59 protein-coding genes (1 of these 59 cut by a window edge) are annotated in these 55,632 nt (G+C 71.5%); 21 read left to right on the top strand and 38 right to left on the bottom strand.

Annotated elements, in window-relative coordinates; genetic code table 11:
• Positions 1-709: 709 nt before the first annotated feature.
• The 5 genes from rlmB to ACFXKZ_RS40215 form a co-directional block, all read right to left on the bottom strand.
• Positions 710-1,690, bottom strand: coding sequence for a 23S rRNA (guanosine(2251)-2'-O)-methyltransferase RlmB (rlmB, locus tag ACFXKZ_RS40235; protein ID WP_380008886.1), 981 nt, complete (start codon positions 1,688-1,690; stop codon positions 710-712).
• Between the two features lie 188 nt (positions 1,691-1,878).
• Positions 1,879-3,288, bottom strand: a complete 1,410-nt coding sequence (gene cysS / locus ACFXKZ_RS40230; RefSeq protein WP_380008883.1) for a cysteine--tRNA ligase — start codon at positions 3,286-3,288, stop codon at positions 1,879-1,881.
• Positions 3,289-3,329: 41 nt separating this feature from the next.
• Positions 3,330-3,845 carry a 2-C-methyl-D-erythritol 2,4-cyclodiphosphate synthase gene (gene ispF / locus ACFXKZ_RS40225; RefSeq protein ID WP_380008880.1) on the bottom strand — a complete coding sequence of 172 codons (516 nt, stop codon included), beginning with the start codon at positions 3,843-3,845 and terminating at the stop codon, positions 3,330-3,332.
• On the bottom strand, positions 3,835-4,647 hold the full coding sequence (gene ispD / locus ACFXKZ_RS40220) for a 2-C-methyl-D-erythritol 4-phosphate cytidylyltransferase (RefSeq protein WP_380008878.1): 813 nt from the start codon (positions 4,645-4,647) through the stop codon (positions 3,835-3,837). Before ispD ends, ispF begins: the two co-directional genes overlap by 11 nt.
• Before the next feature lie 57 nt (positions 4,648-4,704).
• Positions 4,705-5,187, bottom strand: a complete 483-nt coding sequence (locus tag ACFXKZ_RS40215) for a CarD family transcriptional regulator (RefSeq protein ID WP_020552233.1) — start codon at positions 5,185-5,187, stop codon at positions 4,705-4,707.
• A 385-nt stretch (positions 5,188-5,572) separates the two neighbouring features.
• On the opposite strand from ACFXKZ_RS40215, the gene ACFXKZ_RS40210 reads away from it, so the two are divergent.
• Positions 5,573-6,259, top strand: a complete 687-nt coding sequence (locus ACFXKZ_RS40210) for a hypothetical protein (protein WP_380008875.1) — start codon at positions 5,573-5,575, stop codon at positions 6,257-6,259.
• A 120-nt stretch (positions 6,260-6,379) separates the two neighbouring features.
• On the opposite strand, the gene ACFXKZ_RS40205 is transcribed toward ACFXKZ_RS40210, so the two are convergent.
• The 5 genes from ACFXKZ_RS40205 to mshA all read right to left on the bottom strand — a co-directional run bounded on the left by ACFXKZ_RS40205 (position 6,380) and on the right by mshA (position 11,263).
• Positions 6,380-7,060 carry a response regulator transcription factor gene (locus tag ACFXKZ_RS40205; protein ID WP_078975976.1) on the bottom strand — a complete coding sequence of 227 codons (681 nt, stop codon included), beginning with the start codon at positions 7,058-7,060 and terminating at the stop codon, positions 6,380-6,382.
• Entirely contained in the window at positions 7,057-8,247 is a 1,191-nt protein-coding gene (locus tag ACFXKZ_RS40200; RefSeq protein WP_235618594.1) for a cell wall metabolism sensor histidine kinase WalK, read from the bottom strand. The genes ACFXKZ_RS40205 and ACFXKZ_RS40200 overlap by 4 nt, the downstream gene beginning before the upstream one ends.
• Positions 8,248-8,600: 353 nt before the next feature.
• Complete coding sequence (locus ACFXKZ_RS40195) at positions 8,601-9,359, bottom strand: phosphoglyceromutase (protein WP_380008871.1); 759 nt, start codon at positions 9,357-9,359, stop codon at positions 8,601-8,603.
• Between the two features lie 31 nt (positions 9,360-9,390).
• Positions 9,391-9,912: a YbjN domain-containing protein gene (locus ACFXKZ_RS40190; protein ID WP_380008868.1), complete on the bottom strand. Its 522-nt coding sequence runs from the start codon at positions 9,910-9,912 to the stop codon at positions 9,391-9,393.
• Positions 9,913-9,943: 31 nt separating this feature from the next.
• Positions 9,944-11,263: a D-inositol-3-phosphate glycosyltransferase gene (mshA, locus tag ACFXKZ_RS40185; RefSeq protein WP_380008865.1), complete on the bottom strand. Its 1,320-nt coding sequence runs from the start codon at positions 11,261-11,263 to the stop codon at positions 9,944-9,946.
• A 207-nt stretch (positions 11,264-11,470) separates the two neighbouring features.
• On the opposite strand from mshA, the gene ACFXKZ_RS40180 reads away from it, so the two are divergent.
• On the top strand, positions 11,471-12,367 hold the full coding sequence (locus ACFXKZ_RS40180) for a class I SAM-dependent methyltransferase (protein WP_380008862.1): 897 nt from the start codon (positions 11,471-11,473) through the stop codon (positions 12,365-12,367).
• Between the two features lie 295 nt (positions 12,368-12,662).
• Positions 12,663-14,018: an NlpC/P60 family protein gene (locus ACFXKZ_RS40175; protein WP_380008859.1), complete on the top strand. Its 1,356-nt coding sequence runs from the start codon at positions 12,663-12,665 to the stop codon at positions 14,016-14,018.
• A 195-nt stretch (positions 14,019-14,213) separates the two neighbouring features.
• Here ACFXKZ_RS40175 and ACFXKZ_RS40170 read toward each other — a convergent pair whose 3' ends face one another.
• Positions 14,214-14,729, bottom strand: coding sequence for an O-acetyl-ADP-ribose deacetylase (locus tag ACFXKZ_RS40170; RefSeq protein WP_380008856.1), 516 nt, complete (start codon positions 14,727-14,729; stop codon positions 14,214-14,216).
• Between the two features lie 211 nt (positions 14,730-14,940).
• On the opposite strand from ACFXKZ_RS40170, the gene ACFXKZ_RS40165 reads away from it, so the two are divergent.
• Positions 14,941-16,269 carry a PP2C family protein-serine/threonine phosphatase gene (locus ACFXKZ_RS40165; RefSeq protein ID WP_380008853.1) on the top strand — a complete coding sequence of 443 codons (1,329 nt, stop codon included), beginning with the start codon at positions 14,941-14,943 and terminating at the stop codon, positions 16,267-16,269.
• A complete protein-coding gene (locus ACFXKZ_RS40160; protein WP_380008850.1) occupies positions 16,266-17,825 on the top strand; it encodes an ATP-binding protein in 1,560 nt (519 codons plus the stop codon). The genes ACFXKZ_RS40165 and ACFXKZ_RS40160 overlap by 4 nt, the downstream gene beginning before the upstream one ends.
• Here ACFXKZ_RS40160 and ACFXKZ_RS40155 read toward each other — a convergent pair.
• The 4 genes from ACFXKZ_RS40155 to ACFXKZ_RS40140 form a co-directional block, all read right to left on the bottom strand.
• The gene (locus ACFXKZ_RS40155; protein ID WP_380009214.1) at positions 17,810-18,136 is read right to left on the bottom strand and encodes a DUF2516 family protein; all 327 of its coding nucleotides are present in this window, start codon (positions 18,134-18,136) and stop codon (positions 17,810-17,812) included. The genes ACFXKZ_RS40160 and ACFXKZ_RS40155 overlap by 16 nt on opposite strands.
• A gap of 144 nt (positions 18,137-18,280) precedes the next feature.
• Complete coding sequence (locus ACFXKZ_RS40150; protein ID WP_380008847.1) at positions 18,281-18,718, bottom strand: hypothetical protein; 438 nt, start codon at positions 18,716-18,718, stop codon at positions 18,281-18,283.
• An 8-nt stretch (positions 18,719-18,726) separates the two neighbouring features.
• Complete coding sequence (locus tag ACFXKZ_RS40145; RefSeq protein ID WP_380008844.1) at positions 18,727-19,173, bottom strand: helix-turn-helix domain-containing protein; 447 nt, start codon at positions 19,171-19,173, stop codon at positions 18,727-18,729.
• Positions 19,174-19,279: 106 nt separating this feature from the next.
• Entirely contained in the window at positions 19,280-19,801 is a 522-nt protein-coding gene (locus ACFXKZ_RS40140; RefSeq protein ID WP_380008841.1) for an ABC transporter substrate-binding protein, read from the bottom strand.
• A gap of 82 nt (positions 19,802-19,883) precedes the next feature.
• Here ACFXKZ_RS40140 and dtd point away from each other — a divergent pair, with 82 nt between their 5' ends.
• Positions 19,884-20,309, top strand: coding sequence for a D-aminoacyl-tRNA deacylase (gene dtd / locus ACFXKZ_RS40135; protein ID WP_380008839.1), 426 nt, complete (start codon positions 19,884-19,886; stop codon positions 20,307-20,309).
• Positions 20,310-20,442: 133 nt separating this feature from the next.
• Positions 20,443-20,631, top strand: a complete 189-nt coding sequence (locus ACFXKZ_RS40130; protein ID WP_078979320.1) for a hypothetical protein — start codon at positions 20,443-20,445, stop codon at positions 20,629-20,631.
• A gap of 55 nt (positions 20,632-20,686) precedes the next feature.
• Here the strand turns inward: ACFXKZ_RS40130 and ACFXKZ_RS40125 are convergent, their stop codons facing one another.
• From ACFXKZ_RS40125 to ACFXKZ_RS40115, 3 genes are read right to left on the bottom strand one after another with little or no spacing between them, the layout of a single operon-like run.
• A complete protein-coding gene (locus ACFXKZ_RS40125; RefSeq protein WP_380008835.1) occupies positions 20,687-21,631 on the bottom strand; it encodes a YgfZ/GcvT domain-containing protein in 945 nt (314 codons plus the stop codon).
• A gap of 32 nt (positions 21,632-21,663) precedes the next feature.
• On the bottom strand, positions 21,664-22,089 hold the full coding sequence (locus tag ACFXKZ_RS40120; RefSeq protein ID WP_078975989.1) for a Fur family transcriptional regulator: 426 nt from the start codon (positions 22,087-22,089) through the stop codon (positions 21,664-21,666).
• 51 nt (positions 22,090-22,140) lie between these two features.
• Entirely contained in the window at positions 22,141-22,656 is a 516-nt protein-coding gene (locus ACFXKZ_RS40115; protein WP_078975990.1) for an FABP family protein, read from the bottom strand.
• A gap of 243 nt (positions 22,657-22,899) precedes the next feature.
• On the opposite strand from ACFXKZ_RS40115, the gene ACFXKZ_RS40110 reads away from it, so the two are divergent.
• Positions 22,900-23,262 carry a DsrE family protein gene (locus ACFXKZ_RS40110; RefSeq protein WP_078975991.1) on the top strand — a complete coding sequence of 121 codons (363 nt, stop codon included), beginning with the start codon at positions 22,900-22,902 and terminating at the stop codon, positions 23,260-23,262.
• A 25-nt stretch (positions 23,263-23,287) separates the two neighbouring features.
• Here ACFXKZ_RS40110 and ACFXKZ_RS40105 read toward each other — a convergent pair whose 3' ends face one another.
• The 8 genes from ACFXKZ_RS40105 to ACFXKZ_RS40070 all read right to left on the bottom strand — a co-directional run bounded on the left by ACFXKZ_RS40105 (position 23,288) and on the right by ACFXKZ_RS40070 (position 29,980).
• Entirely contained in the window at positions 23,288-23,611 is a 324-nt protein-coding gene (locus ACFXKZ_RS40105; RefSeq protein ID WP_380008830.1) for a DMT family transporter, read from the bottom strand.
• 228 nt (positions 23,612-23,839) lie between these two features.
• A complete protein-coding gene (locus ACFXKZ_RS40100) occupies positions 23,840-24,133 on the bottom strand; it encodes a DUF1416 domain-containing protein (RefSeq protein ID WP_020552259.1) in 294 nt (97 codons plus the stop codon).
• Positions 24,134-24,172: 39 nt separating this feature from the next.
• A complete protein-coding gene (locus ACFXKZ_RS40095; RefSeq protein ID WP_078975994.1) occupies positions 24,173-25,012 on the bottom strand; it encodes a sulfurtransferase in 840 nt (279 codons plus the stop codon).
• Between the two features lie 433 nt (positions 25,013-25,445).
• The gene (locus ACFXKZ_RS40090) at positions 25,446-26,297 is read right to left on the bottom strand and encodes an anti-sigma factor family protein (RefSeq protein WP_380008826.1); all 852 of its coding nucleotides are present in this window, start codon (positions 26,295-26,297) and stop codon (positions 25,446-25,448) included.
• Positions 26,294-27,031 carry a sigma-70 family RNA polymerase sigma factor gene (locus ACFXKZ_RS40085; RefSeq protein ID WP_380008823.1) on the bottom strand — a complete coding sequence of 246 codons (738 nt, stop codon included), beginning with the start codon at positions 27,029-27,031 and terminating at the stop codon, positions 26,294-26,296. Before ACFXKZ_RS40085 ends, ACFXKZ_RS40090 begins: the two co-directional genes overlap by 4 nt.
• A 116-nt stretch (positions 27,032-27,147) precedes the next feature.
• The gene (locus ACFXKZ_RS40080) at positions 27,148-28,692 is read right to left on the bottom strand and encodes a hypothetical protein (RefSeq protein ID WP_380008820.1); all 1,545 of its coding nucleotides are present in this window, start codon (positions 28,690-28,692) and stop codon (positions 27,148-27,150) included.
• Positions 28,689-28,949, bottom strand: a complete 261-nt coding sequence (locus ACFXKZ_RS40075) for a MoaD/ThiS family protein (protein ID WP_078975997.1) — start codon at positions 28,947-28,949, stop codon at positions 28,689-28,691. The genes ACFXKZ_RS40080 and ACFXKZ_RS40075 overlap by 4 nt, the downstream gene beginning before the upstream one ends.
• Before the next feature lie 164 nt (positions 28,950-29,113).
• Positions 29,114-29,980 (bottom strand): alpha/beta hydrolase, encoded by an 867-nt coding sequence (locus ACFXKZ_RS40070; RefSeq protein WP_380008817.1) that lies wholly within the window; start codon positions 29,978-29,980, stop codon positions 29,114-29,116.
• A 172-nt stretch (positions 29,981-30,152) separates the two neighbouring features.
• Here ACFXKZ_RS40070 and ACFXKZ_RS40065 point away from each other — a divergent pair, with 172 nt between their 5' ends.
• The 10 genes from ACFXKZ_RS40065 to pstB all read left to right on the top strand — a co-directional run bounded on the left by ACFXKZ_RS40065 (position 30,153) and on the right by pstB (position 41,588).
• The gene (locus ACFXKZ_RS40065) at positions 30,153-30,866 is read left to right on the top strand and encodes a response regulator transcription factor (protein WP_078975999.1); all 714 of its coding nucleotides are present in this window, start codon (positions 30,153-30,155) and stop codon (positions 30,864-30,866) included.
• 232 nt (positions 30,867-31,098) lie between these two features.
• On the top strand, positions 31,099-32,118 hold the full coding sequence (locus ACFXKZ_RS40060; protein ID WP_078976000.1) for a LacI family DNA-binding transcriptional regulator: 1,020 nt from the start codon (positions 31,099-31,101) through the stop codon (positions 32,116-32,118).
• Positions 32,119-32,187: 69 nt separating this feature from the next.
• Positions 32,188-33,129 carry a mycothiol synthase gene (gene mshD / locus ACFXKZ_RS40055; protein WP_380008812.1) on the top strand — a complete coding sequence of 314 codons (942 nt, stop codon included), beginning with the start codon at positions 32,188-32,190 and terminating at the stop codon, positions 33,127-33,129.
• An 84-nt stretch (positions 33,130-33,213) separates the two neighbouring features.
• Complete coding sequence (locus ACFXKZ_RS40050) at positions 33,214-35,388, top strand: RNA degradosome polyphosphate kinase (protein WP_380008809.1); 2,175 nt, start codon at positions 33,214-33,216, stop codon at positions 35,386-35,388.
• Entirely contained in the window at positions 35,375-36,367 is a 993-nt protein-coding gene (locus ACFXKZ_RS40045; RefSeq protein ID WP_380008806.1) for a CHAD domain-containing protein, read from the top strand. The genes ACFXKZ_RS40050 and ACFXKZ_RS40045 overlap by 14 nt, the downstream gene beginning before the upstream one ends.
• Complete coding sequence (locus ACFXKZ_RS40040; RefSeq protein WP_380008803.1) at positions 36,360-37,172, top strand: NUDIX hydrolase; 813 nt, start codon at positions 36,360-36,362, stop codon at positions 37,170-37,172. Before ACFXKZ_RS40045 ends, ACFXKZ_RS40040 begins: the two co-directional genes overlap by 8 nt.
• A gap of 289 nt (positions 37,173-37,461) precedes the next feature.
• A complete protein-coding gene (gene pstS / locus ACFXKZ_RS40035; protein ID WP_380008800.1) occupies positions 37,462-38,607 on the top strand; it encodes a phosphate ABC transporter substrate-binding protein PstS in 1,146 nt (381 codons plus the stop codon).
• Positions 38,608-38,644: 37 nt separating this feature from the next.
• Positions 38,645-39,640: a phosphate ABC transporter permease subunit PstC gene (gene pstC / locus ACFXKZ_RS40030; RefSeq protein ID WP_380008797.1), complete on the top strand. Its 996-nt coding sequence runs from the start codon at positions 38,645-38,647 to the stop codon at positions 39,638-39,640.
• On the top strand, positions 39,637-40,746 hold the full coding sequence (gene pstA, locus ACFXKZ_RS40025) for a phosphate ABC transporter permease PstA (protein ID WP_380008794.1): 1,110 nt from the start codon (positions 39,637-39,639) through the stop codon (positions 40,744-40,746). Before pstC ends, pstA begins: the two co-directional genes overlap by 4 nt.
• Before the next feature lie 65 nt (positions 40,747-40,811).
• Positions 40,812-41,588, top strand: a complete 777-nt coding sequence (pstB, locus tag ACFXKZ_RS40020) for a phosphate ABC transporter ATP-binding protein PstB (RefSeq protein WP_078976006.1) — start codon at positions 40,812-40,814, stop codon at positions 41,586-41,588.
• A 193-nt stretch (positions 41,589-41,781) separates the two neighbouring features.
• Here the strand turns inward: pstB and ACFXKZ_RS40015 are convergent, their stop codons facing one another.
• Together ACFXKZ_RS40015 and ACFXKZ_RS40010 are read right to left on the bottom strand one after the other, a co-directional pair.
• Positions 41,782-42,777, bottom strand: a complete 996-nt coding sequence (locus tag ACFXKZ_RS40015) for an anion permease (RefSeq protein ID WP_380008791.1) — start codon at positions 42,775-42,777, stop codon at positions 41,782-41,784.
• A 4-nt stretch (positions 42,778-42,781) separates the two neighbouring features.
• The gene (locus ACFXKZ_RS40010; RefSeq protein ID WP_020552276.1) at positions 42,782-43,402 is read right to left on the bottom strand and encodes a DUF47 domain-containing protein; all 621 of its coding nucleotides are present in this window, start codon (positions 43,400-43,402) and stop codon (positions 42,782-42,784) included.
• Between the two features lie 386 nt (positions 43,403-43,788).
• Between ACFXKZ_RS40010 and ACFXKZ_RS40005 the strand changes: the two genes are divergently transcribed.
• Together ACFXKZ_RS40005 and ACFXKZ_RS40000 are read left to right on the top strand one after the other, a co-directional pair.
• On the top strand, positions 43,789-44,193 hold the full coding sequence (locus ACFXKZ_RS40005) for a metal-sensitive transcriptional regulator (protein WP_380008788.1): 405 nt from the start codon (positions 43,789-43,791) through the stop codon (positions 44,191-44,193).
• Between the two features lie 28 nt (positions 44,194-44,221).
• A complete protein-coding gene (locus tag ACFXKZ_RS40000) occupies positions 44,222-44,383 on the top strand; it encodes a hypothetical protein (RefSeq protein ID WP_380008785.1) in 162 nt (53 codons plus the stop codon).
• A 177-nt stretch (positions 44,384-44,560) separates the two neighbouring features.
• Here the strand turns inward: ACFXKZ_RS40000 and ACFXKZ_RS39995 are convergent, their stop codons facing one another.
• From ACFXKZ_RS39995 to ACFXKZ_RS39950, 10 genes are all read right to left on the bottom strand, one after another.
• Entirely contained in the window at positions 44,561-45,448 is an 888-nt protein-coding gene (locus ACFXKZ_RS39995) for a hypothetical protein (RefSeq protein ID WP_380008782.1), read from the bottom strand.
• Positions 45,449-45,537: 89 nt separating this feature from the next.
• Positions 45,538-46,245, bottom strand: a complete 708-nt coding sequence (locus tag ACFXKZ_RS39990) for a GntR family transcriptional regulator (protein ID WP_380008779.1) — start codon at positions 46,243-46,245, stop codon at positions 45,538-45,540.
• 28 nt (positions 46,246-46,273) lie between these two features.
• The gene (locus ACFXKZ_RS39985; protein WP_380008776.1) at positions 46,274-46,909 is read right to left on the bottom strand and encodes a phosphatase PAP2 family protein; all 636 of its coding nucleotides are present in this window, start codon (positions 46,907-46,909) and stop codon (positions 46,274-46,276) included.
• Between the two features lie 108 nt (positions 46,910-47,017).
• Positions 47,018-47,857: an ABC transporter ATP-binding protein gene (locus ACFXKZ_RS39980; protein WP_380009211.1), complete on the bottom strand. Its 840-nt coding sequence runs from the start codon at positions 47,855-47,857 to the stop codon at positions 47,018-47,020.
• A 13-nt stretch (positions 47,858-47,870) separates the two neighbouring features.
• Positions 47,871-48,791, bottom strand: a complete 921-nt coding sequence (locus ACFXKZ_RS39975) for an ABC transporter permease (protein ID WP_380008773.1) — start codon at positions 48,789-48,791, stop codon at positions 47,871-47,873.
• A gap of 58 nt (positions 48,792-48,849) precedes the next feature.
• Complete coding sequence (locus ACFXKZ_RS39970) at positions 48,850-49,713, bottom strand: glycosyltransferase family 2 protein (protein ID WP_380009208.1); 864 nt, start codon at positions 49,711-49,713, stop codon at positions 48,850-48,852.
• 53 nt (positions 49,714-49,766) lie between these two features.
• Positions 49,767-50,549 carry a CDP-alcohol phosphatidyltransferase family protein gene (locus tag ACFXKZ_RS39965; protein WP_380008771.1) on the bottom strand — a complete coding sequence of 261 codons (783 nt, stop codon included), beginning with the start codon at positions 50,547-50,549 and terminating at the stop codon, positions 49,767-49,769.
• Positions 50,527-51,597 (bottom strand): iron-containing alcohol dehydrogenase family protein, encoded by a 1,071-nt coding sequence (locus ACFXKZ_RS39960; RefSeq protein WP_380008768.1) that lies wholly within the window; start codon positions 51,595-51,597, stop codon positions 50,527-50,529. Before ACFXKZ_RS39960 ends, ACFXKZ_RS39965 begins: the two co-directional genes overlap by 23 nt.
• On the bottom strand, positions 51,585-52,352 hold the full coding sequence (locus ACFXKZ_RS39955; RefSeq protein ID WP_380008765.1) for an NTP transferase domain-containing protein: 768 nt from the start codon (positions 52,350-52,352) through the stop codon (positions 51,585-51,587). Before ACFXKZ_RS39955 ends, ACFXKZ_RS39960 begins: the two co-directional genes overlap by 13 nt.
• Positions 52,349-54,154: a DUF5941 domain-containing protein gene (locus tag ACFXKZ_RS39950; RefSeq protein ID WP_380008762.1), complete on the bottom strand. Its 1,806-nt coding sequence runs from the start codon at positions 54,152-54,154 to the stop codon at positions 52,349-52,351. Before ACFXKZ_RS39950 ends, ACFXKZ_RS39955 begins: the two co-directional genes overlap by 4 nt.
• Before the next feature lie 472 nt (positions 54,155-54,626).
• Here ACFXKZ_RS39950 and ACFXKZ_RS39945 point away from each other — a divergent pair, with 472 nt between their 5' ends.
• Positions 54,627-55,632: the start of a CDP-glycerol glycerophosphotransferase family protein gene (locus tag ACFXKZ_RS39945; protein WP_380008759.1), read on the top strand. The gene runs 1,844 nt beyond the window's last position; only the first 1,006 of its 2,850 coding nucleotides appear in the window; its start codon is at positions 54,627-54,629; its stop codon lies beyond the right edge, outside the window.

Raw genomic sequence — 55,632 nt, 5'->3', positions numbered from 1 at the left:
CGCACGCCCGGCGAACCCGACCCGAGCACCCACCCCGCCCGCCGCTGCTGGCCGCTTTTAGGCCGAGCAACACACCCGCCTCGTCGAGACCCCGCAGCCTCGGAACCCCGCACGCCGGCGGCGGCCAACCCGGCGACTCGGACCAGCCCCACACCAGCCACCCGCAACCCAAGGCGCAACGCTCGCCCAAAACACCCGACCCACCCGGGAACGCAAGCCCGGCGAACCCAACCCGAGCACCCACCCCGCCCGCCGCCGCTGGTCGCTTTCAAGCCGACCAACACACCCGCCTCGTCGAGACCCCGCAGTCTCGGAACCCCGCACACCGGCGGCGGCCAACCACCGACTCCGACCAGCCCCGCACCAGCAACCCGCAACCCGCAAGCGCAACGCCCGCCGGAAGAACCCGGCCCACTCGGAAACGCAAGCCCGGCAAACCCAACCCAAGCACCCACCCCGCCCGCCGCTGCCGGCCGCTTTCAAGCCGACCAACACACCCGCCTCGTCGGGACCCCCCAGCCTCGGAGCCCCGCACGCCGGCGGCGGCCAACCCGGCGACTCGGACCAGCCCCGCACCGGCCACCCGCGACCACAAGCGCAACGCACGCCGGAAACACCCAGCCCACCCGGCCCCTGGCGAACCCGCCCCGACAACCCCCGAGCGCCCGACCCGGTCCGGCCCCGCCCGTGTCGCCCGTCTACCCCCCGCCTACTTCGCTCCCCGTCGCCTGGCCACCTCGTACAGCACGATGCTTGCCGCGACCCCCGCGTTCAGGGACTCGTTGCCGCCGGCCATCGGGATTCGGACCGTGATGTCGCACGTTTCCTGCACCAAGCGGCCCAGGCCCTTGCCCTCGGAGCCGACGACCACCACCAGGGGCTCCGTGGCCGCGGCCAGTTCGTCGAGGGTGATGTCGCCGTCGGCGGCCAGGCCGACCACCGTCAGGCCGGCCTTCTTGTAGGCCTCGAGGGCTCGGGTGAGGTTGGCTGCTCGGGCCACCGGCATGCGGGAGGCCGCGCCTGCCGAGGACTTCCAGGCGCCGGCGGTCATTCCGGCGGCGCGGCGCTCGGGGACGACCACGCCGTGGCCGCCGAAGGCCGCCGCGGAGCGGATCACCGCGCCGAGGTTGCGCGGGTCGGTGACGCTGTCGAGCGCGACGACGAGGGGCGTTTCGGCGCGGTCGTGCGCCTCCACCACGAGGTCGTCCGGGTGGGCGTACTCGTACGGCGGCATCTGGAGCACCAGGCCCTGGTGGATCGCGCCGTCGGTCATCCGGTCCAGCTCGGGGCGCGGGATCTCCATCAGCGGGATGCCCCGCGTGTTGGCGATCTTCATCGCCTCGCGCACCCGGTCGTCGCTGTCGATGTACTGCGCGATGAACAGCGACGTGGCCGGCGCGTCGGCGCGCAGCACCTCGAGCACCGAGTTGCGGCCCGCGACCAGCTCGGACGCGCTCTTCCCGCCCCGACCGGGACGCCCGCCCGCGGGACGCCGGGCCGCAGGCGCGGCGGCTTTGCGCTTGGCCGCGGCGTTGGCGGCGCGCTGCTTCGCGTGCCCCTTGCGCATCTCCGCGGGCGGCGTCGGCCCCTTGCCCTTCAGCGCCCGGCGGCTGTGCCCACCAGTACCGACCGAGGGCCCCTTCTTGCTTCCCTCGTTGCGCTTGTTACGGCGCTCCGTGTTGCCGGCCATGACGGGTACATCCCTTCGATTGCTTCATCAGCAGCTGTGTTGCGATCCGTACGATCCTGCGGTCGCCCACAGAACATCCGCGGGACAACCACAGGACAACCGTTACAACCGTACGGCCGGTCCGCCACCTCGTGGCGTTCCGGCCGTACGGCGCGTTCTCGTCGAGCCCTCCCGGGCCCGAGGGCGACTCAGTCCCGGTGCAGCGTCCACCGGGGGCCGTGCGGCGTGTCCTCCACCACGATCCCGGCCGCCGTGAGGCTGTCCCGGACCGCGTCGGCGGCGGCGTAGTCCTTGCGTGCCCGGGCCGCCTCGCGCTGCCCGAGGGCGAGCTTGACGAGGTGGTCGACCACCCCGCGCAACTCGTCGGAGCGACCGGCGGAGGCGCCCGCCGTCCACTGCTCCGACAGCGGGTCCATGCCGAGCACGCCCAGCATCGCCCGCACATCGGCCGCGTGCCGTACGACCGCGTCCTTGTCGCCCGCCGCCAGCGCGGTGTTGCCGTCGCGCACGGTGTTGTGCACGACCGCCATCGCCTGCGGCACACCCAGGTCGTCGTCCATCGCGTCGGCGAACACCGCCGGCACGTCGGCCGTCGGTTCGATCGCCCCGGTCTGTTCGCCGGCCCGCTCCAGGAAGCCCTCGATCCGCCCGAAGGAGACCTCGGCCTCGCGCAGTGCCTCCTCGCTGTACTCGATCATCGACCGGTAGTGCGGGGTGGCCAGGTAGTAGCGCAGGACCAGCGGCGACCAGCGCTTGAGCATCTCGGAGACGAGCACCGAGTTGCCGAGCGACTTGCTCATCTTCTCACCGCTGAGGGTGACCCAGGCGTTGTGCATCCAGTAGGCGGCGAACGCGTCGCCCGCCGCCTTGGACTGGGCGATCTCGTTCTCGTGGTGCGGGAACACCAGATCCAGCCCGCCGCCGTGGATGTCGAACGCCGCGCCCAGGTACTTGTGCGCCATCGCGGAGCACTCCAGGTGCCACCCCGGACGACCGTGTCCCCAGGGCGTCTCCCACGACGGCTCGCCGGGCTTGGCCGCCTTCCACAGCGCGAAGTCGCGCCGGTCCCGCTTGCCCGCCGCGCCCGTGCCCGCGTCCTCCGCCTCGCGCATCGCGTCGGGCTTTTGACCGGACAGCGCACCGTAGGCCGGGAACGAGGAGACGTCGAAGTACACGTCGCCGCCGGATGGATAGGCGTGCCCCGTGGCGATCAGCCGGTCCATCATCGCGACCATCTCGGGGATATGCCCGGTCGCCCGGGGCTCCACGGTCGACGGCAGGCAGCCGAGCGCGGTGTACGCGTCGGCGAAGGCCCGCTCGTTGGTCTGCGCGACCTGCCAGTAGGGCACACCCTCTGTGCAGGACTTGGCGATGATCTTGTCGTCGATGTCGGTGACGTTGCGGCAGAACACGACGTCGTTGCCGCGGTGGGCGAACCACCGGCGCAGCACGTCGAAGTTCAGCCCCGATCGGATGTGCCCGATGTGCGGAGGTGCCTGCACGGTGGCACCACACAAGTAGATCGAGACCTGTCCCTCGACAAGCGGCACGAAGTCCCGGACCGTGCGGGTGCTGGTGTCGTACAGGCGCATGCTCACACGCGCAAGCTTAGAGCGTCGGGACGGCGCGGCGTGCGCCGTTATCCCTCGGTTCCCGGCCTGACCGGCACCACGAGCGCGGTGGCGATCGCGGCCACTCCCTCGGCCCGCCCGGTCAGCCCCAGACCGTCGGTGGTGGTCCCGGACACCGACACCGGCGCGCCGGCCGCGGCCGACAACACGGCCTCCGCCTCGGCCCGCCGCCGCCCGACCTTCGGCCGCACCCCGATCACCTGCACCGCGATGTTGCCGATCTCGAATCCGGCCGCGCGCACCAGTCGCGCCGCCTCGGTCAGCAGGGTCGCTCCAGACGCCCCGGACCACTGCGGCCGCGAGGTGCCGAAGTGCGCGCCCAGATCGCCGATGCCCGCCGCCGAGAACAACGCGTCGCACGCGGCGTGCGCGACCACGTCGGCGTCGGAGTGCCCGGCCAACCCGGTCTCCCCGGGCCAGAACAGCCCGGCCACCCACAACTCGCGCCCCGCCTCGAAGGCGTGGACGTCCACCCCGATCCCGGTACGGGGCAGCACCACCCGAGCCGCGTGCTCACCGGACAACGTCGATCTCCGTACTCTCCGCGGCACCGTCCGCCTCGTCGGCGCGCGCCTGCGCCGCCCGCTCCGCTCGGCGCTCCAAAAGCGCGCGGGCGAGCAGCAGGTCGAACGGTCGGGTCACCTTGAACGCCTCTTCGGAACCGGGCACCACCACGACCGTGCCGCCGGTGCGCTCGACCATCCCGGCGTCGTCGGTCGCACCCTCCGCGCCGAACCCGTCGGCCTCGGCGTGGGCGCGCGCCAATACCGCCCGCCGAAAACCCTGGGGGGTCTGTACGGCGCGCAACAACGATCGATCGACCGTGCGCACCACGGTCTCCGCGCCGTTCGCCGCGGCGACCTCCTTGACCGTGTCGACCACGGGCAACGCGGGCACCACCGCGTCGGCCCCGTCGGCGACGGCGGCGATCACCGCCTCGACCACGTGGGCCGGCACGAACGGACGCGCGGCATCGTGTACGAGCACGATGTCGTGATCGGCCGGCACCGCCGCAAGGGCGAACCGCACCGATTCCTGGCGTGTCGCACCGCCCGCGACCACCCATACGGGTGATTCCGCGGGCAGTTGCGCACGCAAAAGATCCCGGACACCGGCGACACCGTCCGGCGGTGCGGCGACCACGACCGCGGTTACCCCGCGGGCGGCCAACAGCGACCGGACGGCGTGCACCAGCATCGGGATGTCCCCAAGCTCACGCAACGCCTTGGGCGCACCGGGACCGAGCCGTTCACCACGCCCTGCAGCGGGCACAAGGACCGCAGTGTTCAACGAAGTCCCCTCAAACCACCCGGGCGCCGACGCCACATGGCGCCGACACCGCACCGGCGGATCCGTCCGTCATCGACGGGCGGATCCTACGGCTCAGGAAGCCAGGACCTCGTCGAGGATGGCCTCGGCCTTGTCCTCGTTCGTGTTCTCGGCGAGCGCCAACTCGCTCACCAAGATCTGCCGAGCCTTCGCCAGCATGCGCTTTTCGCCTGCCGACAGGCCGCGGTCACGCTCGCGGCGCCATAGATCGCGCACGACCTCCGCGACCTTGATAACGTCACCGGAGGCGAGCTTTTCCAGGTTCGCCTTGTAACGTCGTGACCAGTTCGTCGGTTCCTCGGTGTGCGGAGCACGCAGTACCTCGAAGACGCGGTCGAGCCCTTCCTGGCCCACCACGTCTCGAACACCGACGAATTCCGCGTTGTCCGCGGGCACGCGGACGGTCAAATCACCCTGGGCGACCTTCAACACCAAATAGGTCTTGTCCACACCCTTGATCGTGCGCTGCTCGATCGCCTCGATCAGCGCGGCCCCGTGATGGGGGTAGACCACGGTGTCGCCAACCTTGAACGTCATGTGACAGGTACCCCTTCCGTGGCTTTCTAGGGTAACACGGGACACGCCCCTACTGAATGACGTTTCCGCAGGTCAGGGCCTTAGTCGGGGCTTGACAAGCAGCCTGTGGGCGTGCTGGGACAGGGAACCCCACACCCGTAGGTCTCAAACAAATAGGACAAACAGCTCGTCTTGAGGGTGCGTCGGCCGCTCTCGCGCGACCCAAATGTCCCACCCGCATCACCGGAGTCGGACCGAACCCGGCGGCCTTGCGCCGACTCCGTCCCGGCGAAGGCGCCGCTCGGCGCGGTGAGCCGCGTACAAGTGGTCCTCCCGGCCTGAGTACGCTGTCCCCGGTCATCGTGACCGGTCCAGGATCCGAGATCTTCAAGGAGATGCCGCCGCCGTGAGCCGCAGCCTTCGACGCGGCGCCCTCGCCGCCACCGTCGCCGTCGTCCTTCCCCTGGCCGCGGGCTGCGCCAGTGGCAAGGAAGCCGAGACCAACAAGATCAAACCCGACACGGCCAGTACGGCGTTCGGTTCGCTCAAGATCCAGAACGTCCAGCTGGTGACGAGTGACCCGGGCAAGAACCTGGTCGCGCTCGGTGGCGCGCTGTTCAACGAGGGCACCGCGCCCGAGACGATCACCAAGGTGACGGTGGACGGCGCGGGACAGGCCCTCGGCGGCCCGCTGACCATCCCGGCGGGCGGCGCCGCGTACCTGGTCGACCGTCCCCAGGGAATGGCCGCCGACGACCCGCAGGGGCGCGTCTACCTCGGTCCGCTGGTCTTCCCGAACGCAGCCAAGGTCGAGGCCGGTTCGTTCCGCCGGGTGACCTTCGCGTTCGGCACCGCCGGCGAGACCTCGCTGGACGTCTCGGTGCACTCCCCGTCGAGCTACTACGCGCAGCTGAAGCCGACCCCGGCCTTCACCCCGCCGCCGCCCGCGCCGCCGACCGCCTCGGCGCCGGCCACCGCGCCGCCGAACACCGCGCCGGCCACCGCCAACACGGGCGGCGCCACGGCCCCGGCGAGCGGCAACGGCGCCTCCGGTACCCCGCGCAACAGCGCGTCGGCCCCGGCCGGCGGCTGACGCCGTACCCGCGCCGCGGGGTACGGAGACTCATACGACGGCGCCCGCGCCGCCGCCCGGACACCGGGGGGCGGCGCGGGCGCCGTCGTCACATTGGGGGCCGGGGCGACCCCGGCCCGATCAGGGCTCGAACTTGTACCCGAGACCGCGCACGGTGACCAGGTAGCGCGGGGCGCCCGGGTCCGGCTCGATCTTGGCCCGCAGTCGCTTCACGTGCACGTCCAGCGTCTTGGTGTCGCCCACGTAGCCGACGCCCCAGACCCGGTCGATCAATTGCATCCGGGTGAGCACCCGGCCCGCGTTGCGCAGCAACACCTCGAGCAGGTCGAACTCCTTGAGCGGGAGATCGATCCGCCGACCCTCCACGGTGACCCGGTGGGCCTCGACGTCGAGCCGGACCGGACCCGCCTCGATCGCGCGCGGCTCGTCCGTCTCCACCCCGCCCTGGCGGCGCAGCACGGCGCGGATCCGGGCGATCAGCTCTCGGGTCGAGTACGGCTTGGTGACGTAGTCGTCGGCGCCGATCTCCAGGCCGACCACCTTGTCGACCTCGCTGTCCTTGGCGGTCACCATGATGACCGGCACGTTGGACTTGGCCCGCAGCCCGCGGAAGACCTCGGTGCCCGGCAGGCCGGGCAGCATCAGGTCGAGCAGGACCAGATCGGCGCCGCCCTGGTCGAACAGCTCCAACGCCTCGGGGCCGGTGGCGGCCACGGCCACCTCGAAGCCTTCCTTGCGAAGCATGTACGACAGCGCGTCGCTGAAGGACTCTTCATCTTCGACGACGAGCACACGGGTCATCGTGATGCCTCCATGGATGGGGTCGACGATGTCATCGACATCGATTGAGAGGTACTGGACTTGAAGGGCAGCACCAGGGTGAAGGTGGATCCCACACCCTCCAGGCTGCGCACGGTTACCTCTCCCCCGTGGCCCGCCGCGATGTGCTTGACGATGGACAGGCCCAAGCCGGTACCGCCGGTGGCCCGCGAGCGGGCCGGATCGACACGGTAGAACCGCTCGAAGATGCGATCCAGGTCACGCTGGGGAATGCCCAGGCCCTGGTCGGAAACGGTGATGACGGCCATCCGCGCCTCTGCTCTGACCTCGATGTCGACCCTCGTCCGCGCAGGACTGTAGTTGACCGCGTTCTCGACCAGATTGCCCAGGGCCATCACCAGTTGATTGTGGTCCCCCGGCACGATCAGCTCACGATCGCCCCCGATCGCGAGGGTGATCTGCTTCGACTCCGCCGCCTGCCGGCAGCGGTCGGCGGCCTCGGCCACCAGGTCGTCGAGCGGTACCGGGCCCACGTGGTGCAGCGGATGGTCGTTCTGCACCCGGGACAGGTCGATCAGTTCCTGGACCAGGTTGGTCAGCCGGGCCGACTCGATCTGCATCCGGCCCGCGAAGCGGATGATCGCCTCGGGGTCGTCACTGGCGTCCATGACCGCCTCGGCCAGCAGCGAGAGCGCGCCGACCGGGGTCTTGAGCTCGTGGCTCACGTTGGCCACGAAGTCGCGGCGCACCGCGTCCACCCGGCGCGCCTCGGTGCGGTCCTCGACCAGGAGCAGCACCAGCCGAGAGCCCAGCGGCGCCACGCGCGCGGACACCTCGAACTCGTGCGCCTCGCCGTCGGCCCGGGCGAGCAGCAGGTCGCGCTGCCTTATCTCGCCGTCGCGCCGGGTCTCCTTGGCCATCGCCAGCAGATCCTCGGGCACCAGTTGATCGCCGCGGACCAAGCCGAACTTGTAGGCCGCGGAGGACGCCTTGACGACCGTGTCGAACTCGTCGAGGACCACGGCGGAGGAACGCAGCACGGACAACACCGTGGCCACTCCGGGCGGCAGAGAAGGGGCCGCGGCGGGCGCCGCGGCCGTACCTCTGCCCTGGGCCCGCTCACTCCAGCGGAAGGCCAGGGTGCCGGCCACACCGACGGCCAATCCGGATACAGCGGCCAAAGCGGCGGCGGCAACGTTCACGTCCACATGTTCCAGGGTAGAGCTGACCCGAACGGGTGAAACCGTCCAGAGGGTCCGTCGTGCAGATCTTCATGTGTCGTTCATCCGTGCGCCACGCCTGTCACCGGTGATCGTTCGGAGGTCGTCATGTCCGACCCGCAGACCCCGCCCCAACCGAGGGCTCCCGTGCCGGGCTGCAACTGCCCGTCCAGTTGTGGCTGTGGCTGTAAGTCCGGTTCCGCGTGCAATTGTGGCGGCAGTTGCGGCCGATGAACCGGCGCTCGGGCCGATGAGCCCGGCCCGTGTGGAGCGCCCGGCCCCTTCCGTGACAGGCGGGCGCTCCGCGCGGAGCCGATCGGGCTTTCACCCGATGTTCGTGTTCACTTCCGTCCCTGGTTCTTGACCGCTTCGATCGCGGCCGCCGCGGCCTCGGGGTCGAGGTAGCGGCCCCCGGGGGTGACGGGGCGCAGATCCGCGTCCAGTTCGTACAGCAGCGGGATTCCGGTGGGGATGTTCAGGCCGGCGATGTCCGCGTCCGAGACGCCGTCCAGGTGCTTGACCAGCGCGCGCAGCGAGTTGCCGTGCGCGGCCACCAGGACCGTGTCGCCGCCGAGCAGGTCCGGCACGATCGCGTCGTACCAGTAGGGGAGCATGCGCTCCACGACGTCCTTGAGGCACTCGGTGCGCGGGCGGATCTCCACCGGCAACGACGCGTAGCGCGGGTCGGCGAACTGCGAGTACTCGTCGTCGTCGGCCAGCGGCGGCGGCGGGGTGTCGTAGGAGCGACGCCAGAGCATGAACTGCTCCTCGCCGAACTCCTCCAGGGTCTGCTTCTTGTCCTTGCCCTGGAGCGCGCCGTAGTGCCGCTCGTTGAGCCGCCAGGAACGCCGCACGGGCAGCCAGTTCAGGTCGGCCACGTCCAGCGCGAGCTGGGCGGTGCGGATCGCGCGGCGCTGGAGCGAGGTGTGCAGGACGTCGGGCAGCACGCCCGCGTCGAGCAGCAGTTGCCCGCCGCGCGCGGCCTCCTTCTCCCCCTTTTCGGTCAGGTCGACGTCGACCCAGCCGGTGAACAGATTCTTGGCGTTCCATTCGCTTTCGCCGTGGCGAAGAAGTACCAGTTTGTACGGAGCATCAGCCATGGCAAGGAGCGTAATCCACCACCGCGTGGCCCTATTGCCCGCGGTTCTCCGGGGCGGCGAAGCGGGCGAAGGCCTCCAGGTTGCGCAGGGATTCGCCGCGTTCGACGCGCCAGTCCCATTCCCGGCGGATCGAGGTGGCGAAGCCGATCTCCAGGAGGGTGTTGAAGCTGTCGTCGGCGGTCTGGAGCACCACGCCCAGGATCCGGTCGATCTCCTCGGCGCTCACCGCGGCCAGCGGGAGCCGGCCGTTCAGGTACACGTCGCCGAGTTTGTCGACGGCGAAGGCCACCCCGTATATCCGCACGTTGCGCTCCAGCAGCCAGCGGTAGAAGGCGGCGTGGTTCTCGTCCGCGTGCCGGATCACGAACGCGCTCATGGTCAGGCTGTGCGCGCCCACCGTGAGCGCGAGCGCCGTTTTGAGCTTGCGGGTGCCCGGCAGCACCGCGACGAACGTGTGCGGCGCGGGCTGCTCCCACTCGACGCCGGCGTCGTCCAGGGCCGCGCGCACGGTGTCCGCGGCCCGCTCTCGTTCGGTTTCCACGGACTGCCCCATTCGTCGCCCCTCTCGCCCCGGTACCCCGACGCTACTGCCCGCCCACGACCCACCCACGCGGGGCCGTGCTGCGGGCCAGTGTGTCGGCGTACACCTCGGCCATCGACGCCGCCGCCGCCGCCCAGCCGAAGGAGGCCGCGTGCCGCACCGCGCCCTCGGCGTAGTCCTCGCGCAGCCGGGGGGCGCGGATCAGGTCACGCAGGGCCAAGCCGTAGTCGACCGGGTTGTGGCCCCGGACCAGGGTGCCGGAGACGCCGTCGCGCACGGCGGTGGGCAGTCCGCCGACCGCCGCCGCGACCACGGGCGTCCCGCACGCCTGGGCCTCGATGGCGACCAGGCCGAAGGACTCGTTGTAGGAGGGCACCACCGCGACGGTGGCCGCGCGGTACCAGTCGGCCAGCACGTCCTGGCGCACCGGGCGCTGGAAGCGGACCACGTCGTGGATGCCCAGCGTCGCGGCCAGCTTGTGCAGGTGTTCGGGCGCGGCCATGCCGTTTCCGCTGGGGCCGCCGACCACCGCGACCACCAGCGAGTCGCGCAGCGTGGGGTCGGCCTGGAGCAGATGGGCGATCGCGTACAACAGCACGTCGGGGGCCTTGAGCGGCTGGATCCGCCCGGCGAACAGGATCACCGTGGCGTCCTCGGGCACGCCGAGGCGGCGGCGCGCGGCGGCCATGTCGCCGGGGCAGAACGTCTCCAGGTCCACCCCGGGGTTGACCACCGCGACCTGATCGGGCTCCGCGTCGTAGAGGTCGATCAGCTGGTCGGCCTCCTCGACGGTGTTGGCGACCAGCCGATCGGCCGCCTCGACCACCTGGGACTCGCCGATCACCCGGGCCCGGGGCTCGGGGGCGTCGCCGCCCGCGAGGGAGGCGTTCTTGACCTTGGCCATCGTGTGCATCGTGTGCACCAGCGGCACGCCCCAGCGTTCCTTGGCGAGCCAGCCCACCTGGCCGGAGAGCCAGTAGTGCGAGTGCACCAGGTCGTAGTGTCCGGGGTCGCGCATCGCCTCGGTGCGCAGCACGCCGGAGGTGAAGGCGCACAGCTGGGCGGGCAGGTCCTCCTTGGACAACCCCTCGTAGGGCCCGGCGGTGACGTGCCGCACCAGGACGCCCGGGGCCATCTCGACGACCGGCGGCAGGTCGCTGCCGGTGGCTCGGGTGAATATCTCCACCTCGATGCCGAGCGCGGCCAGCCGCTTGCTCAGCTCGACGATGTAGACGTTCATCCCCCCGGCGTCGCCGGTGCCGGGTTGGTGCAGCGGGGAGGTGTGAACGCTGAGTGTCGCGATTCGACGAGGTGCCCCCCGGCGCGCTCCCCATGTGATCGCGCGCTGGACGTGGTGGCTCACTCGTTGACCTCCCTGGCCGGCCCCGTGCCGTGTCGTTCTGTTGTGCGGAACTACCAGTTGTACCGAGCCGTCGCGGACGAGGTCCGCCCGGCCCGCCGTCGCGGCCCAACTCAAGTCCCAACCCATCGTGGTCGGGCGGGATTCCCGGGCGGGGTGTGATCCACGCCCCGGCGGGGGCGTACGGAGGTGTTCGCCTACGCTGCGAGCATGGGCACGCGCGGCAAACCGGGCATCGGCGCCCCGGGAGCGGGGACGGGAGCGGGGTCCCGGTCGCGGCCGGCCGGGGTGATCACCCGGGGTACCACCAACGCGAACCGGCTGCGCCGGGTCGACCGGTGGCTGACCGGCGTACACGGGCGGCTGCTGCGGACCGCGGCCGATCCGCTGGTGGTCGACGTCGGCTACGGGGCGTCACCGGTGACCACGGTCGAGTTGGCGCGCCGACTGCGCACGGTGCGGGCCGATGTCGCGGTGGTCGGCTTCGAGATCGACCCGGAGCGGGTGGCTGCGGCCTTGCCGTACGCCGGGAACGGGCTGACCTTCGCCCGGGGCGGCTTCGAGGTGCCGCTGCCGGCCGGCCGCTCGGCGACCGCGATCCGGGCGTTCAACGTGTTGCGGCAGTACGACGAGGACGCGGTGCCGGCGGCCTGGGCGCGGATGTGCGCCCGCCTCGCGCCGGACGGGGTGCTGGTCGAGGGCACGTGCGACGAGTTGGGTCGGCGTGCGGTGTGGCTGGGCATCGGGTCGGACGCCCGGCCGCGCACGGTCACCTTCGCCGCCCGGTTGGCGGGTCTGGGGCGGCCGTCCGAGTTGGCCGAGCGGTTGCCGAAGGCGTTGATCCATCGCAATGTGCCGGGCGAGCCGGTACACGCGTTCCTGACCGCGTTCGACCGGGCCTGGGACCTGCACGCGCCGCTGGCCGCGTTCGGCGCCCGGCAGCGCTGGCTCGCGGCGACCGCGACGCTGGCCCGGGACTGGCCGGTGTGCGACGGCCCGGCGCGCCGGCGGCAGGGAGAGGTGACCGTCGCGTGGTCGGCGGTGGCGCCGCAGGGGCGCGCCCACGCGTCCTGGCGTGTGTCGGCACTGCCCGACCGACTGTATTGATACATTCTGGTGACTCGTGTCCGATCCGAAACGGCACATGAAATCTTGAACACACCGCGTTGATCCGGACGTGGAACAGCTCGGCGTGTCGTCCTGGATTGCACTGATACGCCCGTTCCGATATCCGGACGATCTCGAATAGTCCCCTGCCGATCGCAGCCGGAACATGCAAGGATCCGACGCTGAACCGGTCCCCGGGAACTGCCGTCCCGAAAGCGCGGGTTCCGGTCGGCGTCGCCGCATGAAATCGTCCGCAGCGTCTCCAGGACAAGCCGTTTTCCGAAAGGGCGAAAGCATGGTGAAACTCGGGGGCCGGATCGGTCTGCGAACCCGGGCCGTGACCAGCTGCGGAGCGGCACTGTTGTGCGCGGTCCTGTTCGGCGGCAACGCGTGGGCGGCTCCCGACGCGCCGCCGGTGCCGCCGCCCGCCAACACCGCGATCACCTCGGTCCAGGATCTGCTGGCCGCCCAGGCCCGGGTGCAGGAGCTGTACCGCCAGGCCGAGCAGGCCACCGAGCGATTCAACGCCACCACCGAGCAGTTGGGTCGCACCCAGATCAAGGCCAACGACGTGAACGCGGGCGTGGTGTGGGCCCGGCAGAACGTCGAGAAGGCCAAGGAGGATCTGGGCCGACTGGCCCGACTCCAGTACACGACACGGGGCATGGACCCGCTGCTGACCCTGATGTTGTCCGCGGATCCCGCGCAGTTCCTGCGCGACGCGCCCACGTACGAGCGGGTCTCGCAGTCGCAGCTGGACACCATCGCGCGCGCCAAGCAGGCCGAACTCCAGCTCACCGCAATGCAGAAGAGCGCGGACGCCCAGCTCGCCGAGAGCCGTCGGCTGGAGCAGGAAGCCGCCGCGACCCGGACCGACATCCAGTCCCGGATCACCGAGGCCGAGAAGATACTGGCCGGCCTCACCCCCGAGCAGCTGGCCGAACTCGCCCGGATGGAGGCGCTGTCGGCGGAGGCCGGTCAGGCCCAGCTGAACACGCTGATCGGCAAGCCCGACCAGCAGACCACGCCCAAGGCGGCGTTGGCCATCGCGTTCGCGATCGACAAGATCGGCAAGCCGTACATCTGGGGCGGCGTCGGCCCCGAGGGCTACGACTGCTCCGGCCTGACCTCGAAGGCGTGGGCGTTCGCGGGCGTGCCGATCCGCCGCACCTCGCAGGAGCAGTGGGCGTCGCTGCCGCGCGTACCGCTGGCCGACATGCGCCCCGGCGACCTGATCGTCTACTACTCCGACGCGAGCCACATCGGCATGTACCTGGGCAACGGCAAGATCGTGCACGCGCCCCGTCCGGGCCGCACGATCACCGTCGCCAACGCCGGTTCGATGCCGATCCTGGGCGTGGTGCGACCCGACGCGGGCGCGGGGACGGTGAACGCCCCGGCGATCCCGAACGTCCCGGGCCCGCCGCCCACCACGCCGCCGGTCACGCCGCCCGTGACCACTCCGCCGGTGACCACACCGCCCGTGACCACGCCCCCGGTGACGACGCCTCCGGTGACCACTCCGCCCGTGACGACGCCTCCGGCGAGCACGCCCCCGCCGTCGACGCCACCGGCGACGGGGACGGGCAGGCCGAGCGGGTCGAAGTCGGGAACGCCGGCGCGTGGGTCGGGAACACCTTCGGGCGGGTGATCGCGGGTTGCGAACGAGGTTGGTGACCGGGCCTCGTGAGCGGGATCGCGTGCACGCATCGAAGGGGCCGGGCCTGCGGGCTCGGCCCCTTCGCGTTGGCGGTCGGGCGCTGGACGCGGCGGCGCGGTTCCGGGGCGAGCCGAACCCGGGTCGCGCCGTGCCCGCCCACGGCGACCCGACCGGCTCGCCGTGGGCCTACAACGCGGCCACCGCTGCCTCGAAGGCGATATACGCGCGGGCCTCGAACAGCACGAAGCGGGCCTCCGTCACGGCGGACGGTGTGCCGTGGACCGTCTCCACGGCGATGCGCGCCGCGTCGTCCATCGGCCAGCCGTAGCTGCCGGCCGAGACGGCCGGGAAGGCCACGGTCGATGCGCCGAGGTCGTCGGCCACGCGCAGGCACTCGCGGTAGCACGAGGCGAGCAGGGCGGAGCGGTCCTCGGTGCGGCTGTACACCGGGCCCACGGTGTGGATGACCCAGCGGGCCGGGAGGCGGCCCGCGGTGGTGGCTACCGCCGCGCCGGTGGCCAGGCCGCGACCCAGCTCGGCAGCACGCAGCGCCCGGCACTCGGCCAGGATCTCCGGGCCGCCCCGGCGGTGGATCGCTCCGTCGACGCCGCCGCCGCCCATCAGGGAGGAATTCGCCGCGTTCACGATCGCGTCCGCGTGTTGCTCGGTGATGTCGCCGCGAACCAACGTGATCCGTGTCATGCCGACGAGCCTGCCGGCCGGGGCCTCGGCGCCGCCGGCGCATTTCCCCGCAGGGGTGACGCCGCGAAGCGGCGCCGGTCGGGGTTCCGGGGCGGGGACCGTACGGTTATCGGCTCGGGCCGGCCCACGCTATCGTCCCTTTTCGATTGCCGAACTTCGATTGCCGAACGACGCCGCGTCCGTGCGGCGGCATCATTCCGGAGGTGGTGGCGTGCGCCCCGCGTACGGCGGCGACGGCGGAGCGGTCGAACGGACCGGCTACCGCGCGGGTCCGGTGTCCGTCCCCTCGGCATCGGGTCCGATCGCCCACGTGGCGCGTCCGCTGCGCGTCCTGCTGATCGAGGACGACGCCGGGGACGCCTTCCTGGTCGAGGAGCTGCTGGCCGACTCGCCGGATCCGATGGAGATCGTCTGGGCGCGCTCGATGGCCGAGGCGATGGTCGGACTCGGCGAGGACGTCGGGTGTGTCCTGCTCGACCTCGGGCTGCCCGACGCCGAGGGGCTCAACGGGCTGCACCGGCTGTTGGCGTTCGCGCCGCGGACCGCGGTGATCGTGCTGACCGGGTTGGCCGACGCGCATCGCGGGTCGGCCGCAGTGGCCGCCGGTGCCCAGGACTACCTGGTCAAGCAGGAGATCGACGGCTCGCTGCTGTCCCGGGCGATCCGCTACGCCCTGGAGCGCAAGCGGGCCGACGAGTCGCAGCGCCGCCTGGTCGAGTCGGAGTTGCGCGCGCAGGAGAACGCCCGGCTCGAACGCGGACTGCTGCCCGCCCCGATCCTGCGCGACCCCTCGCTCGACTTCCTCGCCCGCTACCGCCCCGGTCGACAGCGCGCGCTGCTCGGCGGCGACCTGTACGACGCGGTGCAGACCGCCGACGGGCGGGTGCACGTGATGATCGGCGACGTCTGCGGACACGGCCCGGACGAGGCCGCGCTCGGGGTCAACCTGCGGATCGCCTGGCGCTCGCTGATCTTCGCCGGACTCACGGGCGGTGACCTGCTCACCACGCTGGAACGAATCTTCGAACACGAGCGGCGCTCGGACGAGATGTTCGCCACGCTGTGCATGACCATCATCGAACCCGACCGCCACCGGGGTCGGGTCTACCTCGCGGGCCACCCGGCCCCGCTGCTGATCACCCCCGAGGGGGTGGCGCCGCTGTCCGAGGGCGCCACCGGACCGGCGCTCGGGTTGTTCCCCGACGGCCGGTGGGGGTACGAACCGATCGACCTCGGCCCGGACTGGTCGCTCCTGCTCTACACCGACGGGCTGATCGAGGGCCGGATCGGTCGGGGCCCGGAACGCCTGGGCACCGACGGCCTGTTGCCACTGATCGCCCGCCTGCTCGCGGCCGGGGGCACCGGCTACGACCTGATCGACTCCGCCGTCGCCGCAGTGGAGGAACTGCACGGGGACAGCCTCAACGACGACGTCGCGGTGTTGCTGCTCCGACACGATCCGAACCATCCGCCGCACCGCGCCCCGGGCGAACACCCGGTGTTGCCCGGCCCGGCGACCGGTGAGGGCCGCACGGCATGAGTCGACGCGAGCCACGACAGCGACCCGGCGGCCCCCGCATGCGCCAGGTCGTCGGCCTGGGGCTTGGCCTGCTCGCGCTGGTCATCGTGATCTCCGCGGTGATCGGCGCACTGGCCATATCCCGGCTGAACGACTCCCGCAGCACCGTCCTGGAGCGGCTCGAACCGGCCGCCAACGCCGCGCTGCGCCTGGAGAACGCGCTGGTCGACCAGGAGACCGCGGTGCGCGGCTGGATCCTCAGCGGCGACCCGAGCTTCCACGAGTCGTACACGCAGGCGCGGTCCGAGGAGGACCGGGCCTACGTGGCACTGGAGCGGCTGCTGCCGAACTCGGCCGACGGGGACCGGCTGCGCGCCGACCTGGTCGAGGTGGGCGCCCGGGCCCGGGCCTGGCGGATGGGGTACGCGGAGCCGGCCTTCGCCGATCGCCCGGGCATCGCCGCGGTGCCCGACCAGGGCAGGGGGCTGTTCGACGCGGTGCGCGCGAGGACCTCGGTCCAGCAGGCCGATCTGGGCGACGAGCGGGCCGCGGCGCGGCACGAACTGTCGCGCGACTCCACCATGCTGACCGCGACGCTGATCGCGGTGGCGGTGTTGTTCGCCGGGCTGCTGATCGCCATCGCGGTGTTCTTCCGCCGGATGGTCACCAGCCCCCTGGAGCATCTGGGCGAGCAGGTCCGGCGGGTCACCGAGGGCGAGTACGACCACGCGCTGACCGGGCGCGGCCCGGCCGAGATCGCCGCGCTCGCGCAGGACGTGAACTCGATGCGCGACCGCATCCTGGAGGAGTTGCACAGCACCGAGGCGGCCCGCGCGCTGATCGACGAACAGGCCGAGGACCTGCGCAGATCCAACGCCGAGTTGGAGCAGTTCGCCTACGTGGCCTCGCACGACCTGCAGGAGCCGCTGCGCAAGGTGGCCAGCTTCTGTCAGCTGTTGGAGAAGCGGTACCAGGGCCAACTGGACGAACGGGCCGACCAGTACATCGCCTTCGCGGTGGACGGCGCCAAGCGGATGCAGACGCTGATCAACGACCTGCTCGCGTTCTCCCGGGTGGGCCGGCTGGACACCGAGCTGGGCGACGTCGATCTGCGGGAGAGTCTGGAGCGCGCGCTGCACGCGCTGGCCGCGGCCCGTGAGGAGAGCGGCGCGAAGATCACCGCCGATCCGCTGCCCACCGTGCCGGGCGACGCGGTGCTGCTCGGGCAACTGGTGCAGAACGTGGTCGGCAACGCGATCAAGTTCCGCACCGGGGAGACTCCAAGGGTGCACGTGGGCGCCCGCTGGGACGGCGAGCAGTGGGAGTTCGCCTGTGTCGACAACGGCATCGGGATCGAACCGCAGTACGCCGACCGGATCTTCGTGATCTTCCAGCGCCTGCACCCGAAGGACGCCTACGGCGGCACCGGCATCGGACTGGCCATGTGCAAGAAGATCGTCGAGTATCACGGCGGTCGGATCTGGCTGGACACCGAGGTCACCGCCGGCACCACGATCCGCTGGACGCTGCCCGGCCCGCCGCCCGCCTCGGACGAGGCGGCTCACCAGGGGCCGTAGGGCCCCATGTTGTTGCGGCCGCCGCCGCGCCGGCCGCCGACCTCCTTGAGCGCGGGGCGCACGTCGACCATGTAGACGATCGCCGCGACCAGGCCCGCGAGGGTGAACATCAGGCCAAGGCCGCCGGTCGGCAGCACGTCGACCACGACAGCGACGCCGAGCAGGATCAGCCAGAAGGACTTCTTCTTCTTGTCGGCGGCGCGATACGCGTCCTCGCGCCGAAACGCCGCGTCGAACAGGCAGAAGACCTTGAGCAGGAGGATGCCGAGGAACAGCCACGTCAGCGCCTGGTCGAACTTGGCCGTCAGCAGACCATCGGCCATGTCCATGCCCATCGATCCTCCTCTGCGCGGCCGCCGGGTGCCGCCACGTCGTGCGGGGGATTCCAGTCTGGCACGCCGGGCGCGACCTCGGGAGTTCCCGGGCCGCGCCCCGACGATGGTGACGTGGACGGATCAGGCGCCGGAACCGGTGGTCGGCTCGGTGCCGGTCTCGGCGGCGGGCTTGGGCCGCGGCTTGGCGTTGGCCCGCTTGGTCGCGTTCGCGCCGGTCGCGGCGGTCTTCGCCCGGCTCGCGGCCGGCGCGGCCGGGGGTTCGGCGACAGGCGTGGTGTCGTCGTGCCGGTCGCCGCGCTTGACCAGCTTCTCGCCGCGGGCGGCGAGGTCGTCGTAGATCCCCCGGGCCCGGTCCACCTGCGACCTGGCGAAGGTCTGGGTGCGGTCGGGGAGCGCCTGGATGCGCTCGCGGATGACCTTCGGGTCGGTGACGACCTCGGTCCGGAACCGCTCGGGCAGCTCGCGCAGCTTCTCCACCACCAGGTCGCCCGCGCCGGCGACGGCATAGAACGGGGTGGTCTCGGTCAGGGTCTTCCTCAGTTCCGTGGCGATCGCCATGGTGTTCCTCACTCCTTGGGCGTGTGGATCGAGGTATCGGTCGTGGCCCGGCCGGCCTTGCCGTTCTCGGTTCCGTCGGCGGCGCCCGGTACGTCCCGCACGGCGCCGTCCTGTGCGTTCTCCTTGCGGAATGCCTCGTAGATCTCCACGAGCACCCGCTTTTGACGGTCGTTGATCGCCGGATCCGCCATGATCGCGGTGCGCACCTCGCGGTCGCCCTCCTCGCGTTCGTCGAGGATGCCCGCCTGCACATAGAGCGTTTCGGCGGAGATGCGCAGCGCCTTGGCGATCTGCTGGAGGATCTCCGCGCTCGGCCGCCGCAGACCGCGCTCGATCTGGCTGAGGTAGGGGTTGGACACCCCGGCCACCTCGGCGAGTTGCCGAAGCGAGTATTGCGCGTTGCGGCGTTGCTCCCGGATGTATTCACCCAGCGAGCCGACGTTCAGACCTGCCATGTCCCCAGCATGCACACATCGCGCTTGCTCTTGCAAGCACTCCGCTAACAACCGCGAGCGCGCCCCCGGACCGGGGGCCGACCGTCTTCGCCGGCCCCGGGGCGGGTCAGCGCCCGGACAGCAGGTCCTCCACCTTGGCCTCTCCCTCGCGGTAGCGCCGGGTGATCTCGGCGGCGCAGTCGTCGGCCGTGCGCTGGAGGCGGTGCCGGCGGGAGGAGACCTCCTGCTCGTGGCCGGCGAGCTTGTCCAGCGCCTCGCCCAGTTCCGCGTCGGTGTGCGCGGCGAGGTCGGACAGGCCCACGTCGGCGAGCAGTCGCTCGATCCAACTCCGGTAACGATCGGTGCGCGGCGGCTGCACGTTGACGTGCCGGGCGCCCCGGGCGGGCGGTCTGGATTCGGACAGGATCTCGGGCAGCCGGCCCACCACCGGCGATTTCGGCTCGGCGCCGTCCCCGCCGGACCGCCGGGCCAGTTCGGCGCGCAGGATGTCGATCCGACCCTGGAGCAACCTCCGCAGATAGGACAGATCGTTCTCCTCGCGCTGGGCGTCACGCATGAGTTCGCGAACCCGACTCAGCGTGAGGGCACGGATGGCCTCCGGGGCCACTCCGTCGGGAAGATCCACCATGAGACGCATCGTGTCATGTCGGGCAGACCGTCGCGTGCCACATGGCGCGGAATCGATCCGGACGGGTGTGCAGAATGGGCCCATGCGTGCCGTCCTGCAAGTGGTGACCGAGGCTTCCGTGACCGTCGATGGGGAGGTGGTCGGCTCGATCGTGGGCCCCGGACTGTGCGTCCTGGTCGGCGTCACGCACACCGACACCCCCGAGATCGCCCGCCGACTGGCCGCGAAGTTGTGGAGCCTGCGCGTGCTCGGCGGCGAGAAGTCCTGCTCCGATCTGGCCGCACCGTTGCTGGTGATCTCGCAATTTACGCTTTGCGGCGACGCCCGCAAGGGTCGTCGGCCCACCTGGAACGAGGCCGCGCCCGGGCCGGTGGCCGAACCGCTGGTGGCCGAGGTGGTCGCGGCGCTGCGCGCGCTGGGCGCCGAGGTGGCCACCGGGGTCTTCGGCGCCGACATGCGCGTCACGCTGGTCAACGACGGCCCGATGACCCTCGTCGTCGACATGTGAGCCCGGTCGCGACCACGACGACCCCGAGAAATCCCAGGGTCGTGAACCCCGCTTCCCGGGGGTTCTCCCCATGTTCCCGGGCTTCGCGGGGAAGGAGAATGGCGACAGGTTCACCGACCGAAGGGGGTTGACCATGTCGCATCGCGGGCCGTACATCGCGGCCGGGATCGTCGTCGCCATCATCGCGCTGATCGTGCTGCCGTCCTGGATCGCCTGGACCATCGTGGCGGTCGCGATCGGCCTGCCCGTCGTCGCCTACTTCACCCTGGACCGCTCGCAGCGGCGGCGCCTGCACCGCATCCGCCGCCGCGAGATCCGCTAGCGCGTGTCTTCGGACCCCCGCCCGCTCCCCGTGGGGCACGGGCGGAGGGGTGGCGCTACGCCGGGACCACGATCTCCTGCGTCGCCGGCACCCCTCCGGCCAGGAGTTCGGCGTCCACGGCGGTGTTGCGCTTGATCAACGCGAGCGCAATCGGGCCGAGTTCGTGGTGGCGCGCCGCGCTGGTGACGAACCCGACCTGGCGGCCCGCGAGTTCCACCGGCGCGCCGTGCGCCGGCAGCGTCTCCTGGGTGCCGTCCAGGTGCAGGAAGACCAGGCGCCGCGGCGGGCGGCCCAGGTTGTGCACTCGCGCGACCGTCTCCTGCCCCCGGTAGCAGCCCTTGTCCAAGTGCACGGCGGTGTCGATCAGGCCCAGCTCGTGCACGATCGTGCGGTGGTCGGTCTCCAGGCCGCGCCGGGGCCGGTGCGCCGCGATCCGCAACGCCTCGTACGCCCACATGCCCGCCGGATGCGCGTGCTCTTGCCCGTACGCCGCCAACCGCTCGCGGGGCAGGAACACCTCGCGGCCGTACCCGGTCGCCCGGACCAGCACATCCTCGGGAGCGTCCCCGCCCGCCTCGTGCACGACGGCGAAGTCGGCGGACACGTCGGCGACCTCGACCCGCAACATGAAGCGCATGCGGTCCAGGAACTCGACCAGGGCCGGCGCCTCACCGGGTTCGACGTGGGCCCAGAAGGCCTCGCCGTCGTCCACCCCGTACAGCGCGTGCTCGATGTGCCCGTGCGGGCTCAGCACCAGCGTCAGCGTGGCCTCGTGCGGCTTCAGCTCGGTCAGGTGCTGCGTGGTCAGCGAGTGCAGCCAGCTCAGCCGGTCCGGGCCGGACACCCGGATCACGTCGCGGTGCGACAGGTCGACGAAGCCCTCGCCCGCCTCCAGCCGACGTTGTTCGCGCAGGGGGTCGCCGTAGTGCGCGGCGACGCCGGCGTCGGGGGCTTCCGCGGCGACCGCGCCGGGCAGGGTCAACAAAGGGCTCGTGGGCATGTCCCCACAGTACGAGACCCGTCGAAGGAACCTCAGTTCGCCCGGGCCGCCGTGCACTCCGCGCAGCGGCCGAAGATCGCGAAGTGCGCGAGGTCGATGTCGAACCCGTGCTCGACGCGCAGCCGCTCGCCCATCCCGGCGGCGACCTCCGTGCCCACCTCGATCACCCGGCGGCAGTCCCGGCAGACCAGGTGCAGATGGCCGCCGGCGTCCGCCGGGTGATAGGTCGGCGCACCGTGCCCGAGGTGGGTGTGGGTGACCAGGTCGAGCTGTTCGAGCAGTTCGAGGGTGCGGTAGACGGTCGAGATGTTGATTCCGCCGGCCGTCTTGTGCACCTCCACCAGGATCTCGTCCGGTGTCGCGTGGCCCAGGGCGTTCACCGCTTCGAGGACGAGTTGGCGCTGCGGCGTGAGCCGGTAGCCCTTCTCGCGAAGCTCGTGCTTCCAGTCAGTGCTCACGCAGGGAAGTTTACGAGTGCGCGGCGCCCGCCGGGCCGGGCGAGCGGGCGACTACTCGGCCGCGAGTTCCGCGTCGACCCGCTTGAGCTGCGCGGAGACGTGTGCCTGGAGCGGGTGTCCCATGGCGGCCATGTCGTAGGCGTACATCAGCTCGCCCTTGACCAGGCCGTAGAGCCGGTGTCCGGCGGTGTACTCCTTGGCGTCCTCGGTGCGCGCGACCACGTCGGTGCGCATCTCCAGGCGCGGGCCCTCCACCTTGCCAAGCCAGATCTCCACGATGCCGGTCGGGTGGGCGAGCGTGACGTCGACCGAACCGTCCAGCTTGGAGCGCCAGAAGCCGGTCTCGGTGGCCAGCGGGCGCACCCGCTCCCCCGCGTCGTCGAGCAGCCAGGTCCGCGACGTGTAGGTCAGGAACGGCTTGTTCGCGATGTAGCCGAAGGTGACCTGCTGGCCGAAGCGGAACGCCTCGATCGTCGGGTAGTCGCCGACACCGGCGCCTTCCCAGGTGCCGAGCAGGAACGCGAGGGGGACGGCGTCGAAGTGCAGGTCGTCCGGGATTTCGATCATGGTGGGGAGGGCCGCTTCCGAGGGTCGGGTACGGCCGGTCAGCCTACCGGGCGTCGGCTCAGTTCTGGCCCTTGTACAGCTTGGACACGGTCAGCGCGGCGAACCACGCGACGAGGACGCCGACCACGGCCAGCAGCGCAATGAAGAAGATGTGCATCGCCCGGGTGCTCCTCGTGCTTCGTACGGGGCGGCCGGATCGCCCCGGCCGGGTGCCAAACGGCCTCAGTGTATAGGCTGCGAGCCGTGAAGCGATCTCTCGTGGTCAAGGTCACCGCAGGTCAGGACGCGCCGGAGCGCTGCTCCCAGGCGTTCACCGTGGCGTCGGTGGCGCTCGCGTCGGGGGTCGAGGTGTCGCTGTGGCTCACCGGCGAGTCGTCCTGGTTCGCGCTGCCCGGGCGGGCCGCCGAGTTCGAACTCCCGCACGCCGCGCCGCTGCCGGATCTGCTCGACGCGCTGCTCGCCGGCGGCCGGGTGACGTTGTGCACGCAGTGCGCGGCGCGGCGCGAGATCACCGGGGACGACGTGCTGCCGGGGGTGCGGATCGCGGGCGCCCAGGTGTTCGTGCAGGAGGCGCTCGCCGACGGGGCCCAGGCGCTGGTGTACTGACCGGCCGGCCCCCGACGCGCCGGTGTCAGTGGCTGATCCCGGAGATGTTCAGGCCGATCACGCCGAGCAGGACCAGGCCGATCGAGATCAGCTTGAGCGGGGACGAGTCCTCGTTCAGCAGCCAGATGCCCACGAGCGCGGTGCCCGCCGCGCCGATCCCGGTCCACACCGCGTAGGCGGGGCCGACCTCCAGGGACTTGAGCGCGTAGGTGAGCAGTCCGAAGCTGCCCAGCGCGCAGGCGGCGAAGCCTATGGTGGGCCACAGCCGGGTGAACCCGTGACTTTGCTTGAGCATGATGGCGAAGCCGGTCTCCAGGATCCCCGCGATGATCACAATCGCCCATGCCACGTGTTGCCTCCCGGCGTCGCGCCTTGCTCCGGTGCCCCGATGCGCCGGGCGGTTCCCCCCGACGATACGGAAACCTTTCTGCCCCGATGACGGGCGGGACACACCGGGTGCACGACCGAACGACCGCGCCCCTCCCCCGAGCACGTGGGGAGGGGCGCGGCCGTATCGCACCGAGCGGTGGCGGATTCCGTGGGTGTACGTCCGAAGGAGATCCGCCCCGTCGGCGTGTCAGACCGCGATCTCGACCTCGGCGACGGTGCCCTTCTCGGACACCACCACGCTGCGGTCCACGGTCGCGCCGGGCACGAGCGCCCGGACGGTCCAGTTGCCGGGTGCCGCGAAGAACCGGAACTGGCCGGTCGCGGACGTGGGCACCTCGGCGGTGAAGTCGCCACCCGCGTCGAGCAGGCGCACGTAACCGTTGATCGGCTGCCCGCCCTTGGTCACCGCCCCCTGGATGATGGTTTCCTTCGCCACGTCAACTCCTGCCAGATCCGGGCCGCCGGCCTTCGCACCGCACATCGTTCCTGCTCCCTGCGTTCGGGTGGGTGTAGCCGTCGGTCACTTGCCGTCGCCGAGCTCGATCGGCACGCCGACCAGCGCGCCGTACTCGGTCCACGAGCCGTCGTAGTTGCGCACGTTGCCCTGCTCCAGCAGCTCGTGCAGGACGAACCACGTGTGCGCGGAGCGCTCGCCGATCCGGCAGTAGGCGATGGTGTCCTTCGCCAGGTCCACACCCTCGCCCTCGTACAGCGCGGTGAGTTCCTCGTTGGTCTTGAAGGTGCCGTCGTCGTTGGCGGCCTTCGACCACGGGATGTTCTTCGCGGTCGGCACGTGGCCGGCCTTCTGCGACTGCTCCTGCGGCAGGTGCGCCGGGGCGAGCAGCTTGCCGGAGAACTCGTCGGGCGAGCGCACGTCGACCAGGTTCAGCGAACCGATGGCGGCGAGCACGTCGTCGCGCCAGGCGCGGATCGAGGTGTCCTGCGGCTTGGCCGTGTAGGTGGTCGCGGCGCGCTCGGGCACCTCGACGACCAGCTCGCGGGAGTCGAGCTCCCACTTCTTGCGACCGCCGTCGAGCAGCTTGACGTCGCCGTGGCCGTAGAGCTTGAAGTACCAGTAGGCGTAGGACGCGAACCAGTTGTTGTTGCCGCCGTAGAGCACGACGGTGTCGTCGTTGGCGATGCCCTTGGCGGACAGCAGCGCCGAGAAGCCGGCCTCGTCGACGAAGTCGCGCTTGACCGGGTCCTGCAGGTCGTCGCGCCAGTCGATGCGCACCGCACCGCGGATGTGGTTCTTGACGTAGGCGCTGGTGTCCTCGTCGACCTCGACGAGGACGACCTTCGGGTCGTCCAGGTGGGCCTGGACCCAGTCGGCGTCTACCAGAACGTCGGAGCGGCTCATGGGATACCTCCGGTGCAGAAATGCGCGGGATCTCGCGGATGTCGGGGTGCACGTTCGCGACACACGTTCGCGACACACCCGGGCATGCCGCGGCGCCGCCGCATGCGGGGATGTACGTGTGTCAGGGGTCTTTCACGCGGGAGCCGGGTGCCCGTTCCGCCGTGTCGTCACACGGCCCGGGTCCCGGGGCCGACGGTCGGTCGCGATCCACCGCGGGTGGATCGCCGAACGACGACTGTCGACAAGTCAGTCAGCGCAACACAGGCAGGTCTGCGTGCGGCACAGGTCCACTGCGCGCCGCTTGGTGAGGTCATCCGCCTGTCGCTTCACATCACGATCGTAGGGACGGATGACCGCCACTGTCATGCATGTCCCATCATGCGAGACAAATGCGTCCGCATCTTGAGATACCCAGGGGATTTGTCCTTGTTTGTCAGGGTTGTGCGGGTGGAATCTCCAAGAGTTGTTCGCCGCCGCCGACGGTCCTGACGCTGAAGCGGACGATCTCGCCGACGGGGATGCTGGTCGCGCCCCGGATCGGATCGGCCGAGGGGTACTCACCGTCGGGCACCACCCACGAGGACGCGGTCTCCACCCGGCCCTTGGTGCCGTAGACGTCCAACCGGCAGCGGGTGCCGGGGCGGATCCCGGACAGCGACAGGTCCACGCTGCTGCCCCACGCGGTCGCCGCGTAGCGCAGTTCGGCGCCCGCGCCCGAGCGCGGATCGCCCGCGCGCACGGTACGGCCGCCCGATGGCGCGGGCGGCGTCGTGGTGCCGGGCGGGCCGGCCGGCGCGGTCGGCGTGCCCGGGACCGTGCCCGTCGGTGCCGCCGCGGTGTCCCTGTCGCGGCCGGTGTCGCCGAGCGCCCAGCCGGTGAGGCCCGCAAGCAGTACCAGCACCGCCGCGGCCGCGGCGGCCAGCGAGCGCAGCCGCCGACCCCGGTCGGCCCGCTCGGCGGCGGCGGACAACAACCGCGCGGGGGCCGCCCCCTGCGCAGCCGCGCCGCTGGCCCGCGCCTCCGGCTCGCTCAGCCGGGCGAGCATCCGGGGCAGGCCGGCCAGTTCCTCGTACTCGGCCCGGCAGCGCGGGCAGCCGGCCACGTGGGTGCGCACCCTGGCGGCCTCGTCCTCGTCCAGCGCGCCGACCACGAATGCCCCGAGGTCCAGGCGCGCGACCGCACAGCTCAGCGGGGCGGGCGATCCCGGCGGCCGGGCGGGCGGCGGCGGGTTCGTGCCGGGAGTGGTGCCGTTCGTCGTCGTGCCCTCGTCGCCGATGTCCGTCACGGGACCAACCCCCTTTCCTCCAAGGCCACACGCAGCGCTCGCAGCGCGTAGTACGTCCGTGATTTGACCGTGCCCTCCGGCACGCCGAGGGTCTTGGCCGCGTCGGCCACCGAACTGCCCCGGTAGTACGTCTCCAGCAACACCGCGCGGTGCTCGGGGCTCAGCGCGGCCATCGCGTCGGCGACGTCCCAGGCGAGCACGGCCCGGTCGAACTCCGCCTCCGCGCCCTCGTCGGGCACCGTCGCGAGCACCGCGTCGCCGGTCTCGGGCGGCCGGGCGCGCCGGGCGCGGCCGACGTCGATCACCACGTTGCGGGCCACGGTGCACAACCAGCCGCGGACCGAACCCCGGCCGGGGTCGAGGGCCTCGGGATGGCGCCAGGCCCGCAGCAGGGTCTCCTGCACCACGTCCTCGGCCCAGGCCCGGTCGCCGCCGGTCAGCCGCAGCGCGAACCCCAGGAGCGGGCCGCCGTGTTCGAGGTAGAGGGTGCGGATGACCGCCTCGTCGGCGGTGGATATTCGAGACGCCGAGTGCAGCGGGTCGGCAGCGTGCAGCGGGTCGGCGGCCCGGAGCGAACCGCCGGCCTGCAACCGGTCGGCGCCGGGCAGCGCGCCGGCGTGGGGCGGGTCGGCGGCGGGTCGGTCGTCCTCGGGGGCGGTGCGCGCGAGGAAGGCGCGAGCGGCCGCCGGGTCCGCCTGCGCCTCGGCGCCGAGCACGTCCGAACGTTGCAGCACACCCGCTTCACGAGCGGGCGGGCCCGGCGGTTCATCCCGCGTCCCGGGACGGGACCGGCGGCGTATCCACGGCATGGCCGCATCCTCCCGTGACGAGGCCGCCGATGCACGGCTAATCAGCCGATCATGACCCGGCCCAACAGATACGCGGCCGGCGCGGCGAGCGCGAGCGGCAGGGACACACCGGCAGTGAAGTGCACGAACCGGGACGGATGGTCGTAGCCGGCCACCCGCCGACCGAGCAGTGCGAGCGCCGCGGCACCGGCCCCGAGCAACGCGGCGTACGGCGCCTCGCCACCGAGCGAAACCGCTGCGGCGGCGCCCGCCGCCGAGCCGAGCAGCCAGGACGGGATCGGCGCGATCGCCGGGGGCAGCGGAATCGCCCGGACCAGCGTCGCGACGCCCGCCGCCAGCACCGCCGGCACCACCGCCGCGCCCGCGTCGATCGGCCCGCCCGACAGATCGCCCGCGACCAGATAGGCCACGTCGAAGGCGGTGATCAGCGCCGCGGAGGTGGTCACCGTCAGCGCCGGCAACAACTCCCCCGGTCGGGCCCCGCTCCTGGCCTGTAGGGCCAACGTCACCAACAACGCGCCGGCGAGCACCGCCGGCACACTCGCCAGCCCCTGCTCGCCCTTGGCGTAGACCGCCGCGTCGGTACCGAACGCGACCAGCACCACCAGCGCAATGCCCTGGCGCGCCGGCCACATGCCGTTCAGCCGGAACCACCCGACGGCGGTGAGCACTTGGAGGAACGCGATACCCAGCAGGAGAGCGGGCTTCCCGGCGATCGCGGTGACCGCGAGCACACCGGCCAGCCCGACCGTGCACAGTCCCGGCAGCAGGCCGGGCGGATCCCAGATCGGCGTCCCGGCCGACCGCGACGCGCGCGTGGGCGAGTCGCCGCGCCGGGGCGCGGGCACCGGAAGCGACGCCCGGTCGGGAGCGGACTCCGTCCCGACCCGGTGGTCGGGGTCGGCCGCGTAGTCGACGTCCGGATCGAACGTGGCGCCGGGATCGAAGTCGATGTCGGCAGCGAAGTCGATGTCGGCGGCGAAGTCGGTGCCCGCGCCGAAGGCGCCGTAGTCGGCCCCCGGCTCGAACTCCGGCTCGAACCCGCTCCCGTGGCCGCCGCCGTGCCCACCCGCGTCGTCCACGATCGCCGGCATCACCTCGGTCGCGCCGGCGTACTCACCCCGGCCGTGCTCGCCGTGGTGGGGCTCGCCCTGGTGGGGCACCCCGCCGTAGCCGTCGCCGCCGTAGGTCCCGAATCCGGATTCGGTGATCGCGGGCAGTACGTCGGTCGCGCCGTCGTAGCCGTAGCCGCCGCCCGGCGCCGGCACACCCGGCGGATCCGGGTAGCCGTACCCGCCGGCCGCCTGGCCCGCCATCGGGTCCTGGTAGCCCTGCGGATACTGCTCCGCCTGATAGCCGTAGGCCCCGTGGTCGCCCTGCTGCGGATGCGGCTGTCCGTACTGCCCCGCCTGCGCCGGAACGGCGCCGTAGGACTCGACGGGCTGCCCGCCGTACGGCTGCCCCGGATCGCCCGGGTGTCCCGGATACCCCTGGGCGACCTGCTCCCCCGGGTATCCGGCGGCCGGGTCGTAACCGCCCGGCTCGTCGTATCGGTCGCCCGTCGGGCGCCCGTCGGGGCCGCTCATCCGCCGGCGAAGGGGGGCAGGACCTCGACGGTGCCGCCCTCGGTCAGGACGACCGCCGCGTGGTCGCGACGACCGACCGGGTCCCCGTCCACCACGAACGAGCAGTTCGCGACGACCGCCTCGAAGCGGGTCGAGCCGCCGTGGAGCTCCCGGGCCCGGCGCAGCGCCTCGGCGAGGGTGGCCGCGTCGTACGGCTCCTCCGGCGTGCCCGCGGCCTCCTTCGCCGCGGCCCAGTACCGCATGGTGCCGACCGCCATCGCGCGCCCTCCCGTGTGTCTGCGTCGTGTGTGGGTCCGCCGGTGTCCCGGTGTGTCGGTGTCCCGGTGTGCCGATGCGCCGTCCCGGTGCCGACCGGCGCCGAGGCGTGCAGCATCCATGATGACGCCTCCGGACGAGCCCTTCGGTCCGCCCGGCGCGCGGATCACCCCCCGGTGTGCGCCCAGGCCCACCGGCCGATCCGGTCCACCAGCTCGGCGTCGACCGCGTTCTCGGCGTGCCCGAGGCCGGGTTCGATCCACAACTCCTTCGGCGGCCGGGCCGCGGCGTGGATCTGCCGGGGGTGGTCGAGCGGGAAATAGGGGTCGCGATCGCCGTGCACCACGAGCAGCGGCGTGGGCGCGAGCGCGGCGGCGGCCTCGAACGGGGCGAGCGGGACCGGGTGCCAGGGCTCGGCGGAGATCCGGGTGCCGAGCGCGAGCCGGGCGAGCACGCGGCCGGTCGGGCGCTCGATCGCGAAGTGCACCCGTCGCATCGGCGCGGTCCCCCGGTAGTACCAGCGGGCGGGCGCGCTGACCGCGACCACCGCCGCGGGCCCGGTGTACAGCGCCGCGTGCCGCAGCACGACCCCGCCGCCCATCGAGAAGCCGACGGTGACCACTCGGCGGTAGCCGAGTCGGCGACCCCAGCCGATCGCCGCCTCCAGGTCGCGCACCTCGCGGTCGCCGACCGTGCTCAGCCCGGTGGACGCGCCGTGTCCGCGAAAGTCGAACCCGATCACCCCGCCGTGCCGGCGCAACCCGCGCAGCACCGTGCGAACCGCCGGTCGCCGCCACGATCCGGTGAACCCGTGGGCGACCACGAAGACCCGATCGAGTGCCCCGGAACCCGCCCCGGAACCCGCCGCGGAATCCGCCGCGAGCCCGTGTACGGCGCTGATCCGCACGTCGTCGTCGGTGCACAACACGGCCTGCTCGGGTGCAGGCATTCCGGTGAACGGCGGGTCGCCGAAGGTCGGGTGGGGTGTCCGCAGTGCGGGAAGATCCCCGGGTGGGTCGGTTCCTCGAGACATGTTCGCTATCCTGGCCCCGCAGGCTCTCCTCCGATGACGGGCACACCCCAAGGACCCCGGTAGTGGTTCCCCACCGGTTACGGAATCGGACGAGTCGGCGACCGATGAAGGATCCGGGCGACGATGCCCCGGGTCCTTTCGTGTTTTGTGCCTGTTTTTGGGAGGTGTCCCGTTGAGTGCCCTGCTGCTGCTCACGAACGCGCTCCAGCCGTCTGCCGAGGTGTTGCCCGCGCTCGGACTGCTGCTGCATCAGGTACGGGTGGCCCCGGCCGAGGCCTCCGCCCTGGTCGACGCGCCCGCCGCCGACGTCATCCTGGTCGACGGCAGGCGTGACCTCCCCCAGGTGCGCAGTCTGTGTCGGGTCCTGCGGACCACCGGGGTCGGCGCCCCCCTGGTCCTGGTGGCCACCGAGGGCGGCCTGGCCGCACTGACCGCCGACTGGGGCGTCGACGACGTGCTCCTGGACACCGCCGGGCCGGCGGAGGTCGAGGCCCGCCTGCGGCTGGCGATCGGCCGGCTCCAGGCGGCGCAGGGCGCGGAGGACGAGCCCACCGAGATCCGTAACGGCGACCTGAGCATCGACGAGGCCACCTACAGCGCAAAGCTGCGCGGTCGGGTGCTCGATCTGACGTTCAAGGAGTTCGAGCTGATCAAGTACCTCGCGCAGCACCCGGGCCGGGTGTTCACCCGGGCCCAGCTGCTGCAGGAGGTGTGGGGATACGACTACTTCGGCGGCACCCGGACGGTGGACGTGCACGTGCGCCGGCTGCGAGCCAAACTCGGGCCGGAGCACGAGTCGCTGATCGGCACCGTGCGCAACGTCGGTTACCGGTTCGTGGTGCCCGACCGGGGTGTCGGGGACGTGGCGGTGGCCGAGCGGGTGTGAGCCCGCACACCCGAACGACCCGTGTCCGCGCACCCGGGCGACCGGCCTTCGGCGACCGCCGGCGACCGGAGTGCGCAAGTGAACCCCGCCCAGTCGGCCGACGAGGCGGCACATCCGGCGCTCATGCCTACAAAACAGACTTATCCGGAAGAACGCGGAGGACCATCCCGTCCCCGCGTCCAGGTTGTGAACTCCCGTGAGCCGCGCCGGTCCCCGTCCCTACAATGACCGCGTGCCCAAAGTGACCCGCGACGACGTCGCCCGCCTCGCGGGGACCTCCACCGCGGTGGTCTCCTACGTCGTCAACAACGGCCCGCGCCCGGTCGCTCCGGCCACGCGCGAGCGTGTGCTCGCGGCCATAGACAAGCTCGGCTACCGCCCCGACAGCGTGGCCCAGGCGATGGCCAGCCGTCGCACGAACCTGATCGGATTGGTGCTGCCCGACGCCCGGCAACCGTTCTTCGCCGAACTCGCGCACACCGTCGAGCAGGCCGCGTTCGAGCAGGGTCGGCTGGTGTTGATCGGCAACTCCGACTACGAGGACGACCGCGAACTGCACTACGTGCGCGCGTTCCTCGGCATGCAGGTGTCCGGCCTCGTGCTGGTCAGCCAGGGCCCCTCCGAGCGCGCCGCGCGCGAGATCGCCACCCGCGACGTGCGGGTGGTGCTGATGCACCGCCAACCCGACGCGCTGGGCGGCGACGCGGTCATCCTGGACGACGTCCAGGGCGCCTACACGGCGGTCCGGCACCTGGTGGACACGCACGGCTTCACCCGGGTGGACTGCCTCGGCGGGCCGCCCACCACCCCCGACTCCGGCGACCCGGTCACCGACCACGTCACCGGCTGGCGGCGGGCGCTGGCCGAGCGCGGTCTGCCCACCGAGGGGCTGCTGCACGAGGCGCCGTTCGGCCGCTTCGGCGCCTACCAGGTCGCGCTGTCCCTGCTGTCCGGGCCGGACCGGCCCCGGGCGCTGTTCTGCTCGACCGACGACCAGGCGATGGGCGTGCTGCACGCGGCGCGCGAGGTGGGCCTGCGCGTGCCGGACGACCTCGCGGTGGTCGGCTTCGACGACATCGCCGAGGCGGCCATCGCCGACCCGCCGCTGACCACGGTCACTTCCGACCGGCCGGGCATGGCCCGCGCCGCGGTGGAGCTGGCCCTGGAGCGCGAACCGGCCGCCGCCGGGGACCCGCGGGTGCGTACTTTCCCGTCCACGCTGGTGGTCCGGCGCAGCTGCGGTTGCGGCTGACCGCCCCGGGCCCGACCGCGACCGACGGCCCCGCGACGGCCCCCGGCGTCGCTCAGTACCGTGGGGCTCATGGACCTCGCGGATGTGTCGATCGAGACGGTGAATCGGGCCTCGGCGGATGACGCCGCCGCCGTACTGGCCTTGGCGGAGGCGGCGGCGGGCGTCGACGGCGCGGCGCCGTTGTCCGAGCAGTCCCGCCTCGAGCTGCGCCACGGCGCGCCCTCGGCTCGCGAACTGCTGGCCCGCGACGCCTCCGGGATCGTCGGCTTCGCGCACCTCGACGGCGCGGACCCGGTGGACGGCCCCGCCGCCGAACTGTTCGTGGTGCCGGCCGCGCGCGGCGCGGGCCTGGGTCGGGCACTGCTCGAAGCCGTGCTCGCCGAGGCCGCGCGGGTCGACGAGCGGGGCCGGCTGCGGGTGTGGGCGCACGGCAAGCTGCCGGCGGCCGGGCGCCTGGCGGAGGCGCTGGACTTCACCGCGTTCCGCGAGTTGTGGCAGATGCGCCGGGTGGCCGACACCCCGGTGCCCGAGGTCGCCACGCCCGCCGACGTCCGGCTGCGCACCTTCCGCCCGGGTGTGGACGACCGGGCCTGGCTCGCGCTGAACGCGAAGGCGTTCGCCCACCACCCCGAGCAGGGCGCGTGGACGGCCGAGGATCTGACCCGGCGGTTCGCCGAGCCGTGGTTCGACCCGGCCGGCTTCTTCCTCGCCGAGGACGCGGACAGCGGCGAGTTGCTCGGCTTCCACTGGACCAAGACGCACCCCGCGACGGCGGACTCGGGCCCGCTGGGCGAGGTGTACGTGGTCGGCGTCGACCCCGCCGCGCAGGGTCGCGGCCTGGGCGCGCTGCTGACCGCGGTGGGCCTGCGACACCTGGCCGAGCGCACCGTCGACGGGGTGCAGCTCGCCGAAATACTGCTGTATGTGGACGCGGACAACGAGCCGGCGGTCAAGGTCTATACCCGTTTGGGCTTTCGTGTGCATACAGTCGATGTGATGTACCGACGCTGAACACCGTGTGAAACCTGGCGAACAACTGTTTCGGGTCGCCTTCGTACAGGTGCACATAGACCGTCGCGAAAAGACAATGGTCTGATGAACGCCGAGACTCCCGCCGCACGATCCTCCCGACACCTCACCGTGGCCGTGCCGCCGGCGAAGAACGGCGGCACGGCAGTCACCGCGGCTGCGGTGCACGCGGAGTCCGAGCTGCCCCCGGACCGGTTCCTGGACCGCGAGGGCAGCTGGCTGGCGTTCAACGAGCGGGTGCTCGAACTCGCCGAGGATCCGAGCACCCCGCTTCTGGAGCGGGCTCGATATCTGGCCATCTTCGCGTCCAACCTCGACGAGTTCTTCATGGTCCGGGTGGCCGGCCTCAAGCGCCGGATCGCCACCGGCCTGGCCGTACGCGCGGCGAGCGGACTCCAGCCGCGCGAGGTGCTGGAGAACATCTGGTCGCGCAGCCGCGCGCTGATGGCCCGCCACTCCACCTGCTTCCACCACGACGTGCTGCCCGCGCTCGGCGAGGCCGACATCCAGCTGCTGCGCTTCGACGACCTCACCGACGGCGAGCGGCAGTCGCTCTACGCGCTCTTTCGCGAGCGGGTCTTCCCGGTGCTCACCCCGTTGGCGGTCGACCCGGCGCACCCCTTCCCGTACATCTCCGGCCTGTCGCTGAACCTGGCCGTGATCGTGCGCAACCCGCGCTCGGGCAACGAACACTTCGCCCGGGTCAAGGTGCCGCCGCTGCTGCCGCGGTTCGTGGAGACCTCGCCGGCCCGCTTCGTGCCGCTGGAGGAGGTCATCGCCGAGTTCCTGGGCGATCTGTTCCCGGGCATGGACGTGCTCGGCCACCACGCGTTCCGGGTCACCCGCAACGAGGACCTGGAGGTGGAGGAGGACGACGCGGAGAACCTGCTCCAGGCGCTGGAGCGGGAGCTGATGCGCCGCCGGTTCGGCCCGCCGGTGCGGCTGGAGGTCGAGGAGACCATCGACCCGCACGTGCTCGACCTGCTGGTGCGCGAGTTGGGCGTGGGCGAGAAGGAGGTCTACCCGCTGCCGGGGCCGCTGGACCTGACCGGGCTGCACGCGATCGCCGACCTGGACCGGCCGGAGCTGAAGTTCGGCCGCTTCGTCGCCGGCACCCACCGCGACCTGGCCGAGGTGGAGACCGCGCAGGCCGCGGACGTGTTCGCCGCGATGCGCAAGCGCGACATCCTGGTGCACCACCCCTACGACTCGTTCGCGACCTCGGTCCAGGCCTTCCTGGAGCAGGCCGCGGCCGATCCGAACGTGCTCGCGATCAAGCAGACCCTGTACCGCACCTCCGGCGACTCGCCGATCGTGGACGCGCTGGTGGACGCGGCCGAATCGGGCAAGCAGGTGTTGGTCCTGGTCGAGCTCAAGGCCCGCTTCGACGAGCACGCCAACATCACCTGGGCGCGCAAGCTGGAGCAGGCCGGCTGCCACGTCGTGCACGGCGTGGTGGGCCTGAAGACGCACTCCAAGCTGTGCCTGGTGGTGCGCCAGGAGGGCGACGCGCTGCGCCGCTACTGCCACATCGGCACCGGCAACTACAACCCCAAGACCGCCCGCCTGTACGAGGACCTGGGCCTGCTGACCGCCGACCCGCAGGTCGGCGAGGACATGTCGAACCTGTTCAACCGGCTCTCCGGCTACTCGCGCGCGCAGTCCTTCCGACGCCTGCTGGTCGCGCCGCACTCGCTGCGCAACGGACTGGTCGAGCGGATAGAGCGGGAGGTGGCCAACCACGAGGCCGGCCTGCCCGCCTACGTCCGGCTGAAGTCCAACTCGCTGGTGGACGAGCTGGTGATCGACGCGCTGTACCGCGCTTCGCAGGCGGGCGTCCCGGTGGACCTGTGGATCCGGGGCATCTGCGCGCTGCGGCCGGGCGTTCCCGGGTTGTCCGAGACCATCCGAGTGCGCAGTATTCTCGGCCGATTTTTGGAACACTCGAGGGTGTGGGTCTTCGCCGGCGGCGGCGAGCCCGAGGTGTGGATCGGCAGCGCCGACCTGATGCACCGCAATCTCGACCGCAGGGTCGAGGCGGCGGTGCGGCTGCGCGGCGATCGACACCGCGACGAGATGACGTCCTTCATGGACCTGGGGATGAGCGCGGAGACCGCGTCCTGGCACCTCGACCGGGACGGTACCTGGACCAGGCACGCGACGGCGGCCGACGGCACCCGGCTTCGCGACGTGCAGGAGCACCTCATCGAGACCCGGAGGCGCAGACGTGGGCCGGAGTAGCAAGCAGGCGACGAGCATTCCCCGACCGCGCGCGGCGGCCGAGGACACCTCCGCCGGCGAGATCCTGCTCGCCCATCTGGTCGGCGAGGCGGGCGCGTTCATCGACCAGCTGCCCCGCCTAGGCGCGGGCGAGGAGGACGCCGCACACCAGGCGCGAGTGGCCGCCAGACGCATCCGCAGCGCGCTGGCCACCTGCGCGCCGCTGCTCGACCCGGAGCCCGCCACACGCCTGCGCACCCGGCTGCGCGAGGCCGCGGACGCGCTGGCCGGCGAGCGCGACTCCGAGGTATTGCTCGATCGCCTGCTCGCGGACCTGGACGCGCTGCCGGAGCGCCCGGGAACGGTCCGGGCCCGGGCGCTGGCCGAGCGCCGACTGCGCGGCGATCTGGGCTCCGGACGGGCCCGGGCGTTGGCCGCGCTCGACTCGGGGCTGTTCACCACGCTGTCGGCCGAATTGGTGGAGCCGGCCCTGGGGCTGACCTTCACCGAGCGGGCGGCGGATCCGGGCGCCGAGGTGGTGCCGAAGCTGGTGGCCCGCACGCTGCGCCGCCTCGACCGGGCCGCCGACGCGCTGCCGCTGGTCGCGGCGGGGGTGCCGTATCCGGCTCCCGTGGACGCCCCCGGCTTCTCCCCGTACGCGGGCACCGACGACGAGGCGTGGCACCGGGTGCGGATCCTGGCCAAGCGGGCCCGCTACGCCGCCGACATGTGCGTGCCCGCGTTCGGCGCCCCCGCCGCCCGGCTGGCCCGACGGCTCAAGGCGGTCACCGAGGTCCTTGGCATCCACCAGGACGCCTGCATCGCGGCCGGCGCGGTGGCCGAGCTGGCGGCCACGCCCCGGATCGGCGGGCCCGCCTCGTTCGTGCTCGGCGAGTTGTACGCCCGCGAGCGGTGGGCGGCGACGGCGCAGCGTCACGCCTTCACCCGGGTCTGGCCCGGGGCGTACGCGCACGACGTCAGGTCGTGGCTCGATGGATGACCCGCCCGGGGCCGCGGAGCCCGCGCACGATCCGGTGCTCGCCGCGGGCGGGGTGTTGTGGCGGCGCACCCCCGACGGGACGCAGGTGGGGCTCGTGCACCGGCCGCGCTACGACGACTGGTCCTTCCCCAAGGGCAAGCTGGAGCCTGGTGAGCCCGCGGTGGTGGCCGCGGTGCGCGAGATCGCCGAGGAGACCGGTTTCCGGGCCGTGCTGGGCCGGGAGTTGGGGGTGCGCAGCTATCCGATGCGCTCGCGCGATCGGGTCAAGATCAACCGCTACTGGGTGGCGGAGGCGGTGTCGGGCGGGTTCACCCCCAACCACGAGGTGGACCGGATGTGGTGGGGCGCGCCGGAGGAGGCCGCGGAGCGCAGTGGGACGCCGGACTACACCGCGTCGTTGACCGAGGCGTTTCGCACCGGGCCGCCGCCGGCGACGGTGCCGGTCGTGGTGTTGCGCGCGGGCCCGGCGTTCGCCCCGGCCCTGGTGCCGATGCTGGCCGCGTTCGCGCCGGTCGAGGTGTACGGGTGCGCGGAGCCGGACGCCGCGGCGACGGTGGCGCCGTATGTGGCGGCGGCCGGAGCGCGGGTGCACGCGACCGCCGTGTCGGCCGCCGAGGCGGTGCGCGCGGGTCGGCCCGCGCTGCTGTGTACGCCCGTCCCGGACCTGCCGGCGATCGCCTCCGGGGCCGGTTCGCCGCGGCTGCCGGCGGAGCCGTTGTTGCCCGGCGAATTCGCCGTCTTGCACACGTGGGCGGGGCGGGTGGTGGCCGTGGGCCGATACGCCCCCTATCCGACGGGAAGCTGAGCGCTTGGTCAAGCCGTGATCACGGTTTACCGAACGTAACTCGGCGTCCATCTGAACGCGGGATGAACGTCGTTCCGACGTCACCATAAAGCCGCAGTTCGCGGGCAGTAAATGGCTACATGAACGGACAATTCATCCAGCGGTCGGCTTATCTGACTCGACCGTTCGAGTTCACCCTCGGTTCACTTTCCGCGGCGGATCGCTTCATTCACACGGCCTAACTTCGTGCATGACGGCGACCGCTCGGGTCGTCGCGACCACGAGCAGAGTTCGATCGAAAGGGAGCGCCGTGACCATTCGGCCCCGCAGTGTCCGTCGCGGTATCGGCTTCACCGGCCTGGCACTCGCCGGCGCGCTCACGCTGGCCGCGTGTGGCTCCGACGACAACAGCTCGGGTGACGACAAGAAGTCGTCCACGAAGGCTGCGTCCGCCCCCGGCGCGGAGGCCCCCAAGGGTGACTGCGGCACCGGCAAGCTCGCCGCCGCCGGCTCCAGCGCGCAAAAGAACGCGATGGACGAGTGGATCAAGGCGTACCAGGCCAAGTGTTCGGGTGCCACGATCGACTACGCGTCCTCGGGTTCGGGCACCGGCCGCCAGTCGTTCTTCGACAAGCAGGTCACCTTCGCGGGCTCCGACTCGGCGCTCAAGCCGGAAGAGGTCGCCAAGGCCGCCGCCGCGTGCGCGCCGGGCCAGGCGATCAACCTCCCGATGGTGACCGGCCCGATCGCGGTCGCGTACAACGTCTCCGGCGCCAAGGACCTGGTCCTGGACGCGAAGACGATCGCCGGCATCTTCTCCGGCAAGATCACCAAGTGGGACGCCGCCGAGATCAAGGCGCTGAACCCGAACGCGCAGCTGCCCGGCACCGCGATCCAGCCCGTGCACCGGTCCGAGGCGTCCGGCACCACCGAGAACTTCACCAAGTACCTCAAGGCCGCCGCCGGCGCCGACTGGACCTACGACTCGGCCCAGGACTGGAAGGCCCCGGGCGGCCAGGGCGCCAAGGGCAGCGAGGGCGTCGCGCAGATCGTGAAGTCGACGCAGGGCGCGATCACCTACGTGGAGCAGTCCTACGCGGAGAACGCCGGCCTGAACATCGCCGCGATCAACACGGGCGCGTCGGCCCCGGTCAAGCTCACCCCCGAGGCCGCGGGCAAGGCCGTCGAGGCGGCCAAGATCGCGGGCGAGGGCAACGACCTGAAGCTGTCGGTCGACTACGCGACCAAGGCCGAGGGCGCCTACCCGATCATCCTGGTGACCTACGAGATCGTCTGCGAGAAGGGCACCGCGGCGGACAAGCTCCCGCTGATGAAGTCCTTCCTCACCTACACCTCCAGCGCCGAAGGCCAGAAGGTCCTCGCGGGCATCGGCTACGCGCCGCTCCCGACGACCGTCGCGGACAAGGTCCGCGCCGCCGTGGCCGGTCTGTCCTAGTCCGAGCCCGCTGAGCGACCGACTCGTACGGAGAGAGATGTCCACCACCACCCCCACCGCACCGGCGGACCCCGAGCGCAAGGCCCCCGTGGCCAAGCGCGTCAAGGTCCGACCAGGCGACCGGATCTTCTCCGGTGCCGCCCGCGGCGCCGGCATCAGCCTGCTCGCCATCATGGCCGCGATCGCGATCTTCCTCGTGGTCAAGGCGACGGACGCACTGTCGAAGAACCAGGGCAGCTTCCTGACCGACCAGGGTTGGGACCCGAACGTGGCCAAGCCCGCGTTCGGCGTGGTCACCCTGGTGTTCGGCACGGTTGTCAGCGCCACCATCGCGATGGTCATCGCGGTGCCGGTTGCGGTGGGGGTGGCGCTGTTCATCACGCACTACGCACCCCGGCGGATCGCCCAGACGCTCGGTTACATCGTCGACCTGCTGGCCGCGGTGCCCAGCGTGGTCTACGGCCTGTGGGGCTACATCTTCCTGGCCCCCAAACTGCTCGGCCTGCACACCTGGCTGGCCGACTACCTCGGCTGGATCCCGATCTTCGACAAGGAACAGCCGGGCGCCACCGCCCGCACGCTGTTCACCGTCGGCATCGTGCTGGCCATCATGATCCTGCCGATCATCGCGGCGGTCACCCGTGAGGTCTTCCTCCAAGTGCCCCGGGCCCACGAGGAGGCCGCGCTCGCGCTCGGCGCCACCCGCTGGGAGATGATCCGGGTCGCGGTGCTGCCCTACGGCAAGCCCGGCATCATCAGCGCGTCGATGCTCGGCCTCGGCCGCGCGGTCGGCGAGACCATCGCGGTCGCGATGGTGCTCTCGCCCAGCTTCGACCTCTCGATCCACATCCTGGACCCGGGCAACACCACGATCGCGGCGAACATCGCGAACCAGTTCGGCGAATCCAACGACATCGGCCGCGGCGCGCTGATCGCCTCCGGTCTGGTCCTGTTCATCATGACGCTGCTCGTCAACGGCGCCGCGCGCGTCGTCATCAACCGGCGCAAGGCGTTCTCTGGAGCGAACTCATGACCGTCCTGGACACGGGCGACAAGCGCCCGGGCATCGGTACGGACGCGGCCGAGAGCGGTCGCGGGGGTCCGGCCGATCCGCGCGCGGCGTCGCTGACCCGGCGGACCCTGCCGCGCCAGGTGCCGTGGGCGATCGCCGGCGGCGGCGTGCTGCTGACGATCGTGTTCAAGCTGACCCTGGACAACTGGGCGCTCGCGGTCTTCCTCGCCGGCGTGATCTTCATCGTCGCGCTCTCCGCCGTCTCGTGGCGCTTCGAGGACGCCCGTCGGGCCCGGGACCGGCTCGCCACCAGCCTGATCTCCACCACGTTCGTGCTCGCCGTGCTGCCGCTGGTCTCGCTGCTCGGCTACACGATCCAGCGCGGCGTCGACAAGCTCACTCCGTACTTCCTGTCCCACTCGATGCGCGGCGTGGGCGCCCGGGACGACACCGGCGGCGTCTACCACGCGATCATCGGCACCCTGGAGCAGGTCGGCCTGGCCACCCTGATCGCGGTCCCGATCGGTCTGCTCACCGCGATCTACCTGGTCGAGTACGGGCGCGGCCGACTGGCCAAGACGGTGACCTTCTTCGTCGACGTGATGACGGGTCTGCCGTCGATCGTCGCGGGTCTGTTCATCTACGCCTTCTGGATCCTGATGCTCGGCTTCGAGGCGTCCGGCTTCGCCGGGTCGCTGGCGCTGATGATCCTGATGTTGCCCACGGTGGTGCGCTCCGCCGAGGAGATGCTCAAGCTCGTCCCGAACGAGCTGCGCGAGGCCAGCCTGGCGCTCGGCATCCCGAAGTGGCGCACCGTGCTCAAGGTCGTGCTGCCCACCGCGTTCGGCGGCATCGTCACCGGCGTGATGCTCTCCATCGCCCGCGTGATCGGCGAGACCGCCCCGCTGCTGCTGCTCGTCGGGCTCACCCAGTCGATCAACACCGACCCCTTCTCGGGGTGGCAATCGGCGCTGCCGCTGTACGTGTTCGACCAGAACCACGCCGGCAACAAGTTCGCCGAGGAACGGGCCTGGGCCGCGGCACTCACGCTGATCCTCATCGTGATGATCCTCAACCTGGCGGCGCGGCTGATCGCCCGCTGGAAGGCACCGAAGGCGGGCCGATGAAGGCCACGACGAGGACCCGTACGGCCGACCGCGGCACCGACATCCGCACCGATCCAGAGGCAGGAATGACCAAGCGCATCGAAGTTGCCGGACTCAACGCCTACTACGGCTCGCACAAGGCCGTCGAGGACATCTCGATGACCATGGAGCCGCGTTCGGTCACGGCCTTCATCGGTCCCTCCGGCTGCGGCAAGTCCACCTTCATCCGCACCCTGAACCGGATGCACGAGCTGATCCCCGGCGCCTCCGTGGACGGCTCGGTCGCGCTCGACGGGCAGGACCTGTACGGCAGCGACATCGACCCGGTGGCGGTGCGTCGCACGGTCGGCATGGTGTTCCAGCGGCCCAACCCCTTCCCGACCATGTCGATCTACGACAACGTCGCGGCCGGGCTCAAGCTCGCCGGGATCAAGCGCAAGGGCGACCTGGACGCGATCGTCGAGCGGTCGCTGCGCGGCGCCAACCTGTGGACCGAGGTCAAGGACCGGCTGAACAAGCCCGGCGCGGGCCTGTCCGGTGGCCAGCAACAGCGACTGTGCATTGCGCGCGCGATCGCGGTCGAGCCGCAGGTGCTGCTGATGGACGAGCCGTGCTCGGCCCTGGACCCGATCTCCACGCTGGCGATCGAGGACCTGATCGCGCTGCTCAAGGAGCGCTACACGATCGTGATCGTGACGCACAACATGCAGCAGGCGGCCCGCGTCTCGGACAAGACCGCGTTCTTCAACCTGGCCGGCCCGGGTCAGCCCGGCAAGCTGGTGGAGATCGGCGACACCGAGACGATCTTCTCCGCGCCGACCGAGGAATCCACCGCCGACTACATCGCCGGCCGGTTCGGCTGACGGATCGACGCACCGAGCGACGAGTCGACGGACCGCCGACATGGACACGCGAGAGGGCCCGCACCGGATTCGGTGCGGGCCCTCTCGTCCGTTATGCGACACCTGTGCCAACCGTGCCGGCTGTGACATCCGTGCCGTCCGGGCCGGATGCCGCGTGCGTCCTGCATTACGCGCGCGGCGCGCGGCCCCCGGGTCAGCCCACGATCAGGTGGGCGATCCAGTAGGTGCCCGCCGCGACCAGACCCGCGGCCGGCATCGTGGTGAACCAGCCGATCAGGATGTTCTTGGCGACACCCCAGCGCACCGCCTTGACCCGCTTGGTCGCACCCACGCCCATGATCGCCGAGGTGATGATGTGCGTGGTGGAGATCGGCGCCTTGAAGACGTAGGCCGTGGTGTACAGGATCGACGCGGCCGTGGTCTCGGCGGCGAAGCCCTGCGGCGGGTCCAGCTCGATGATCTTGCGGCCGAGGGTGCGCATGATCCGCCACCCGCCCGCGTAGGTGCCGGCCGAGAGCGTGATGGCACAGGCGAGCTTGACCCACACCGGAATGCCGTCGCCCTCGTGGTGGCCGCTGATCACCAGCGCCATCACCACGATGCCCATCGTCTTCTGGGCATCCTGGATGCCGTGCCCGAGCGCCATGCCGGCCGCCGAGACGGTCTGCGCGAGCCGGAATCCGCGCTTGGCCTTGTGTGGATTGGCCCTGCGGAACAGCCAGATGATCCCGACCATCACCAGATAGCCAGCCACCAGACCGACCACCGGCGACAGGAACATCGGGATGACGACCTTTTCCAGCACGCCGTCCCAGTAGACGGTGCTGGAGCCCGCGAGCGCGGCGCCGACGAGGCCACCGAACAGCGCGTGCGACGAGGACGAGGGCAGCCCGAAGTACCAGGTCAGCAGGTTCCAGAAGATCGCGCCGACCAGCGCCGCGAACAGGATGACCAGACCTTGATGGCCCTCGGGGGTGGAGATCAGCCCTTCGCTGACGGTCTTCGCGACGCCTTCGCCGAGGAAGGCGCCGGCGAGGTTCATCACCGCGGCCATGGCCAGCGCCGCCCGCGGGGTCAGTGCCCGAGTGGACACCGAGGTGGCGATGGCGTTGGCCGAGTCGTGGAAGCCGTTGGTGTAGGTGAAGAAGAGCGCGACGCCGATGACGATGATCAGACCAGTGAGTTCCACTGGGTCAGGACTCCTTGACGGCGATCGTCTCGACCGTGTTCGCCACGTGCTCGAACCCGTCGGCGGCCTCTTCGAGCACGTCGACGATGCCCTTGAGCTTGAGCACGGTCAGTGCGTCGTACGCCCCGCTGAACAGGTGCGCCAGCAACTTGCGGTGGATCTGGTCGGCCTGGTTCTCGAGTCGGTTGATCTCGATCCAGTACTCGGTCAGGTCCTTCATCGTGCGCAGCCGGGGCATCGCCTCGGCGGTCAGCTCCGAGGCCCGCACGAGCACCTCGATCTGGTCCGCGACCTGGGGCGGGAGTTCGTCGAGCTGGTACAGCACGACCAGGTCGACCGCCTCTTCCATGTAGTCCATGACGTCGTCGAGTTGCGAGGCGAGCGCGTAGATGTCCTCGCGGTCGAACGGCGTGATGAAGGAGGCGTTGAGCTGGCGCATGATCGCATGCGTGGTGTCGTCACCGGCATGCTCGGCCGCGCGCATCCGTTCGGCGATCTCCGGACGAGCGGAGACCTCTGCGCCGAGCAACTCCGTCAGGAGCTTGGATGCGGTGACCAGGTTGCTCGCCGCTGCGGCGAACATGTCGTAGAAGCTCGTCTCCCTGGGGGTCAGACGCAATCGCACTTGAGGTCTCCGGGATAATGAAGGTGGTCGGCGTCGATGCTAGGCGCTCTTGCGGTCTTGCACGCAAACCGGGGAGTCGACGCGAACCCCGACCGTACCCGGCGGTAATGAGACACACGCGCACAGCGACGAACGGGCATGCGGAACCGCCCGTTCCGCCGTCGAGGACGCCCGTCACACGGCCAGAGTATGGGTCCGCGCACCATTCGAATGACAGAGCGCCCTACCCTCGATCCATGTCGCCCACATCACACGAACCGAATCCGGGGATCGACCGGCACGACGCCCGCCGGAGCCGGTCGGCCGTGGGCGGGGCGATCGGAGCGCTTGCCGGATATACCCCCCGGGGGTAAATTCGAAGACGTGGTCGGTCACCCGATCGGGCCATGGACAGGTGGGAAACGGCCGCACGGACACGGGAGACGACGGTGGAACAGGATCCGCAGACGCCGGACACGAAGGCGACATCCGGCGCATCGGGGCACGAAACCTCGGGACACGGCGCGTCGGGGCACGGCTACAGCGGGCGCAAGGACGAGCACCTGAAGCGGCTGCGTCGGGTCGAGGGGCAGATCCGCGGGTTGCAGCGCATGGTCTCCGAGGACGAATACTGCATCGACATCCTCACCCAGGTCTCGGCGGCGACCAAGGCACTGCAGTCCTTCGCGCTCAGCCTGCTGGAGGAACACCTCGGGCACTGCGTGGCGAACGCGGTGGAAAAGGGCGGTCCGGAGGCGGACGAGAAGGTCAAGGAGGCGTCCCAGGCGATCGCACGCCTGGTGCGCTCCTGAGGCCGCGGCGACGGGGGCCGGCCCTGCCGTGCGCGCCCGACCCCCGGCCGCCGGCCAGGCCGAGCACGGCGTCGATCTGCGCCTGGGTGAGCGGGCCCTCGCTCGCCGACGCCGCGATCATCAGGTCTCCGTAGAGCTCGATCTCGTCGAGGACGACGTGGTCGTGCACGCGGCGATCGGAGAATCGTGACACTCCCATCGCCTCCTCGCGGCACGCCTCGGACGGTCCTTCGGCCCATCCAGCGTAGGGGCGGCTCCTCGGCGCGACCATGACACGCCTGGGTCATTTGGGAACCGCCCGAAACGATGCCGCGGAGGTGGCCGGGGCCGTCCGGCGGACCGGGCCCGGGGCCCGGTCCGGCGAGATCTAACCGCGTTTCGCCGGGGCGCTCGGCGGGGCGACGGGCGGAGCCGGTGACACGTAGATGTCCTTGGCCTCGGGCGGCTTGACGTCGACCACGACGCCGAAGTCGTACAGCTCCGCGGCGGAGAGCACCTTCGTCGTCGGCGCGGACTTGGCCTCGTCCGGACCCATCACGAACACGAACGACTCCTCGACCCTGCGCAGTCGACCGGCGTCGTCGAGATAGGCGTCGAACGGGATCGGCGCGCCGTCGAAGGTCTTCAGCGCGGCGGCCAACGGGCCGCGCACCTCCGGCGCGGTCAGGTCGTGCGCCTTGCGGATGTCCAGGGTGCCCTTGTAGTGCCGCACGGTGTCCGGGCCCAGCTTCTCGGTGCCCACCAGGACCACGTCGTCGTTGACCCCGCGCAGTATCTCGAAGGACGTCCCGGGGTCGGTACCGCCGCCGCTGACCAGGTTGCCGTCGGCCAGCCCGTCGATCGCGAGGCGCACCCACTTGTCCTTGGGGATGCCGGGCGAGCCGTTCTTCATGTAGAGCGCGTCGGGGGTCAGGATCTCCTGGAGCGGCCCGGCGATGCCGGAGTCCTTGGGCGCGTCCACCGTGAGCGAACCGATGTGCCGGACATAGTCGAACATGCCCTGGCCGGTGAGCTTCACGACCCGGTTGTCGCTCTGCATCGTCATCGTGGTGCGGGTGCGCGAACTCTTCGCGCCGGTGGTGACGTCGGCCGCCTTGCGCACGGCGGCGACCGCGTTCGACGGGCCGCCGCTCGCGGCCCCGCCACTGCCCTTGACCTGCGCTCCCTGCGGTTGCACGTCATCGCCCTGACAACCGGCGACCCCGGCCAGGACCAGGGCGCAACAGGCACCCGTGAGCGCGGTGCGGACCAACATGTGGGGTTCTCCCGGATGCTCGGAATCCTCGCGTGACGGCCGGCCACGCGGCGGCGGCTCGACGGGACAACGAGCGAGGCGACGCCGGGTTACGGCCGTTCGGGCGATGCCGGGACGGCGGGGGCGCCCGCGTGGGCGGACGGGCGCGATCGGGCCAGCCGGCGGCGGGTCAGTTCCTCGGCGCCCGCCGCGTCGCGGGCCTCGATCAGGTCGAGCAGCCGGTGCAGCTCGGCGGCGATCGAGCCGTGTTCGGGCGCGTCCGCCTCCGGGCGGGGACCGTACAGCCGGGCCTGGGCGCGCAACTCGGCGACCACCTTGACCAGGCGCGCGTTTTTGGCCAGCCCGAGCAGGTGCGCGTGGAAGCGATCCTCGGCGTCCACGCGGTCCGCCACGTCGGCCCGCTCCAGCGCGTCGGCGAGGTCGTCGACCAGCGCGCGCAGGCGCGGCATCTCGTCCGCGCAGCCGTCCCGGGCGAGCCGGGCGACGGTCGGTATCTCCAGGAGTTCGCGCAGGTCGTGCACGTCGGCCAGGTCCGCGGCGGACATCGTGCGCACCCGGAAGCCCTTGTTGCGGACCGGTTCGACCAGGCCGTCCTTGGCCAGGTCGAGCAGTGCCTCGCGCACCGGCGTGGCGGACACCCCGAACCGGCCGGCCAGGGCGGGCGCCGAGTAGACCACCCCCGGCTGCATCCGGCCGGTCACCAGCGCGGCCCGGATCGCCCGCGCGACCTGTTCGCGCAGGCTCAGCCGCTCGCCCAGTCGGCCCGCGTCCCGGCCGCTCTCGGTGTCGCTCCCCATCGTGTCCGCCCCCTCGGCCGCGCCGCCGTCATCCCGCCGCACGCGGCGCTGCCGTGACCAGTGGCCGCAGCGGTCCGCGTTCGACCATCCGCACCACCGGCTCCAGGAGACGGCCGACGAACATCGAGCCGACCAGCGCGACCAGCGCGCCGAGCGCGAATCCGGCGAGCACGTCGGTCGGGTAGTGCACCCCCACGTAGAGCCGGGCGAAGCCGGTGAACACCGCGGCGAGCACCGCGAGCACGCCGATCCGGCGGTCCACCAGCAGGATCCCGACCGCGAGCGCCATCGTGGTCAGCGCGTGGTCGGAGGCGAAGGACGGGTCGGTCTTGCCCTGCACGAGCACGTGCAGCCCGTCGTGGCTCAGGAAGGGGCGCGGCCGGTCCACCCAGTCGCGCAGCGGCGCGTTCGCCAACTCCGCCACCAGGGCCGCGAGCGGGGCCCACACGAGGCCGGCCACGGCCGCCACGTGGTCCGGCCGGGAGCGTACCCGCCACCACGTGAGCAGGCCGAGCACGGCGAGTACGGCGAACATGCCGTACTCGCCCATGAACTCCATGCCGCCGTGCGCCCAGGAGGTGTGTTCGGTGAGTCCGTTGACGTCCCGCAGGACCTCGATGTCGAGGTTGTCGTCGGTACTCTCCGCCAGGACCTGCAAGGACACCGGTGAACCCCTTTGCGTGGTGCTGTTGGTGCTGGTGGAACCGATGGTGCTTTTGCTGCTTGTGGTGCAGGACGTGCCTGTGCGGCGGGTGGTTCTTCCGCCGCGTCGCTACTTGCCCTCGTAGGCGTTGACGACTTCCTCCATCGGCCCGTCCATCTTGATCACGCCCTGGTCGAGCCAGATCGCCCGGTCGCAGGTGTCGCGGATCGACTTCATGCTGTGGCTGACCAGGAAGACCGTGCCGGCCTCCTTGCGCAGTTCGCGGATCCGGGCCTCGCTCTTGAGCTGGAACTCCCGGTCGCCGGTGGCCAGCGCCTCGTCGATCATCAGCACGTCGTGCGAGCGCGCCGCCGCGATGGAGAACCGCAGCCGCGCCGCCATGCCGGACGAGTAGGTCCGCATCGGCAGCTTGGTGAAGTCCTTGCCGTTGTAGTTGTTCAGGCCGGAGAAGGTGGCGATCTGCTCGTAGTTGGCCTCGGCCTCGCGCTGGGTCATGCCCATCGCCAGGCAGCCCAGGATGATGTTCCGCTCTCCGGTGAGGTCGTTCATCATCGCGGCGTTGACCCCGAGCAGCGACGGCTGGCCGTCGCTGTAGATCTTGCCGGTGGTCGGCGGCAACAGGCCGGCGATGCAGCGCAGCAGCGTGCTCTTGCCCGAGCCGTTGCGGCCGATCAGGCCGATCGCCTGGCCCTTGTAGGCGACGAAGCTGACGCCGCGCACGGCGTGCACCTCGGTGACGCCGGTGGCCTTCTTGCGCAGTGCCAGTCGGGACAGCGCGGAGGTGGCACTGCCCTTGCCGGAGGAGGCGCCGTGGACCCGGTAGATCAGGTGCACGTCGTCGACGACGACGGTCGGCGGCAGTTCCTCGCCGACCTGCTGCGGTTTTTGCGGAACGCCTTGTTCGGGCACCTCGACCTCGGACTTCGCGCCGGCTTCGGCCAGACTCATGATCGCGGGCTGCTCAGCCACGGCCGTACCTCTCTTCCGCCTTCCAGAAGTACATGTAACCGCCGAGACCCATCAGCAGCGCCCAGCCGACCGCGTAGGCCCACGTGTGCGCGGGCACCGTGGAGTGGCTGTCGATGAGCGCGTCGCGCACCAGCTCGATGTACACCGCCCCGGGGTTCGCCTCCAGGACGCGGGCCACCCACGTCGGCGCCGTCTTGGTGTAGTTGTCCAGGCTGTAGAAGACGCCGCTGATGTACAGCCAGGTGCGCAGGATGAACGGCAACAGCTGCTTGATGTCGACCATCACGGCGCCGATGCGGGCCAGGACCAGGCTCAGGCCGACGTTGAAGACGAACTGCAGGACCAGCGCGGGCACGATCAGCAGCCACTTGAGGCTGAGCGGTTCACCGGTGCCGAGCACGATCGCGCACAGCACGACCATCGAGAAGAGCAACTGCTGGAGCTGGACGATGGTGAACGAGATCGGCAGGCACGCCCGGGGGAAGTGCAGCGCCCGGATCAGGTTCAGTTGGTCGCTGATCGCCCGGCTGCCCGCGAGCACCGCGCTCTGCGTGAAGGTGAACACGAAGACGCCGGTGACCAGGAAGGCGACATAGTTGTCGATGCCGCCCTTGGTCTTCACGAGGTAGCCGAAGATCAGGTAGTACACGGCCGCGTTCATCAGCGGCGTGAGCACCTGCCAGACCTGGCCCAGCTTGGCGGTGCTGTAGGTGGCCCGGGTCTTGGCGTTGGCGAAGGCCACGATGAAGTGGCGCCGGGCCCAGAGCTGCTTGGTGTACGAGAGCAGCCCGGGGCGGGCTCCACTGACCGTCAGCTTGTAGCGGGCGGCGAGGTCCGCCAGTGGTTCGGTGGAACCGGGGGGTGCCGACGTCCCCTGTGGGCTCAGGGTGTCGGCCTGCACGCTGTTGGCCACGTTGACACTTTCATATGCGTCGGGTCGAGATCGAAAACGTACGGGGGTTTCCAGCCTGTCAGATCACGGGCGGGCGGCCGAGCCTGGTCATGCGCCAGACCGTTCGCCACGACATCGGTCGGCGCGGGCCGCTGGGGGTCTTCCAGCCCTCGCGAAAGCCCGCGAGCCACGCCTGGGCGTTCTCCCGGGACGGCCGACGGGCGGCGGTGAGTACCACCCAGGTGCCCAGGTAGGCGGGCACGATCGGCCAGGGCAGGTTGCGTCGGGCCAGGTACACGCGGTTGCGCGCGTTCATCCGAAAGAAGGCCGCGTGCCGGGCCGGGCTGGTCTTGGGGTGCTCGAGGACGATGTCGGCGCGGTACTCGATCTCCCAGCCCGCGTCGAGCGCGCGCCAGGCCAGGTCGGTCTCCTCGTGCGCGTAGAAGAAGTCGTCGGGCAGCCCGCCGACCTCGCGCAGCACCGCCGCGCGCACCGCGCTGGCGCCGCCCAGAAACGTCGTCACCGGGCCCGAGCGCAGCGGGTCGCCGACCCGGATCCGGGGCACGTGCCGGCGCTGGGTCTCGCCGCTCTCCGGGTCCACGATCCGGAAGGAGACGATGCCCAGGCGCGGGTTGGCCGCGAACGCCTCGCGCAGCAGGCGGCCGGCGTCGGTACCGCCGAGCCGGCCGTCGTCGTCGAGGAAGAGCACCACGTCGGTGTCGGCGGGCAGGCCGTCGGTGCCGACGTTGCGGCCGGCGGGGATGCCCACGTTCTTCGGCAGGGCGATGCCCACCGCACCCTCGGGCAGCTCCGGCAGCGGCCCGCCGTTGGCGACCACGACCACCGCCATCGGCTCGCCGTCCTGGTCGGCGACCGAGCGCAGCAGGCGCTCCAGCTCCCGCGGGCGGTCGCCCATGGTCAGCACCACCGCGCCGAGCACCATGTGTTCGGTGTCCGCGCCGCCGTCGGCCCGCTGCCCCTCGGCAGCCTCGGCGGTCACCGGAGCCTGCTCGACATGAGCACGCTGACCAGGTGCAGCACGGTCTGCAGGAGGGCGATGGCGGCCAGCGCGGTGACCGCGATCCGGCTGTAGAGCAGGCCGCCGTCGTCGGCCACCAGGTCGAGCGCGCCGGCCAGGAGCAGGAAGATCGACGCCTCGACGGCGCCGACCAGGCGGTGGAACTTGAGCGAGGCGACCATTTTGCGCGCGCTCGCCGCGCCCGATGAGCGCGGCACGGCGGCGGCATCCTGTACGGGCGGCAGGCCGCTCTTCGCGCGGGCGCCGTCGACCAGGTCGGTCTCGGACTTGATCAGGATCGCGCCCAGGGCCGCGACCACGCCGAGCGTGGCGTAGCCGTTGAAGTCGCCGCCGTCCAGGACGCCCGCCGCGTGCAGACCGGCGCCGGAGAGCAGCGCGGCCTCGGACAGGTAGTGGCCGACCCGGTCGAGGTAGACCCCGGTGACGGAGGTCTGCCGGCGCCAGCGGGCCACCTCGCCGTCGACGCAGTCGAGCAGCAGGTAGAGCTGCACCAGGATCAGCGCGGCGAGCGGTCCGGCTATCCCGGGCAGGATCAGCGCGGCGCCGGCGGCAATGCCCGCGAGGATCATCATGTAGGTGAGCCCGTTGGGCGTCACCCGGGTCCCGACGATGCGTCGGGTCACCTGGAGGGAGATCCGACGCATGTAGATGCGCCCGGCCCAGTGTTCGCCACTGCGCCGGTCGAGCAGACCCTCGGGGTGTACGACCGAGCGAAGCTCAGCCGCCGTAGGTGTGGACATATTCGGTCACCGAATCCCGGATGGCGTCGTGGTCGAGGTCGAGATGTTCGAGGATGGTGAAACGTCCCGGGCGGGTCTGCGGCGCGTGACTCACCACCGCCGTGAACTCGTCGATGGTCAGGCCGAGATGCTCCGGCACGACCGGCAGCTTGTGCCGCTCGAGGGTGCTCGTCAAGAGCCTGGTCAGCGCCTCGTCGCCGCGCAGGTGGGTGGCGAACGCGGCGCCCAGGCCGACCTGTTCGCCGTGCAGCCCGTCGTGGCCGTCGCGCTCGCCGTAGAGCAGGTCGATGGCGTGCGAGATCTCGTGGCAGGCCCCGCTGCACGGGCGGGTGGTGCCGGCCACCGACATCGCGATGCCGGAGAGCACCAGGCCCTCGGTCAGCGCGACGAGGAAGTCGTCGTCGTCGATGCCGCCCGGGCGGTGCAGCATCGAGTCGCCGGAGGTGCGGGCCAGCGCGACCGCGAGGCCGTCCAGCGGCTCGCCGGTCACCCGGTGGGACAACTCCCAGTCGGCCACCGCGCACAGGTTCGACAACGACTCGCCGATGCCGGAGCGCACGAAGCGCTGCGGCGCGGCCCGGACCAGGTCCAGGTCGACCACCAGCGCGATCGGCGTGGGCACGCCGTAGGAGCCGCGGCCCGCGTCGTTGTCGAGAATGCTCACCGGCGAGGCGATGCCGTCGTGGGCGAGGTTGGTGGCGACCGCGACCATGGGCAGGCCCACGCGCGCGGCGGCGTACTTGGTGGCGTCCAGGACCCGGCCGCCGCCGAGACCGACCACCGCGTCGTAGGCTCCGCCGCGCATCCGGTCGGCCAGGTCGACCGCCGCGGTCAGCGTGCCGCCGCCCACCGAATACCACTCGGCGCCCGGCAGTTGCGGGGCGAATCGCTCGCGCAGTCCGGCGCCGGAGCCCTCGCTGACCACGACCGCGATCCGGCCCGAGGTGGAGACCCGACGGTCGGCCAGGATGCCGGCCAGGTCGGCGACCGCGCCCGCGCGGATGTCGACGGTGAGCGGTGTGGGGACCAGTCGGGTCAGTACCGGCACGCGATCTCCCGGGCGACCGTCAGGTCCTCGGTGGTATCGATCTCGGTCCACGGCACCCGGATGTCGGGCGCGCCGATCGGCTGCACGTCGACCCGGCCGCCGCGGTTCACCAGCTCCTGGTAACCGTCCTCGTAGTACAGCTGCGGGTCGCGCTCGAAGGTGGCCCGGAGCGCGTCGACCAGCGCGGGCGCGGCGTGGCCCTCGATCAGCGTGACGCCGATGTACTCGCCGGCCGCCTCGGCAGGGTCCATCAGCTTGGTGATCCGGCGCATCCGGCCGTCGTCGCCGAGGGTGACCTTCATTTCCTCGTCGGCGAGCGGCTTGGCGGTGTCCAGGGCCAGGATGATGCCCTTGTCGCCGCCCCGCGCGGCCAGCATGGTCTCCTGTACCGAGAGCGGGTGCAGCGTGTCGCCGTTGGCGAGCAGCACGCCGTCGGCGAGGTGGTCGCGGGCGCACCACAGGGAGTAGGCGTTGTTCCACTCCTCGGCCTTGTCGTTGTCGACCAGGTGCAGCTTGAGGCCGTACCGACGCTCCAGCAGGTCCTGCCGCTCGCGGATGGCGTCGCCGCAGTAGCCGATCACGATCGCGGCCTCGGTCAGGCCGACCGCCGCGTAGTGGGAGAGCGTGACCTCCAGGATCGACCGCTCGCTGTCCGGCGCACCGGGCGCGCCCACCGGCACCAGGGCCTTGGGCAGCGTATCGGTGTGCGGGCGCAGCCGGCGGCCGGCGCCGGCGGCGAGAACGAGGCCGATCATGAAAGGTCTCCAGTTCGATCGGGGGCCGCCGCGACGACGGCCTCCAGGGGGCGGTACGAGGGTGTGGAGGCCGAGGGGGCGGGGCCCACCGGGGTGGCGTCGTCGATGTCCGGGCGCGCGCCGCGCACCCAGAAGGCGACACTCTCGGCGAGCACGATCGCCGCCAACACGCCGGCCGTGACGATCAGACCGGTGCGCAGGGTGTCCGAGCCCGCCGCGGCCAGCACGGTCACCAGGAGCACACGTCCCTCGTGACCGAGCACCGCCCACACCAGCGCCCGGGGCGGGGCCCCGTAGCCGCCGCGCAGGCGATACACCGTGTCGTAGTGATGGTAGGCGGTGGCCGCGACCAAACCGAATGCCGCGGCCACCGCGGTGGGCACCACCTGTGCGGCCAGGACGGTGATCGCGGCGTATTCGGCGGCCCGGAAGATCGGCGGCACCACCCAGTCGAGCCGGCGCACCAGCGGGCGGCCGATCGCGACCCCGGCGCACAGCGCGTAGGCGCCCGCGCCGGCCAGGCCCCACCACTGGCCCGCGCCGCCCGCGAGCAGCACGGCGAGCAGGGCGGCGGTGCCAAGCAGTGCGGCCGCGGGGGCGGGCACGCGCAGCCGCAGCCGGGCGACGAGTTCGGCGAGCGGGCCGCTGTCGGCGAGCGCGGCCAGGTGCTCGCCGACCTGCGGGGCGGCCGGCGTGCGGCGCGGCAGCGAGCGCAGGACGCGGCCGAGCGAGGTGTAGCAGGCGGCGAGCACGCAGCCGGTGATCAGTACGACGAAGGTGATCCGCGGCGTGGTGGTCGCGGTGAGCACGGCGATCAGGGCCCAGCGCTCGCCGATCGGCAGGATGATCATCCGCCGGGCCCACACGGTCCAGCCGACCGTGTTCAGCTTGCCGGACAGTTTGGCGCCCGCGCCGCCGTCGGCGCTCTCGTCGTCCCCGCCGCCGATGCCGCGCCGGGTCTCGTTGAACGCGAAGTCGACGATGTGCCGGGTGGTCATCACCACCATCGCGACCAGCGCGAGGGTCCACACGTCGTCGTCGTGCCGGGCGGCGCCGAGCGCCAGGCCCGCGTAGACGGCGTACTCCTTGGCCCGGTCGAAGGTGGCGTCCAGCCAGGAGCCGATCCGCGAATAGCTCACCGCGTAGCGGGCGAGTTGGCCGTCGGTGCAGTCGAGCACGAAGGAGAAGTACAGGCCCAGGGCCGCGCCGATGTAGCCGGCGCGGGTGCCGGTGGCCGCGCCCGCCGCCGCGGCGAGCGCGACGAACAGCGAGGCGACGGTGACCTGATTGGGCGTCAGGCCCCGGCGGGCGCACCAGCGGGCCAGGTAGCGCGACCAGGTGCTGACCGCGAACGTGGTGAAGAAACCGTCCCGCGCCTTGACCGCCGAGGCGAGCCGGATGCGCTCGTCGTCCACCGCGGCAACCGCGGCCGTCGCCCGGGCGCGCGCGGCCTCGTCGCGCGGCACCTCGGCGACCAGTTCGCCCAGCGGAACCTCGCGCAGCGAGACACCCGCCGCGGCCAGCCGCTCGGCGATCAGGTCGGGCACGCAGTCGTCGGCGGCGGGCCGGTCGAGGCCGGCCGCGATCCGGGCCGCCTCGGCCCTGGCCTCGCCCTCGACGGCGAGCACGCCGGGTACGTGCGCGGCCGGGAAGCGGGTGTCGGCGATCACCAGGCGCAGCGCGTGCCGGTGGCCGACGAAACGCGCGTCGACGAGGGTGATCCGGTCCTCCCCCGCGGCCAACGCGGCCCGCAGTGCGTCCGGGGCCACCACCTCGATCTCCGGCACACCACGATCGAGCACCGACAACTCGGCGAGCAGCGGGGCCGGATCGGCACTGGTGTAGGCGTCCGCCGGCCGGGACGGCGGAGACGCGGAGGTTGCCGTGGACGCCGTGAGGACCAGTGCCGTGGACAGGCGCCATCACTCCTTTTGCGGTGGTGCCGCGGGCACCGCCGATGAACGTGCGGTCGGGCACGGACCGGGAAGACAACCGAACGGGCGTGCAGGGAGGTGCGGGAAACAACGAGACAGGCTAGCCGATCCCCCGGAGCCGCCCGAACGGCTCGTTCGCAACCGTCCGGCGTCGTCGAACGTCCCACGTTTTACCAGATCAACGGGCGGTCACCGGGATCGATACGGCTGCCGACCCCACCCGTTCGGTTTTTCGTGGGGTTCTCGTCGTATTCGTTAGGATCGGCCGAGTCGGTCCCGACGGTCCCCCGTCCGGTGACCGTCCCAGCTTCCCGTCCCACACCCGCCCGGAGGTGACCGCTTGTCCGCGACCGAAGTGCCCGATATCAGCGTCGTAGTGATCGTCTACAACGACGCCCGACGGTTGGTGCACGCGGTCGCATCGGTGCTCGGCCAGACCCTCGCCAATCTCGAGGTCGTCATCGTCGACGACCACAGCACCGACGACAGCTTCGCCGTGGCCGAGCGGTTCGCGACCGAGCATCCGGGCAAAGTGCGTGCCATCCGCCTGCCGGAGAACAGCGGGGGATGCAGCCGGCCGCGCAACGTGGGCATCGACGCCGCCCGCGGCACCTACGTGATGTTCCTCGACAGCGACGACGTCCTGGACCGGCACGCCTGCAAGAACATGCTGGTGGCCGCCGACGAGACCGCTGCCGACCTGGTCTCCGGGTTGTGCGTGCGGGTGCATCTGGACAAGCGGAACAAGGTCACCGAGTGGTACCCGGCGCTGTATCGCGAGCGTGCGGTGCTCTCCTCGGTGGCCGAGAAGCCGGAGTTGTTGTACGACACGCTATCGACCAACAAGTGCTACCGGCGGGCGTTCCTCAACAGCGCCGAGTTGCGCTTTCCCGAGGGCTATCACTACGAGGACCTGCTCTTTTCCGCGCGGGCCTATCTCGCGGCGTCGAAACTGACCCTGATCCCGAGCACGATCTACCACTGGAACGTGGTGGAGAAGGCCGAGAAGCTGTCGATCTCGAACCGGCGCAACGAGATCAGCAACTTCATCGACCGGGTGCGGATCCATCAGCTCATCGACGACGAGTTGCGAGCGCGCGGCGAGGTGGAACTCAAGCTCCTCAAGGACCGCAAGTTCATCCAGCACGACCTGGTGCTCTACCTGTGGGGCCTGCCCTTCCAGACCGAGGAGGAGCGCGACGGCTTCATCGCCGTGGCCCGGCCCTACCTGGAGACGCTGGACCCCCGGGCCTTCGTGGAGGCCAACCAGATCCCGGCGATCGCCGCCTATCTCGTGTTGCGCGACGACCGGGTGAACCTGATCCCGGCGATCGACTTCGTGCTGA

Source organism: Embleya sp. NPDC059237 (genome assembly GCF_042754105.1).
Classification (GTDB): Bacteria; Actinomycetota; Actinomycetes; order Streptomycetales; family Streptomycetaceae; genus Embleya.
This window is presented reverse-complemented; position numbering and strand designations above follow the sequence as displayed.

Coding starts and splice junctions, on each gene's coding strand:
- rlmB (WP_380008886.1), bottom strand. CDS start 1,690: ATGGCCGGCAACACGGAGCGCCGTAACAAGCGCAACGAGGGAAGCAAG.
- ACFXKZ_RS40215 (WP_020552233.1), bottom strand. CDS start 5,187: ATGACGTTCAAGGTTGGCGACACCGTGGTCTACCCCCATCACGGGGCC.
- ACFXKZ_RS40205 (WP_078975976.1), bottom strand. CDS start 7,060: ATGACCCGTGTGCTCGTCGTCGAAGATGAAGAGTCCTTCAGCGACGCG.
- ACFXKZ_RS40195 (WP_380008871.1), bottom strand. CDS start 9,359: ATGGCTGATGCTCCGTACAAACTGGTACTTCTTCGCCACGGCGAAAGC.
- ACFXKZ_RS40190 (WP_380008868.1), bottom strand. CDS start 9,912: ATGGGGCAGTCCGTGGAAACCGAACGAGAGCGGGCCGCGGACACCGTG.
- ACFXKZ_RS40180 (WP_380008862.1), top strand. CDS start 11,471: ATGGGCACGCGCGGCAAACCGGGCATCGGCGCCCCGGGAGCGGGGACG.
- ACFXKZ_RS40175 (WP_380008859.1), top strand. CDS start 12,663: ATGGTGAAACTCGGGGGCCGGATCGGTCTGCGAACCCGGGCCGTGACC.
- ACFXKZ_RS40170 (WP_380008856.1), bottom strand. CDS start 14,729: ATGACACGGATCACGTTGGTTCGCGGCGACATCACCGAGCAACACGCG.
- ACFXKZ_RS40160 (WP_380008850.1), top strand. CDS start 16,266: ATGAGTCGACGCGAGCCACGACAGCGACCCGGCGGCCCCCGCATGCGC.
- ACFXKZ_RS40150 (WP_380008847.1), bottom strand. CDS start 18,718: ATGGCGATCGCCACGGAACTGAGGAAGACCCTGACCGAGACCACCCCG.
- ACFXKZ_RS40145 (WP_380008844.1), bottom strand. CDS start 19,173: ATGGCAGGTCTGAACGTCGGCTCGCTGGGTGAATACATCCGGGAGCAA.
- ACFXKZ_RS40140 (WP_380008841.1), bottom strand. CDS start 19,801: ATGGTGGATCTTCCCGACGGAGTGGCCCCGGAGGCCATCCGTGCCCTC.
- dtd (WP_380008839.1), top strand. CDS start 19,884: ATGCGTGCCGTCCTGCAAGTGGTGACCGAGGCTTCCGTGACCGTCGAT.
- ACFXKZ_RS40130 (WP_078979320.1), top strand. CDS start 20,443: ATGTCGCATCGCGGGCCGTACATCGCGGCCGGGATCGTCGTCGCCATC.
- ACFXKZ_RS40125 (WP_380008835.1), bottom strand. CDS start 21,631: ATGCCCACGAGCCCTTTGTTGACCCTGCCCGGCGCGGTCGCCGCGGAA.
- ACFXKZ_RS40115 (WP_078975990.1), bottom strand. CDS start 22,656: ATGATCGAAATCCCGGACGACCTGCACTTCGACGCCGTCCCCCTCGCG.
- ACFXKZ_RS40100 (WP_020552259.1), bottom strand. CDS start 24,133: ATGTGCGGTGCGAAGGCCGGCGGCCCGGATCTGGCAGGAGTTGACGTG.
- ACFXKZ_RS40095 (WP_078975994.1), bottom strand. CDS start 25,012: ATGAGCCGCTCCGACGTTCTGGTAGACGCCGACTGGGTCCAGGCCCAC.
- ACFXKZ_RS40080 (WP_380008820.1), bottom strand. CDS start 28,692: ATGAGCGGCCCCGACGGGCGCCCGACGGGCGACCGATACGACGAGCCG.
- ACFXKZ_RS40075 (WP_078975997.1), bottom strand. CDS start 28,949: ATGGCGGTCGGCACCATGCGGTACTGGGCCGCGGCGAAGGAGGCCGCG.
- ACFXKZ_RS40070 (WP_380008817.1), bottom strand. CDS start 29,980: ATGTCTCGAGGAACCGACCCACCCGGGGATCTTCCCGCACTGCGGACA.
- mshD (WP_380008812.1), top strand. CDS start 32,188: ATGGACCTCGCGGATGTGTCGATCGAGACGGTGAATCGGGCCTCGGCG.
- ACFXKZ_RS40050 (WP_380008809.1), top strand. CDS start 33,214: ATGAACGCCGAGACTCCCGCCGCACGATCCTCCCGACACCTCACCGTG.
- ACFXKZ_RS40040 (WP_380008803.1), top strand. CDS start 36,360: ATGGATGACCCGCCCGGGGCCGCGGAGCCCGCGCACGATCCGGTGCTC.
- pstC (WP_380008797.1), top strand. CDS start 38,645: ATGTCCACCACCACCCCCACCGCACCGGCGGACCCCGAGCGCAAGGCC.
- pstA (WP_380008794.1), top strand. CDS start 39,637: ATGACCGTCCTGGACACGGGCGACAAGCGCCCGGGCATCGGTACGGAC.
- pstB (WP_078976006.1), top strand. CDS start 40,812: ATGACCAAGCGCATCGAAGTTGCCGGACTCAACGCCTACTACGGCTCG.
- ACFXKZ_RS40005 (WP_380008788.1), top strand. CDS start 43,789: ATGGACAGGTGGGAAACGGCCGCACGGACACGGGAGACGACGGTGGAA.
- ACFXKZ_RS39995 (WP_380008782.1), bottom strand. CDS start 45,448: ATGTTGGTCCGCACCGCGCTCACGGGTGCCTGTTGCGCCCTGGTCCTG.
- ACFXKZ_RS39990 (WP_380008779.1), bottom strand. CDS start 46,245: ATGGGGAGCGACACCGAGAGCGGCCGGGACGCGGGCCGACTGGGCGAG.
- ACFXKZ_RS39980 (WP_380009211.1), bottom strand. CDS start 47,857: ATGAGTCTGGCCGAAGCCGGCGCGAAGTCCGAGGTCGAGGTGCCCGAA.
- ACFXKZ_RS39970 (WP_380009208.1), bottom strand. CDS start 49,713: ATGGTGCTCGGCGCGGTGGTGCTGACCATGGGCGACCGCCCGCGGGAG.
- ACFXKZ_RS39965 (WP_380008771.1), bottom strand. CDS start 50,549: ATGTCCACACCTACGGCGGCTGAGCTTCGCTCGGTCGTACACCCCGAG.
- ACFXKZ_RS39955 (WP_380008765.1), bottom strand. CDS start 52,352: ATGATCGGCCTCGTTCTCGCCGCCGGCGCCGGCCGCCGGCTGCGCCCG.